Raw genomic sequence first — 56216 nt, 5'->3', positions numbered from 1 at the left:
GCAGCTTCTGATTGGGGCGCAGCACTTGTTCTACACGGTAGAAACCATTGCGCAGTGCCGCGGCGCCGCGCGGCGGCAAAAGACCGGCCACCAGCGCGTAGGCCACGCCACCGGTTTCGTGGGCAAGGTAGCGCCACCAGGGCTTAGAAAAGCGCGCGGCCGGGTAGTACGGCGTGCCGGAGACGGTGGCAGTGATGCCCTCTTGGCGGGCGATGAGGGCGGTGCGCAGGCGGTGGAGGGGATCGGTGATGATGGTGGCGTCGGAAAGCGCGAAGGCTTCCTTGACCGCTTTCAGGGAGCTGCGGGTATCCATCCCCTCCTCTACCGCGTGGACGGTCAGGTGTGGGAAGTGCTCGCGCAAAAAGATGCGGCCAACGCCGGCCTCAGTAAACCTATCGCCGGGCAACTTGCCGCCCACGGTAATGACCTCTAGCCCTTCGGCGGTGGCGAGCTCACCGGTGTGGCGCAGGCGGCCGGCCAAAATGCGGGAGGGGCGGCCGTCATATTGGGCGGTTCCTAAAACAATTGCGTACTTCACTGCCCTATTACACTACCCGCCGGAGGGCAAAGGGTAGCCGGTAAAGTGGTGGGCATGAATTTGAGTGCACGTTTGGGCCACGCGGCCATCGCCGCTTTCATTTTGGGCTGCACCTCTATCGGTGCGGGGTCTGCCTTTGCCGCCGAGACCACCACGGTGGCGCAGGGCAACGGTACGGCAACTCTTACGGAGAAGGTTACCGATGATGCGGGCGTATTAAGCACGCAAGAAAAGGCCGAGCTCAGGGAGAAGATCGGCCAGCTGCAAAAAGAGGAGCACCGAACCCTTTTTGTCTACATCACCGATGAGTTAGGCACGGATCCAGAAACCTTTGCCGCAGCGGCGGTCAAGGACAAGGGACCGAATTCCGCCGTCTATGCGCTATCCATCAATGAGCGCAAGATGGGCGTACAGACCGGCGATGCGTGGCCCAAGGGCCGGCTGGATCAGATGTATGACGCCGCCTATGACAAGCTGGCCAGCGATGAATACGGTGCTTCGGCCGTCGCGCTTGCCGACGCCGCCCTGGGCAACTCCGCTTCAAATAACTCCGCCTCCGATTCCTCTGGCCTGGCGTGGCTAGGCGGTGGCGCGGCCGCCATCGTCGCCGCCGGTGGCGGAATCATGTACTACTCGCGCCGCAACACCAAAAAGAATAATGCGCAGACGCTGGAATCTGCCCGCGAGATTGCTCCGGGCGATACTGATCAGTTGAATCGCCTGCCGCTGGAGACTTTGGACCAGCTGGCCCAGGAGGAGTTGGTCTCTACCGATGAGTCCATCCGCCGCGGCAAGGAGGAGCTCAATATCGCGCTCTCCGAGTTCGGCCCAGAGCGCGTGCGCCCCTTTACCAAGGCGATGAACCACTCCACTTCTACCTTGCAGAAGGCCTTCCACCTGCGCCAGCGCCTGGATGATGCCGTGCCGGAATCCCCGGCCGAGCGCCGCCAGATGCTGGTGGAAATCGTCTCCTCCTGTGGCCAGGCCGATGACGCCCTGGACGCGCAGGCCGAGGAGTTTGCCAAGATGCGCGATCTGCTCATTCATTCCGATGAGAAGTTGGACGAGCTCACCCAGCGCACCGTGGGCCTGCGCGCCCGCCTGCCGGAGGCCGAGTCCACGCTGGCCGGGCTGAAGAGCAATTATGACGAGCACGTGCTCTCCTCCATTGCCGATAACCCCGAGCTTGCCGCCGCGTCCCTCGATGAGGCCGAAAAACTGCTCGACAAGGCCCGTAGGGTCCAGGCCCAGCCGGCCGGCCAGCAAGGCCCGCTGGTCGGACTGATTCGCGATATCGAGCACGCCTGCGAGATGACGGATCGCCTCATTTCCGGCGTGGAAAACGCCGAGGAGAATATCGCCACCGCCCGCGGCAACCTCGAGGCGCTTATCGCCGAGGTCGAGGGCGAGATCAACGAGGCCCGCGAGCTCGAGCGCCAAGGCAAGGCCCAGGGAACCACCGCGGATTGGGACAAGCTCGAGGAGCTGCTCGGCCGCGCCGGCAGCGCGGTTAACGATGCCAAGGCCCACGGCCAACAGGACCCGCTGGGCCAGCACACTGCTCTGACCTCCATCGATACCAAGCTGGATGAGGCGCTCGACCGCGTGCGCGAAAAGACCTCCACGCACGCGCGCCAGCTAGACCTTTTCCGCCAGCAGATTTCCGTAGCGGAATCCAATATCCAGGCCGCAGAAGACCTCATTTCCTCCCGCGGTCGCATCATCGGCTCGGGTGCGCGCACCGCGCTTGCCGACGCCAAACGCCTCCACGCCCAAGCCCTCCACACCGAGCGCAGCGATATCCGCGCCGCGTTGCAGTCCTCCCGCGAGGCGGTGGCCGCGGCCCAGGCGGCGCTGCAGCGCGCCAAGGATGACGTGGATGAGCACCGCCGCCGCCAGCAGCGCCAGCAGATGGGCAATGCCGCCAATAATATCGTTACCGGCGTGGTCATCGGCCAGATGCTCGGCGGTGGCCGTGGCTTCGGCGGTGGTTTCGGAGGCGGCGGCTTCGGTGGAGGCAGCTTTGGCGGGGGCGACTTCGGCGGCGGTGGCGGCGGTGGCGGCTTCCGCGGCGGCTCCTTCTAGGCCGCCTCGCCCCGCGCGCTCCACGGCCCAGCGGCCCAGCAGCGCCCTCCAGCCCGGCTCTAGGCTCGCGCGCGGGTGGCCCGACTCCCCGGGGCGCTGGGCTAGGTGCGGAGGGTGCGCGGGGTGGTGTCGAGAAGCGCGCAGGCGTAGCTCAAGAACATGGCGTCGAGCTCCGGCAGCTCGCCCACGCTCACACGCAGGCCATCGCCGGCCGGCGCGGTGCTGGCAACCTCGGCGCCCGTGCCGCGGGCCACGATGCGTCGCTCGCGGCGGAAGGGGTTGCGGCGATCGAGAAGGTACTCGCGGTCAGCGCAGGTCGCGCGCAGCCGGGTGACGGTAATCCCGGCCTGGGTGACCGAGAAATCCTCGCCCGCCGGGGTCTGCGCGCGCAGGAAGAACCGCGGGGAGGAAGAATCCAGCGAGGACTCCAAAGCTAGGCGCTCGCCGGTCGCGGTGGCAAGCACGCCGTCGCGCACGGAGGCAAGCTCGTGCCCCTCGGCGTTGGTGAGCGCGCCCGCGCGCCAGGTCCACTGCGCAGTCATTAGAGGATGAACAGCGCGATGAGGGCGACGATGGACGCTAGGACCAAGGTGATGATCCAGGCCCAGGCTTTGCCCTGGGTGGTGGCATCCAAGATGACGCGGGTAAACCAGCTCAGGCCGGCGATTTCCGCGGTGGTCAAGCCCTCGGCATCGTGCTCGAATTCGAGGATGGCCTTGCGCACGCCGGAATTGCGGGCGGTAAACTGCCCTATCTTTTCGTCATCGACGTCATCGATGATCCAGTCGCCGCTGTTTTCGTTGATGAAGGTGAAGGTACGGCCGTTGAGCGATGCCTCTAAGCGCTTATCGCGGCCGAGGCGGCCGGCGAGGCGGTAAATGGAGCCATCGGCAAGCGTGGCAGAAGCGCCAAGGTCACTGACCTCGGTGCGCCAGAAGTGGCCGTCCACCTCCGCGGAATGCTCCGAGAATACGCCCAGCTGCTCCGGGCCTTCCTCGGCCAAGAGCACGGGCTTTGCGCGGTCGGAGCGATCCCAGCTGGTGTAATGCATTACTAGCACCCAATCAGGCGGGCAGCGAGGTAAGCCTCGAGGTCATCGAGCTTCACACGCTCCTGCTCCATGGTGTCGCGCTCACGCACGGTTACGGCATCGTCCTCGAGGGTGTCGAAGTCGAAGGTGACACAGAACGGGGTGCCGATCTCATCCTGGCGGCGGTAGCGGCGGCCGATGGCGCCGGAGACGTCAAAGTCCACGTTCCAGTAGGCGCGCAGCTTATCGGCCAGCTTGCGGGCGGGCTCGGAGAGCTCTTCCTTCTTCGACAGCGGCAGGACGGCTACCTTGACCGGTGCCAGGCGGCGGTCAAGGCGCAGGACGACGCGCTTATCCGTGCCGCCCTTGGCGTTCGGAGCCTCTTCCTCGTCGTAGGCATCCACCAGGAAGGCCATCATGGAACGGCCCAGGCCGGCGGCCGGCTCGATAACGTACGGGATCCAGCGCTCCTCGTTGGCCTGGTCGTAGTAGGACAGGTCCTCGCCCGAGCCCTTGGCGTGAACGGACAGGTCATAGTTCGTGCGGTTGGCCACGCCTTCCAGCTCACCCCACTTGGAGCCCTTGAAGCCAAAGGCGTACTCCACGTCCACGGTGCGCTTGGAGTAGTGGGAGAGCTTTTCCTTCGGGTGCTCGTACAGGCGCAGGTTTTCTTCCTTGATGCCCAGGTCCACGTACCAGTTGTAGCGGTCATCAATCCAGTACTGGTGCCACTCTTCGTCCTCGCCCGGCTTGACGAAGAACTCCATCTCCATCTGCTCGAACTCGCGGGTACGGAAGATGAAGTTGCCCGGGGTGATCTCGTTACGGAAGGACTTGCCGATGTTCGCGATGCCAAACGGCGGCTTCATGCGCGAGGAGGTCATCACGTTCTTGAAGTTGACGAAGATGCCCTGTGCAGTCTCTGGGCGCAGGTAGTGCAGGCCTTGCTCATCGTCCACCGGGCCGAGGAAGGTCTTGAGCAGACCGGAGAAGGCCTTTGGCTCGGTCCAGTCACCCGGCTGACCAGTTTCTGGATCATTGATATCTGCCAAGCCGTTTTCTGGCTCGTGGCCATGCTTCTCCTCATAGGCCTCAATGAGGTGGTCGGCACGGTAGCGCTTGCCGGTGTGGCGGGATTCCACCAGCGGGTCAGAAAAGACCTCGACGTGACCGGAGGATACCCAGACCTGACGCGGCTGGATGACGGAGGTATCTACGCCCACGACGTCTGCGCGGGACTGAACCATGTGGCGCCACCACTGGCGCTTAATGTTTTCCTTGAGCTCTACACCAAGAGGTCCGTAATCCCACGCGGAGCGGGAACCGCCGTAAATTTCACCTGCCTGGTAGACCAAGCCGCGGCGCTTACACAGGTTTACAACGGTATCGATGACGGATGCCATGAGTTTTCGGACTCCTCTGGTAGGGGACAGTCTTGACAATCTCGTTCAGTCTAACCCGTAGCGCTTGCCGGCGGTGGGATTGGGGCATGAATTTAATTTGAAATATATACGAGTTATTGAACGCATCGGGTAATATAAGAGTAACCGACAGGTAATAGGTATTTAATTGAAGGTGACTTTCCCTATGACGACCACTGACACGGCCCTTAATGCTTCCGCGGCTGCCGGCGTGATCGCTGCCCTCGATTCGCCCCTACGCATCGCAATCATTTCTCGCTTGGCCGAGCGCGATCACTTTGTCCACGAGCTGGTCAAGGCCACCGGCAAGTCCCAGCCGCTTATCAGCCAGCACCTGCGCGTACTCAAGCAGGCGGGCATCGTTGATTCCGAGCGCAGCGGCCGCGAGGTAACCTACTCGCTCATTGCGCCGCAGGTTTTGGACCTGCTTGCCGACGCCGCCAAGATCGCCTCCTAGCCCCTCCCCTCCTGCATAAAAAGCCGCCTGACTGTGCAGTTATTGAAAAACTATTGATAATGTTAAGGGCATGGCTTTACATGACAGTATTCCCAAACTAGGCGCGCGCAATACCAAGCAGCGCACCGCAGTGGTTGAGGTACTGCGGGAAATGGAGAAATTCGCCTCTGCCAAGGAGATCTACCACGAGCTCCAGGAGCGTGAGGAGAAGGTGGGCCTGACCACCGTGTACCGCACCCTGCAGTCCCTGACCGATATCGATGCAGTGGACGCCCTCCACATGCCCAATGGCGAAACCCTGTACCGCCATTGCGATACCGACGCCCATCACCACCACTTGGTATGCACCAAGTGCGGCCGCACCGAGGAAATCGATGGCGGTCCCATTGAAAAGTGGGCCACCTCCGTGGCCAAGGAGTACGGCTTCGAGCTCACCGGCCACGATGCCGAAGTCTTTGGCATCTGCAGCGACTGCGCCGCCTCTGCCTAATCACGCTCGCGCTTCCTTGCGAAGCCGCCTCTCCCCTAACCTCAGACTCCAACTTCCGGAGCCTGAGGTTTTTCTTTAGCAACTGCCGCGATAGTAAAGCCTCCTTTACAGTAAAGGACCCTTGACATATAGTGTGTGTCAAGCACACTTTACAAACCGTTGCTACAGGAGGTTTCCATGCAGACCACTCGCTTTGGCCGCCCCAAGTTTGGCGGCTCACAAGCCAAGCTCATAACTTTATCCGTTGCTGCAGGCGCGGCCCTTGCGGCGGCAGCCGGTGCCATCGTGGCCGCTTTCGTACACGATGATTCGCCCCTACTAGCGTTTGCCGTGTACGCACTGTGCCTACTGCCTGTTACTACGACGGCTAGCTGGCTATTCATGGTGGATCGGGACACCATCCGTGGGGCAACACCCGATCCGGAAAATTCCATCGAATCCCATTGGTATTCGCAAGCCTCGGAAAACACCCTGCACGCCATGCTTTTTGGCATTGGCGGCCTCGGCGTGGTCTCTTCTTTTTGGGACTTCCGCGTTTCGGGCTCCCTGCTCACTATCATCTTGGGAGTCTTTGTCACCGGGACCTTTGGTATTAGCTACTTTGCCCACAAACGGGCAGCGAGCTAAGCCATGGACAATCGGCTAAAAGAGATTCGCGAGAGCCAAGGACTCTCGCAGCAGGGCTTGGCCACCGAGCTAGGCGTTTCGCGCCAAACGGTCATCAGTATTGAAAAGGCACGCTACGATCCTTCGCTCCCCCTCGCTTTTCAGATCGCGCGCCACTTTTCCTGCTCAATCGAGGATATCTTTATCCCCTAGGTATAAACGCACACCGCTTCGGTGCTGCGCGTTACTTCTTAACGCCTCCGAAGCGGCGGTCGCGCCGCGCGTATTCCTCGATAGCGGCAAAAAGGTCCTCCGGGGTGAAATCTGGGAAGAGCTTATCCTGGTAAATCATCTCCGCATACGCGGACTGCCACAGCAGGAAATTGGAGGTGCGCTTCTCACCGGACGGGCGCAGGAAGAGATCTACATCCGGCATGCCTGGGTCATAGAGGTGCTGCGCGATGGTCTCTTCCTTAATATCGCGCGGGTTGAGCTCGCCGGCGGCAACCTGCTTGGCGATGTCCCTAAAGCCATCCACCAGTTCTGCCCTACCGCCGTAGTTGACGCACATGGCCAAGGTCATCTTGGTATTGTCCTTGGTCAGCTCCTGGGCAGCCTCGAGCTCTTTAATCACTGAGCGCCACAGGCGCGGGCGGCGGCCGGCCCACACTACGCGCACACCGCGCTCATTGAGCCACTGGCGCTGGCGGCGCAACACGTCACGGTTAAAGCCCATAAGGAAGCGGACCTCCTCTGGGCTGCGGCGCCAATTTTCCGTGGAGAACGCATACGCGGAAAGGTAGGGAACGCCGGCGGCAAGGCAGGCATCGACGACGTCGAGAAGCACGGCTTCGCCGCGCCTATGTCCCTCGGTGCGCTTCATGCCTTTTTCCTGGGCCCAGCGGCCATTACCGTCCATGACCAGCGCAATATGGCGGGGCATGAACTCATCCGGGATATTCGGTGGGGTCAAAGTGCGGTTCGGGTCTGGCGTAATCACGGGCTATATTCTACTGCTCCATTACCTGCAATGCGGAAACATTGCGCTCCATGTGCCACTGCAGGTGCGCCCGCGCTAGGCGATGCCCCTCCTGCTTTTGCGCATTCGTTGAATTCGTTGGATAGTTATGCGATAAAAGCCACAGGTGATGCAGGGTTTCGGGATCCACCTCCGCGGCACCCGGCGGCCGGCATTCGTGGCACGCCGCTCCGCCGACCGCCGGGTGAAAGGCGTGGTGCGGGCCGGGCCGGTTGCACTGTGCACAGTTAAAAAGGCTCGGCGCCCAACCGGCATGCGCCATCGCCTGCAATAAGAAGGCATCCAGCGTCATGGTTGGGTCCGCGGTCTGGAGCTGCCCCAAGGTCGCGGTGACGGATTCGTAGAGGTAGGGGTCATGGTCGGCGTCGGCAAAAGCAAGACGCTCTGCCGATTCCAATACCGCGCAGGCTGCCGTGTAGCGCTCATAGTCCTCAATGAGGCGCGCGCCAAAGTAATCCACCGTATCCGCCTGGGAAATGGTGGCTAGATTTTTGCCCACATACAGCTGAACATCAAGGTTGACGAAGAGCTGCAGCCGCGAACCAAAGCGCGACTTGGCACGGCGCACGCCCTTGGCCACCGCGCGTACAAGACCGTGATCGCGGGTGAGCAGGACGATGACGCGATCGGCCTCGCCAAAATCATAGGTGCGGATGACCACTGCGCGGTCACGATAGTTCTCGCGCATAGTGGTTTAAAACCCGAGCCTGCCCAGCGACTTCGGGTCAGACTGCCAATTTTTCAACACCTTGATGCGCAGGTCCAAGTACACGTTTTGGCCCAGCAGCTTAATAATCTCCTTGCGGGCATTGCCCACGATGCGACGGAAGCGCAGGCCATCCTTACCCTCGATAATGCGCTTTTGGCCGGGGCGCTCCAGGTACAAAATGGCGTGGATATCCAGCACGCCCTCGCGGGTGCGCGACGGCAGCATCTCATCGACCTGCACCGCCACCGAGTGCGGCAGTTCCGCTTTCAAGCCAGATAGGGCGGCCTCACGAATGAGTTCCTCGATGCGCTTTTCTTGGCCTTCATCGGTGATGTGGTCATCCGGGTAGAACTTCGGGCCTTCTGGCAGGTGATCCACGATGACCTGCACCAGCTCATCAAGCTGCACGCCCTCCTTGGAGGACACCGGTATGACTACCGCATTCGGGTCATCCTGAGAGAGCAGTTCGTGCAGGGCTAGAAGCTGGGCGCCTACCTGATCCTTGCTGGCCTTATCCAGCTTGGTGACGATGCCGATGATCGGCGTTTTCGGCGCAATGGAGCGCACGTTATCCAAAATCCAGCGGTCACCAGGGCCGATTTTTTCATCGGCCGGGATGGTCAGACCAATAACGTCCACATCAGCGTATGTATCCTTGACTACCTCGTTGAGGCGCTCACCCAACAGGGTGCGCGGGCGGTGCAGACCCGGCGTATCCACGACGATAACCTGGGCATCATCGCGGTGTACCAAGCCACGGATGGTGTGGCGGGTAGTCTCCGGCTGGTCGGCCGTAATCGCAATCTTCTGGCCCACCAGGGCATTGGTCAGCGTGGACTTGCCGGTATTCGGGCGCCCGACAAAGGATACGAAGCCCGAGCGGAAACCCTCCAGGGTATCGGTGTATTGCGAATAATCAAGCGGGGCTGCCGTATTCTCGGCGCCTTCCGACACGGCATCATCGGGGTCTGCTGGCAGGCCCTCGAATGCCGCATCAAACTGTGCATCAAAATCAGAACTCATTACCCGCAATAATAGCCCACGGAGTCAAGATCTCCGATAAATAGCAGACGACTTATCCGCAAATATTAGTACCGGTAGCACGGTGTATACCCCGTTCAAATGATTCCATCGATGCACCGAGCGAATTGGTGCAAATGTCGACAAGCCAATGATACGGACGAATAATCGCAAGCTAGCGTAGCCGACACTTTCTAACCTGCGAGTACGACCGCATTTGTCACCGGATCGCCAATTTCTCGAGACTATTCCTCATTTCGAAGGAACCTAAAGACCGGCTACGATTCCAGCTTCTCAGCTGAAGGTGGGTTACGCTAACCAATTCAGAGGCAAGAGAGTTCAGAACAGCAGCATTTCTACTATGCAGTGTGCTGGGGAATATAGTCTCGCGGTCATTATGCCCTCGAAGCGTCTGAGCGAGAATTCATTTGTTTTCAGCTCTCCGCTACATGCACTCGTTTAGAGCTAGTCTAAGATTACAATCCCCGGACACTCGTACAGCCAAAAATAAATGTTTAGCCTTAAAGAGAAATACCCAGAGCTAGCCGCAAGTCTTCATCCTGATCTAAATGAAGGTCTAACTGCAGAAGAAATCACGCCCGGCTCACACAAAATCGTACGGTGGAAATGCCCTAAAGGACATGTTTGGGATCGGCCAGTATGCAGGCAAGTTCGAAGCGGAAAATGCCCGGTTTGCATTGGCAGGAAAGTGATGGCCGGATTCAACGATCTCAGAACCACTCACCCTGAGTTAGCTGAAGAATGGCACGCTTCGAAAAATGGTTCACTTGAGCCTTCTCAAGTTAGCAAAGGCTCTACCAAAAAAGTCTGGTGGCAATGCTCCGTTGATCCTGAACACGAGTGGCAATCCACCGTCAACAACCGCACAAATCTTGGTAGAGGATGCCCAGTGTGCGTCGGCCAGAAAAGGCTAAAAGGCTTCAACGACCTCTTCCATACCCATCCAGAAATCGCATCAACATGGCATCCGACTCTGAATGGGGAACTAACGCCATCAGACGTTGGCAAAGGATCTATCAATCTCGTCTGGTGGCAGTGCGATTTAGGCCATGCCTGGAAATCTTCTCCTAATAATAGAATCAAGCAAGGGTGCCCCTATTGTTCCGGCAAGAAAGTTCTCCCAGGCTTCAACGACCTTGCTACGACTCATAGCAGTCTTGCCAATGAATGGCATCCCACGAAAAACCTAGACCTGACACCAAATTCAGTTTCTCATGGAAGTGGTAAGAAAATTTGGTGGATATGCAGGTTAGGCCATGAATGGAGCGCAAGTTGTGGGTCCAGATCGAGTGGACACGGATGTCCAGTTTGCGAAGGCCAGGCAATAGCTATAGGCCAAAACGATCTCGAGACGACAAACGAGCAATTATCGCACGAGTGGCATAAAGCAAAAAATGGCAATTTAACGCCTCAAAAGGTGACCGCTGGAAGCGATAGAAAGGTATGGTGGCTTGGTCCATGCGGCCACGAGTGGCAGGCTTCTATTGGGCAGAGAGCCCGAGGAAGAGGCTGCCCAATTTGCGGGAACGACATCGTAGTTCCAGGAATTAACGACCTCTCCACCACTCACCCTGAGATTGCCAACGAATGGCACCCCTCAAAGAACGGCAATTTAACCCCGAAAGCAGTTTCAGCTGGCAACAACAAGAAGTTTTGGTGGAAGGGTCTGTGCGGGCATGAATGGAGTGCAATTTTAGCCAATAGAACTCGCCTTCACGCAGGCTGCCCCTACTGCTCAGGCGCCAAAGTATTGCCTGGATTTAATGATCTCGGCACTCGCAGACCCGAATTAGCCGCGGAATGGCACCCAACATTAAACGGTAGCCTGAAACCCCAATTCGTTAGCCCAGGTTCAAAGCTTTCTGTTTGGTGGAAAGGGCAAGATTGCGGGCATGTTTGGCAGCAACGAGTAAACCAGCGCTCGCGCGGTCACGGCTGTGTGGTGTGTTGGAAACCTTGGTCTTTAGCTGAAAAGCAGATTGTGAAATTTATTGAAAGCGAATTTCCAACTCTTCAGCTAAGAGAAAACTTTCGCGGTGACTTTTTGGGATTACTTGAACTCGATATCTTTTTAGAAGAATTTCATCTGGGAATTGAATTCAACGGGAATTACTGGCACGACGAATCGCGCGATCCTTCCATCCGAGAACGCCACCTACGCAAACAGCGGCTATGCGAGCAAGCCGGCGTCCGCCTGGCAGTGGTTTGGGAAGATGACTGGAGGAATCGCCAAGAGGAAGTAAAGAGCGAACTCATAAAGATCGTTGAAGGAGCTACACCGCCTTGCTGGATGCGTATGTTTCGTTCGTAGAGTGAGAAACAACAGCCTTTGGGCTTTCCCATCGAATCCCTTTGCAGGAAAGTCCCGTTCAAGAGAGCGCATTCGGATGGCAGCATCCATATGCTTCAGGATCTATGGGAAGTCGTGGCCAGAAGGACACTGTTTCTGGGGCTTCCTTCTCCCACTGCATGCGTTTTGAATTTAGCGATTCAATGTCAGTGGGCTCATTCTGAAACAAGCCCACTGAGGGAAGAAAATCTAAAGCTCCTCGGCGCTGAATTGCATGCGCGGGTGCGCAAAGACGTCCTGGGACTGGATGAGCTGGAGCTCGGCCGTCTCTGCTTCGTAGGTGTTTTCCAGCAGGTCATACACGGAGGAGGCGGTGCGGCGCAGGGACTCCTTGACGTCGCTGGTCTCGGTGTAGTGGCCGGTAAACAGGGCGGCGGTGACGTCGCCGGAGCCGTTGCGCTTGAACGGCAGTAGCGGCGTGGACACGAGGAAGGCGCGGTCGCCGTCGACGGCGAGCATCTCAATCTGGTCGTCGGCAGTCTCGGGGCGCCTAACGGAGGTAACCAAAACGGTCTTCGGACCGATTTCCTGCGCCTTCTTCACTGCGTCGAGGGTTTGCTCAAGGGTGCCCACCTCAGAATCGGTAAGGTAGCCCAACTCAAACAGGTTCGGGGTGATGATATCAGCGACGGGCACGACGCGGTCGCGCAAAAGCGGCGGAATCTCATCGGAGACGAAGCAGCCGGACTTAGCATTGCCCATCACCGGATCACAGGCGTAGAGGGCCTTGGGGTTGGCGGCCTTGATGCGGCGGACGGTTTCCACGATGGCGTCGGCAATGTCGGCGCCTCCCTGGTAGCCAGAAAGGATGGCGTCGATCTGCGGGAAGGCGCCGCGCTTCTCAATGCCGTCGATGATGGAAGTGACGTCGCTGGCGGGAATCATCGGTCCGCCCCAGTCGCCGTAGCCGGTGTGGTTGGAGAAATTCACCGTGTGAACCGGCCATATCTCATGGCCAGCGCGCTGCAAGGGAAAGACGGCCGCGGAGTTGCCAACGTGGCCGTAGGTGACGTGGGACTGGATGGAAAGGATAGTCATAGCTATCCATTGTGCTACGCTGCCCGCGCGCTCACCAAGGAAAAGACAAAAATTATTCTTCCGGGCGATCTTGTGGCTCGCCCACCGCAGGGATTCCGCCGCCGGGAACCTGCTTGTCTAGATTGGCGCGCTCGGCGGCGTCAGGAAAAGCCTTCGGGCCAGAAGGCTTGGGCTGATAGGAAACACCACGCTCGGCTGCATCGTCGTACCAATCCGCGAGCAGCTCGTTTTGGCGGCCGAACATTTCCTTCTCCTCGGCCGGAGTGGAGTGGTCATAGCCCAGCAGGTGCAGGCAACCATGGACGGTAAGCAAGGCCAGCTCGTGGCCGAGGGAGTGGCCGGCGGCCTCCGCCTGGCGCAGGGCAAACTCGGGGCACAGGACGATATCGCCCAGCATGGCCGGGCCTGGGTCGGCGGCATCGGGGCGGCCGCCACCGGCGATGGCGCCAGGGGTGAGCTCATCCATGGGGAAGCTCATGACATCGGTGGGGCCTTCCAGATCCATCCAGCGCACGTGCAGATCCTCAATGGTCTTCAGATCCACACAGGTGATGGTGCACTCAGCATCAGGGTTGATGTCCATGGCGCCGAAGGCATAAGAGGCGACGTCAATCAGCATCTCCTCGTTAACGCCTTCGAAGCCGGATTCATTGAGAAACTCGATACTCATTCCATTCCCTCGTATTCTGCGGCTTTCTTATTATCAAAGGTCTCATAGGCATTGACGATGCGCCCGACCAGTTGGTGGCGCACCACGTCTTTGGAACCCAGGTCCGCGAAGTGAATATCTTCCACGTTGCGCAGGATGCGGCGCACGATGCGCAGGCCGGAGACCTGGCCGTGTGGAAGGTCTACCTGGGAGACATCGCCGGTGACCACAATCTTGGAGCCAAAGCCCAGGCGAGTCAGGAACATCTTCATCTGCGCGGGCGTGGTGTTTTGGGCCTCATCAAGGATGACGAAGGCATCGTTCAACGTGCGGCCGCGCATATAGGCCAGCGGGGCGACCTCGATGATGCCGGCCTCCATGAGCTTAGGAATCATTTCTGGGTCGAGCATGTCCCGCAGGGCGTCATAGAGCGGGCGCAGGTAAGGGTCAATCTTGTCATTGAGCGTGCCTGGCAAAAAGCCGAGCTTCTCCCCTGCCTCCACGGCAGGGCGAGTGAGAATGATGCGCGAGACCTGCTTGGTCTGTAGCGCCTGCACGGCCTTGGCTACCGCGAGGTAGGTCTTGCCGGAACCGGCCGGGCCGATGCCGAAGACCACGGTATTATCGTCGATGGCCTGCACGTATTCGGACTGCCCCACCGTCTTCGGGCGAATGGCTTTGCCGCGGCGCTTAACGATGTCCGCCGCCAGCGCCGCCGAGACCGACTGCGGTGCCTCCACGGCCACCATGTCCATGGTGTGCTTGACCGTATCGGTGGATACGGCGTGACCGCGGCGGGCGATGGCCTCGAGCTCGTCGAGGATCTTGGCGGCACGGGCCACCTCATAATCGGGGCCCGTGACGGTGACGACATTGCCGCGAGCAAAAAGGTCCGCATCTAGGCGGTTATTGAGCACGCGCAAGTTATCGTCCGCGCTACCTAGCACGCTGCTGACGTAGGCGGAATCTAGCTCACATTTCTTCGTGATGATAGGCACGTGCTTTAGGCTACCAGCGCCGCCTACCAACGCTCGGTGCGCATGCCGATTGCCGCCAGCGCCACCATTGCCGCACTCGCTGTACGCAGCACTTCCGGGCCAAGCTTGATGGGCATGGCGCCGGCTTCTTTGAGGCGATCGAGCTCGGCGTCGCCAATGCCGCCCTCGGGACCGACGAGCAGGACGACATCCTCTGTGAGCGGCACGTCCTTGATGGAGGCGGTAGCCTCTTCGTGCAACACGAGCACGGTGGGTGCGGTGGAGGAAGCGCCGTCGCGGCCACTGGTGAGCTCTTGAGCGAGCTGCGGGGTGGTCAGCGGGCCGCGCACCTGTGGGATGCGGGCGCGACGGGATTGCTTGGCCGCGGAATCGGCGGCCGCCTGCCATTTGGCCACCGCCTTCGGCGCCTTCTTACCATCCCATTTAGCCACGCAGCGATCCGCCTGCCAGGCGATAATCTCATCCGCGCCGGCCTGGGTACCAAGATCCACTGCGAGCTCGGCACGCTCGGATTTCGGGATGGCCTGCACCACGCTCACCCGCGGGGTGGGATCGGGCGCGGTGTCGATGGAGTCGACCGTGCCCTCCAGGGAGTCCTTGCCCGAGGTAGCGGTGATGGTGAGGGTAAGGCGGGTACCGGTGCCGTCGATAAGCTCAAGGCGCTCGCCCTCCCCCATGCGCTTGACCGTTACGGCATGGCGGGCCTCCGGGCCAGAAAAACTGAAGGCCTCGCCGGTGCGCGCGGCGGAAAGATCCGGGTGGATGAAGACGGGCAGCGACATTAGCGGCGGAACTTATCGCGGATGCGGCTGAAGAAGGATTCCTCTTGGCCATCGCCGGTGGTGCGCACGCGCGCGCCCTCGTCGCGGGAGTTGCGGATCTTCTCCAGGGATTCGCGGGTCTTGCGGTCCAGGTCCTTCGGCACAACGACGTCCACGTGGGCAAAGAGGTTGCCGTAGCCATCGGTGCGCAGGCGCGGCATGCCGGCGCCATCGACCTTGATGGACTCGCCCGGCTGGGTGCCCGGCTCGATATCGATGGTGAGCTCTTCGCCATTGAGCTGGTCGATGGTGAAGTTGGTGCCCAAGGCGGCGTCAATCATCGGCACGCGCACGGTGAGGTTCAGGTCATCGGCATTGCGCTGGAAGACGGGGTGATCCTCCGTGTGGACCTCAACGTAGAGATCGCCGGCCGGGCCACCGCCGTGGCCGACCTCTCCCTGGGAGGCCATGCGGATGCGCATGCCATCATTGATGCCGGCCGGGATATTCACGGTGAGATCGCGGCGCTTCTTCACGCGGCCATCACCGGCGCAGTGGTTGCACGGATCGGTGATGACCTCGCCAAAGCCCTGGCACTTCGGGCACGGGCGGGTGGTCATGACGTTGCCCAAGAAGCTGCGCTGCATCTCCTGGATTTCACCCATGCCATTGCAGTTATCGCAGGTAACCGGCTTGGCCTTGGACTCGGAGCCGGTGCCACCGCAGCTATCGCACAGCACCGCGGTATCCACGGTGACCTTCTTCTTCAGGCCGGTATAGGCCTCTTCCAGGGTGATGCGGGTGCGCAGCAGGGCATCGTTGCCCGGCTGGACGCGGGACTTCGGCCCACGGGAACCGCCGGTACCGCCGCCAAAGAATTCGGCGAAGATATCGCCGAGGCCGCCGCCACCGAAGCCGCCAAAGCCCCCGGCGCCGGCACCGCCGCCACCCTGCTCCATGGGGTCGCCGCCCATGTCTACGATCTGGCGCTTTTGCGGATCCAGCAGGACCTCCTGGGCCAGCGCGGCATCGCGGAACTTTTCCGCGGCAGCGTCATCATCCGGGTTCAGATCCGGGTGATACTTGCGGGCCATTTTGCGGTAGGCCTTTTTAATCTCCTGGTCAGTTGCGTTTTTATCAACACCGAGGATGCCGTAATAGTCACGAGCCACTGTAAGAGATATTCCTTCTAATTCGTCTTGTTGGGGTTAACTTGAAAAAATAATGCGCGGCCAGCCAGTTTACTCGCACTGCTCGCCGGCCAAAATTTCGCTCACATACCGTGCAACGGCAGAGACCTTAGAAATTGTTCCCGAGTAATCCATAAAGGTAGGCCCCACCACGCCGAGGCCGCCGAGTGTAGCCACCTCATCGCCGGTGCCCAGGCCGTAGCCTGTAGCCACCACGGAGGCTTGGCGCAGCTGGTCTTCCTCGTTTTCCTCACCGATAACCACGGAGACGTTGCCCAAATCGGGCACGCGGGCAAGCAGCTTGAGGACGACGACCTGCTCCTCTAGTGCCTCAATAATCTTGGGCAAACCTTCCGGAAACTCGCGCGCCACGCGCGTGAGGTTGGAGGCGCCGGCCATAATGAGCCGGTCGGAGGGCTGTTCCACTAGGGTCTCGATGAGCGTGGTGGCCACCTTGAGCACGTGGTGGCGGATATCCAAGGGGGCGTCGTCGACGAGGTGGGCGAGCTCCACGGAGGCGTCGCTAAGCGTCTTGCCCACTAGTGCGCTATTGACGATGTCGCGCAGGCGGATGGTCTGGTCCTGGTCGATGATTTCATCGAGCTCCACATTGCGCTGGTCCACGCGGCCGTTATCGGTGATAAGCACCAGCAGCAGGCGCACTGGGGACAGCGCCACGACCTCGCAGTGCTTGACGCGCGAGACCTTGAGGTTGGGCAGCTGGACGACGGCCGCCTGCTTCGTCACCTGCGCCAATAGCTGCACCGAGCGGCGCAGCACATCCTCCAAGTCGACGCCGCCTTCCAAGAAGTTGAGCATGGCGCGGCGCTCCGGGGCCGACAGCGGCTTAACCTCGTGGAGAGAGTCCACAAAGTGGCGGTAGCCCTGCTGGGTGGGCACGCGGCCGGAGCTGGCGTGCTGCTGGGAGATAAGGCCCTGGGATTCGAGCACGGCCATGTCATTGCGGATGGTGGCCGAGGAAACTCCCAGCTGGTAGCGCTCTAGCAGCGACTTAGAACCAACCGGCTCCTGGGAGGCAATATAGTCCGCCACGATGGCGCGCAGGACTTCCTTGCGGCGGGCATCGGTTGAGGTAGACACTATGGCGCTCCTATTCGCTGCGGCGAATGATAAAATCTTTAAAATTCGGGACGGTGTACCGGACTTTACCGTGTTCAGGGGAATAAATGAGACCTTTGTTTATGAGCTTAGCCCGAACCGGACCAAGAGCCTTATTATCCTTCCCAAGGCGTTCACCGATTTCTTTTGTTTCCGCTGAACCATCGCCTAAGGCTGCCATGGCACTGAGATAGTCTCTTTCAGCTGGCGTAGCTCGATCCCAGCGGGCTTGGAAGAAGCTTGCGCCTGAAGGAACCAGTCCACCAGTCACGGCAAAAGACTAACAAGAAAATGGCGGAATAACAGGTTTCTCATCGACTGAGTCAAAACTAACTGGTTTGGTTTCTACTGAACTAAATCTAAAGGTCTGGGAACGAGGATTAGGTTTCTTCGGCGACGAGGAGATCGGTGATGATGCCATCGGCCAGCAGGCGGCCGGGCTTCGTGATGCGTACGCGATCGCCAGCGCGCTCGAGCAGGCCGCGGCCGATAAAGCGTTCGAGGGCGGGCGCGGCGTGGGCATCGAGCCAGGCCTCCGGGATTCCCTCGCGCAGACGCAGGCCGAGCATGATTTTCTCCATGTGGCGGTCGGCGTCGGTAAGCGTCTCGGTTTCTTTGATGGGCAGCTCGTCGCGGCCGAGGGCATCGATATAGCGCGAGGGGTGCTTGACGTTAAAAAAGCGCTCGTTGCCCAAATGCGAGTGGGCGCCTGGGCCGGCGCCCCACCAATTGCCGTCTACCCAGTAGATGCGGTTGTGCTCGCACTCGCCGCCGGGCTTGGACCAGTTGGAGACCTCGTACCACTCAAAGCCTTCTGCCTCGAGGGTGGAGGAAATCATCTCATAGCGCCGAGCCAGCACGTCCTCATCGGGGGCGGGCAGGATACCCTTGTTGACCTTGCGCGCCATGCGGGTGCCGTCTTCTACGATGAGCGAATAAGCACTGACGTGGTCCGCGCCGGTTTCTAGCACGCGATCGAGGGTCTCGCGCACGTTGTCATCGGTTTCGGTGGGAGTGCCGTAGATCATGTCCAGGTTGACGTGCTCGAAGCCGGCGGCGCGGGCCTCGCGGGCGGCGGCAAAGGCGCGGCCGGGGGTATGGGCACGCTCGAGGACCTGGAGAACGCCCGGGGATGCGGACTGCATGCCGAGGCTGATGCGGGTATAGCCGGCGTCGGCAAGCTGGGCAAAATACTCCGGTGAGGTGGACTCCGGGTTGGATTCAGTGGTGACCTCCGCCCCAGGCTTCAGGCCGAAGGTGGAACGGACGGTGTTCAGGATGCGGCTCAGGCCCTGCCCGCCCAGCAGCGAAGGCGTGCCGCCGCCAATGAATACGGTCTCGGCCGGGCGGCCCACGCGCGCGGCCGCCAATTCCAGCTCGCGGTCCAAGGCATCCAGGTAGGGCCCAGTGAGATCGCGCGAGCTGCCAAGCTCGCCCGGGGTATAGGTATTGAAATCGCAATACCCGCAACGAGTGGCACAGAAAGGAACGTGGATATACAGCCCGAAGGGTTCAGTCATGGATAAAACCCTAATAGGCCGGGAACAAAATGGCCGAAAGCGGGGTTGAGCATGTAGTATGTTTCCATCTTCCCAAGTAGAAAGGCACCCTCAGTGGAACCTCCGAGTCGATGTCCCTACCTCCTTCTAGGCGGTGGGGAGTAAATCATGTTATCGGCTATTTTGATGATCCTGGCCGGCTTCGTAGTCATTGGCCTCATCATCGTCGCGAACGCATACTTCGTGGCCCAAGAATTTTCCTTTATGTCCGTGGATCGCACGCAGCTGCGGACCCAGGCTGCTGAGGGGGATAAGACAGCCCAACGCGCGCTGGCTATTACTCAGCAGACCTCCTTCATGCTCTCGGGCGCGCAGCTCGGTATTACGATTACCGGCCTGCTCATCGGCTATGTGGCCGAGCCGCTCGTGGGCCAGGGACTGGGTACGTTGCTTGGCGGCGTCGGCGTTCCGTCCGCAGTGTCAGTCACCGTTGGTACCATCGCGGCACTTTTCATCTCCACGATTGCGACGATGCTGTTTGCGGAGCTCTTCCCCAAGAACTACACCATCGCCGCACCGATGAAGACGGCGCGCTGGCTGGCCGCCTCCACGCAGCTCTACCTGCGACTATTTGGCTGGCTCATCCACTTCTTCGAGTACTCTTCCAATGCCATCCTTAAGGTCTTTGGCATCGAACCGGTAGAAGACGTGGACTCCTCCGCCACCGCCGATGACCTGGAATCCATCGTGGATTCCTCCCATGAGGCCGGCGATCTGGATGAAAATACCTACATGGTGCTCGACCGCCTGCTGGACTTCCCCGAGCACGACGTGGAGCACGCCATGATTCCGCGCTCCCGCGTGGACGTCATTGACCCGGACACCACCCTCGGTGAGGTCCGCGAGATGATGTCTACCGACCACACGCGCTACCCCGTCATCGACGATGAGCACAATCCAATCGGCGTGGTGCATCTTATCGACGTCCTGGGAAGCGACCTGCCCGCCGCCACCAAGGCCACCAGCATCATGCAGGAGGCCGTCGTGGTCCCTGAGTTGATGCCGCTGCCGGATGTGGTGGAAGAGCTGCGCGATAGCGACCAGAAGATGGCGTGCGTGATCGATGAGTACGGCGGCTTCGTAGGCATCGTGACCATGGAGGACTTGGCCGAGGAAATCTTGGGCGATGTCACCGATGAGCACGATATCGAAGAAACCGAGGAAATCACCGAGCAGGACGAATCCCACTGGTTGGTCGACGGCGATACGCCGATTGATGAGATCGAGCGCGCCATCGGCCACGACCTGCCTGAGGGCGACTTTGAGACTGTCGCCGGCCTCGTCATTGCCCACTCCGGTGCTCTGCCTGAGGTAGGCGAGGAACACACCATCCAGCTCGAGGCCGAACCCGATGACTGGGTTGACCACGATGAAGCACCCGTCCGCTCCCTCCGCCTGCGCGTGCAAGAGGTGGACCGCCACGTACCGTCCGTGCTCGCCATCGAGTTGGTGGAGGATTACTCCGACCACTCCGATGATGCCGATAAGAAGGAGGATGCATAATGACCGAATCGTGGTGGTTTAACCTCCTCGTTACCCTCCTTATCATCGCCGCTTCCGGCTTCTTTGTGATTATCGAGTTCTCCTTGATGGGCGCTCGCCGCAACCGCTTGGAAGAGGATGCGGAAAACTCCCGTACCGCCCGCGCCGGATTGCGCTCGCTCAATGAGCTGACCATCATGCTCGCCGGCGCGCAGCTGGGCATTACCGCTGCCACCTTCGTCCTCGGTGCTGTAACCAAGCCCTGGGTGCACCACCTGCTCATGGCGCCGCTGGAGGCCGCAGGCCTACCGCTGGGCATTGCCGACGTCGTCAGCTTCCTCCTCGCACTCTTCGTAGTTACCTTCCTCCACCTCGTTCTAGGTGAGATGGCACCGAAGTCCTGGGCGATTACCCACCCGGAAACCGCCCTACAGGTCATCGCGGTTCCCGCGCGGGGCTTCGTGTGGCTCTTCCGCCCACTGCTGAAGTGGATAAACGTCATGGCAAATAAGCTGGTCGCCATGACGGGTGAGGAACCCGTCGACCGCGCCGGTGCCGCCGGCTATGATGCCGAAACCCTGCGCACCTTGGTTGAGCATTCCCGCGAGACCGGTGCTTTGGACGATGACTCCGCCAACCAGATTTCTGATGTCATCGAGCTGGAGAATTCCACCGTTGGCGCCATGGCCCGCGCCCACGGCTCTGAGGTAGTGCCCCTGCCTTCCGACGCCACCGTGGAGGATCTCCAAGACCTCGTGGTGCGCAAGAACATCATGCGCGTGCTGGTCTTTCCCAAAGACTCCCGCGTCCCGCGCGTGGTCCACGTGCGCGATACCCTGCTGGCCGAGCCGGAGGCCCCGGTACTCGAGTTCTCTCGCCCCGCTCTTTCTGTGTCTTCTTCTACCACCGTGCAAAAGACACTGGACCATATGCGTGCGCGCAATGAACAGCTCGTCATGGTGGGCAAGGCCGATAAGGACAATGCCGTGTGGATCCTTACCTGGGATGACATCATGGGCCAGCTGTGGCCGCAGATTACCGAGCAGCTAGACAAGGTCACCCCTCCCCCGGCCGTCTAGTTCGTGCCGCGTCCTCGCCCGCGCCCGCTTCTTTGTGGCCGGCGCGGGCTTTACCGTTTTTGCACCCACGTGCAAGGGATGTCGCCTCCGACTGTGGATAACTGTGGCCGTAACTTTCCCAGCCGCCACTTCGCTCACTCGCCTTTCCCTGCAGCCTTGTTATCCACAGGCCCGGCCGCCACCTCCTCGCGCCGGCCGGCAGCGTGCCCTTTCCTAGGAGGCATGACACCACCACTGACCAATATCGACTCCATCCGCACCAACCACCCCACCTTTTGGACCGACCTGAAAAACGGCACCTACCTCAAACTCGCACCGCGTATCGCAGTCCGGCGCGATCACTACCACTGCCTCGACTTCCCCTCCCAGCTGCGCCTGCGCGCCATCGCCGCCGCCCGCAGCGCCTATACCGCGGTGCTCATCTCCAAGTCTGCCGCCCGAGTGCACGGACTGTGGGTCATCGCCACGGCCGAGGAAAAGATTGAAATGGCCCTTCCCACCAATACGCTTCCCCACAAGGACCGCCGCCATCCCGAGCGCATCTACCGCAAAGCCTTACTTCCCGAGCCCGTCCTCGTGGACGGCACCCGCTGCGTTTCCAAGGCCCGCGCGGTTATCGACGTCGCCCGCTACCACGGCTTCACCGACGGCCTCATCGCCGCCGACTCGGCTTTGCGTTCCGGCCTCAGCCGAGAAGACCTCAAGGAAGAGTTTGCCCGCATGGGCCGAGTGCGCAATAGCCGCATCGTCCGCGCCGTAATCCACCACGCCTCTTCCCTTTCCCGCTCTCCCTACGAGTCTTTCGCCCGCGCCCTCCTCATTGAGGCCGATTTCCCCTGGCCCATGTTCTTCGAGGCGCCCTTCACCGCGCTGCCCGGCATCACGACCGCCCTATGCATCAACAGCGCCTACCTCATCGACATTATCCCCGCGAAGGCGCTTGCCCATCAGCGTGAGCGCCACCGACGTCTGCGCGAGGCCGGTTTCACCGTCCTCTGCTATACCCCGCGACAGCTCATCGACCACCCCACTCGCTTCCTGACCGACCTCATTTCCACCATCTCCGCCAGACAAAAAGCCGCCCGTTCTGCCTAAGTCCACGCCTCCCGCCTTCCTCTACCCCGTCCTTCGCGCTCACCAGCGGCGCTTTCACCGCGGAATCCGCTGCGCCGGTGAGCGCGAAGGGAGGGCGATGGCGAATGCCTCGCAAGCGAATCCACCGAAACTTCGCCTGCAATAAGGAAAGTCTTACTGGTTGATGCGCCATGGGACGCTATTCTTCGGCGGCATGCCGTGGGTGTAGAAGTAGTCAATGATGGACAGGATGCCCAGCACCGTGCCGCCACCTACGAGTGCAGCCAGGAAAGAGAACCCTACGACGGAAGACATGTCTGCGTCCTGGCCGTCCTTACCGTCCTGGCCTGGAACAACCGCAGCTTCGATAATGGAAAGCTCGGTGGATTCCTCAGAGGGCGGCTCTTCGGTGGCCGCTTCTTCTGCAGAGATCTCCTCAGTAGAAGTCTCTTCTGCGGACTCGGATGGGGTGGTCTCTGCAGAGGTAGCATCCTCAGAAGCCGGAGCCTCGGCGGCCCCCTCCGCACCGTCTACGGCGTACGGGGTGATGGACTCGGCGGCGTCTTCTTCCGCGTCGAGTTCTTCCATCGCCTTATCGCCGGCGTTGTTTTCCTCCAGCAGGTTGCCGTCCTCATCGAATTCGATGCCGTTGAGGCTAACGGTATCGTCGGTGGTCTTTTCCTCAACGAAGGTGGTGTCGTCGGCGGCGACGGCGCTAGAAACGACGGTAATGGAAGAGAAGGTGGCTACGGCCACTGCGCTGGCAATAAGGCGAGAAGTTCGGCGTGCGCCCATGGATTGACTCCCTGTAGATGTGGTTAAAAAATGACATTGCGCGCGCCGCGTGTGGATGGTGCTAGGTCACGGCGTTCGCATGGACGGGGAATACCCTACGGTGCGTTGAGAGTATTTTCTCCTTAGATTTTTACGGTTGATCCAGCAACAATACTGCTGGATACAGCACCCAAGCCGCTGAACAGGCATAATAAAAATTATATGGAACAGCCGTTAACCTAAAATTTCCCTAAATGCTTCCCCGAATTGGGGCACTCTGGCGCAGAAAAACTTCAACGGCCACCGAGAGAGGGAATCTCGGCGGCCGTGAACATCCCCTTGCGTGAAACAAGGAAGGCTATGTGATTTATGCAGTTGTAGCCCGGCGGGCCGCCTCGCGCTTAGCGCGGACCTTTTCCACCACTGCGGCAACGCGGGCGCGCTCTTCTAAGAACTGCGGTGGGTTATGCCCGCGCATCGTGCGGACATAGGCCGGGTGGGTATCAAGCACCGTGTGCTTCCACGCTTGGACCGCAATGAGGGCGGACTCGCCGGTGCGCTTGTACAAGTGCGGCAGCGAGACCATGTCGAGGTTGCGGGCCACGGCGTCGGTTTGTGCAAGCACGTACTCCACTACCTCGCGGAGGTAATCCGCCACGGCCTGGGTGCGAGAGCGCAGGGACTCGGCCAACTCGTGCACCACGATGGGCTTGGAGATGGGGAATCGCTCATCCAATAGGCGCGGGGTTAGTTGTTCCGGCTCTTCCACGTCGTTCACGCCGGAAGAAGCGGCGGAAATGGTGCCGGAGCGCACGCCGGAGACCAGGGCTTGGCGCAGGCCCATCAGCTCACCTACACAACGGCCGGAATCAACGCGGGCGTCTTCGACGATATCGCCTAGCTCAGCCAGGCAATCCATGCACAGCTCTTCGTCCCAATCCTCGATGGCTTCAATGAGGTGCTCGAGGTACTCTGCGACTTCGTCGCCGATATTGTAAATCTCTTGCGTAAGCTCGCGGTGGCGCAGCTCGGCGGCGATTTTGTGCATTGGCTTCGAGCCACTCCTTCCACGGTCCCATTTCTAACCTCTAGTAGAGGTTGAGGTTTGCTGTAACGCCTCACGACTTTATGCGAGATCCGCCGCCGCGAGCGCGCGACACTCCGAAGCCATTCACAGGTTTATGGCAGGTTCGCCCGCACTGGGGTGAGGATGGTGAGGTGAGCTGCAGAAGGGGGCGTCGGCAAGCAGGGCAAAAAGAAACACCCGAGGGAATTCCCTCGGGTGTACCCACCGCGCAGCCTAGCACTTGTACAGGTGCTCGATGGCTGCGGCGTAGCGCTGCGAAACCACGTTGCGCTTGACCTTCATGGTGGGGGTCAGCTCGTTTTCTTCCTCGGTTAGGTCAGATTCGAGGATGTAGAACTTCTTGATGCCCTCCGCATGGGAGACGGTGGCATTGACCTGGTTGATGGCATCCTGCAGCTCCGCGCGCAGGGTCGGATCGGTGGCCAGCTCGCGCATGGAGCGATTCTCCGGAATGTTGTGGTCTAGCTTCCAGCGCTTCAAAATGTCCGGATCCAGGGTCAGCAGCACGCCGACGAAGGGCTTGCCATCGCCTACCACCATGGCCTGGGAGATAAGCGGGTGTCCGCGCAGGATATCCTCCATCGGGCCAGGCGAGACATTCTTGCCGCCGGCCGTGACAATGAGATCCTTCTTGCGGCCGGTGATAACAAGCTTGCCGTCCTCATCAATCTCACCTAGGTCGCCGGTGTTGTACCAGCCATCCTCGAGGGCCTCGGCCGTGGCTTCCGGATTATTCCAGTAACCGTGGAAGACGATATCTCCCTTGATGCAGATTTCGCCTTCATCGTTAATGCGGAAGGTCACGCCACCCATCGGCGGGCCAACGGTGCCGATGGACTGGTCCACAAAGTCCACCGCGGCCGCGGCGGCGACCTCGGTCAAGCCATAGCCCTCATAGACCGGGATGCCGATGCCGCGGTACCAGTGCAGCAGGTCGTGGCCCATGGCCGAGCCACCGGTAATGCAGTAGCTCACGTTGCCACCCACGCCCTTGCGGATGGTGGAGTACACCAGCTTGTCAAAGACCTTGTGCTTGGCTTTCAGCAGGCGGTCCGGGCCCTCCGGCTTATCCAAAGCCTTGGAGTACTCGATGGCTACCTTCTCGGATTGCTCAAAAAGCAAGGTCTTGATGCCGGAATCGGCCACCTTAGCGGCAGCGGAGTTGCGCACCTTTTCAAAGACACGTGGCACACCCAAAATGACGTTCGGGCGGGAGCGGGCGAACTCGATAGAAATGGTGGAAAAATCGGACCAGTGGTTCTGGGAGGCACCGCGCATGGCCACCGCAATGGATACCGCACGGGCAAAGACGTGTGCCAGCGGCAGGAAGGTCAAGGTATGGCTGCCCGGCACGGCGAAGATGCCAATCGGGTTGGTGCACAGACCGCGGGTCTGGGCCAGCCAATTCCGATGGGTCAAGATACAGCCCTTAGGGCGACCAGTGGTGCCCGAGGTATACACCAGGGAGGCCAGGTCATCGGTGGAGGTGGCCTTGATGCGGGCGTAGACCTCCTCGGTGGCCACGCCGCGGCCCTCGAACTTCAAGGTATCGATGGCAGAGGAGTTAATTTCCAGCACGCGGCGCAGCTGGGAGGGGGAGCCCTTGAGGTTGGGCTCGCCGTCTTCTTGCAGCACCAGGTTTTCTACCAGCTCGGAGTGCTCGCGGGTTTCCGTAATGGCGAGCACGGCGCCGGAGTCCTCGATGATCCAGCGCACCTGGGAGGCGGACGAGGACGGATAGACCGGCACGGAGGCCGCACCGGCGGCCCAGATGGCAAAGTCCAGCAGGGACCACTCATAGCGGGTGGCAGAGATGAGGGCGACGCGGTCCCCCTGCTGCACGCCCAGTGCGATAAGTCCCTGGGCTACTTCAAAGACCTCATCGATGAATTCTTTGCCCGTGACGTTGACCCACTCGTAGTTAGCCGGGCGGGTAAACATGACGCCGTGAGGGCGCTTCTTGGCGGTGTCCATCAGGGCGGTCAAGCAGGTTTCGCCCGGCTCGATAGTAAATTGGGCTGGGGTGTGGACTTCTTGCAGGGTCACGCGGTGTCCTTTCGAACAGCTAATTATTAATCTCCGCCTACTGTACCAATCTGTTCCCCAGCAGGCGCGTTGTCCCCGTGGCACAATGTGGCCTGTGACTACCCGCGCCTTGCTTGAAGAACTCGCCCAGCGCCACGGTGTGGCCACCAGCTATACCTCCCAGTCTGGTTTCCCCGTCCACGTCGCTGAAGACACTATTGCCTATACCCTGCGCGCCTTGGGCGTGGCCATCGATGATAATCCGGACGATGCGGCACTGACGCAGCTGCTTTACGACGACTACCTGGACCGCTCCTCCCAGCCCCTCCCCCACTGCGTTGTCGCACCCCAAGGTCAAGAGCGCGGGTTCGTGGTCCACGTGCACGCGGGCGATGCCGCCAACGTACACATTGAGTTGGAGGAAGGAGGCACCCGCGAGGTCTACCAGGATCCCAATGATGCCCCGGACGCCAACGTCGATGGCACGCTTTGGGGCGAGGCGAGCTTCCACATTCCCGGGGACCTGCCCATGGGTTACCACGAATTGGTGCTGGAGTCCGGGGGCATCGGCAAGCATGCCAGCCCGCTCATCATTACCCCGGCGCGCCTTTCTACGGCCGATCAATTTGTGGAGCGCCCGATTAGCGGCGTGATGGCGCAGCTCTATTCGGTGCGCTCGGATTTCTCGTGGGGCATTGGTGATTTCCAGGACTTAGGCCAGCTGGCAGAAACACTCGCCCCGTACGCGGATTTCTTGCTGGTCAACCCGCTGCATGCGGCCGAGCCGCTGCCGCCGGTGGAAAATTCGCCTTACCTGCCTACCACGCGGCGCTTTATCAACCCGCTCTACCTGCACATCGAATCCATCCCGGAGCTCAAGCTCTTGCCAGAGGACTTACAGGATGATGTGCGCGAGCTGGCGGAGGAGTTTCGCCAGCGCAACCGCAGCGCCGAGGAAATTGAGCGCGATACCATTTTTGAGGCCAAACTACAGGTGCTGCGCGAGCTCTTTAATTACCAGCCCACCCCGGAGCGTGAGGAGGCCTTCGTGCGCTACGCCCGCGAGGAGGGCCGTGGACTGCGTGATTTCGCGGCGTGGTGCGCGCAGCAGGATGCCGCGGCGCAGTCGGGCCAGCGCCATGCCGAGGACCTGGATATGGACAAGCTCACCCGCTTTTATTCTTGGCTGCAATTCCTGTGCGATGAGCAGCTGGCCGCCGCCCAGCAGCGCGCGCTCGATGCCGGCATGCGCCTCGGCTTAGTCACCGACCTGGCCGTGGGTGTGCACCCGGGTGGCGCCGATGCGGTCAACCTCACCGAATACTTGGCGCCGCAATGTTCGGTAGGCGCCCCGCCGGATGACTATAACCAGCAGGGTCAGGATTGGTCGCAGCCGCCGTGGCACCCACAGCGCTTGGCCGCTGCCGGCTATGCCCCGTGGCGCGAGATGCTCTCCACCGTGTTGCGCCATGCCGGTGGCGTGCGCGTGGACCACATTTTGGGCCTATTCCGTCTGTACTGGATCCCCCGCATGGCCAGCCCGCTGACGGGCACTTATGTCTCTTATGACTTAGAGGCCATGGTGGGTATCTTGGCGCTAGAAGCAGAGCGCGCCGGCGCGGTGGTCATTGGTGAGGACCTCGGCACCCTGGAGCCATGGGTACAAGATGTCCTCGCCCACAAGGCGGTATTGGGAACATCCATCGTATGGTTTGAACGAGATGATGATAACTACTCCCCGCTGCCACAGGAAAAGTACCGCAAGCTGGCGCTGTCCTCGGTTAATACGCACGACCTGCCGCCGACCTTGGCGTACCTGCGCGGCGAGCATATTTCACTCCGCGCGCGTTTGGGCGTGCTGAACCGCTCGGTAGATGATGAGCAGCACGATGACATCGAGTGGCAGGCCCGCGTGCTGGGAGCGGTAGCTGACCGCGGCTTATTGCCGCAGCGCGATTACCGCGTGGATCCGGATGGGCGCGCCTCCCGCGGCGCGGAGGAGGATCTCAGCGTGGCCCTGCACCGGTATATCGCTGGCACGCCTTCGGCGCTTGTGTGCACCAGCTTGGTGGACATGGTGGGTGATGTACGCGCGCAAAATCAGCCGGGCACTACCCACGAGCTTTATCCCAATTGGTGCGTGCCGCTGTGCGATACGGCCGGTAATGCCCTACTTATCGAGGATCTTCCTGGGCTGGAATTCTTCCAGCGTTTGGAATCCACCAGCCGCAAGAGCTAGCACTGGATTCTCCCGCGCGGCTCCATCGGCGGGGTCTTTAAGTCCACAGGCCAATGAGCGCGACAATGATGATGAGGGCGATCATTGTCCACAGCGTGAGCGAGACGCGGGACTTGGGCAGGGCACGCTTGCGCTTTATCGGCTGCGCGCCCGGTGTATCTGTTGCGGCGGAAGACTGGGCGGCGCGCTTGGACTCGGGGTCCCAGAGGCCCTCGCGCGGATTGGCGCGCAGCTCGGCGCGTTCCTGCTGTGCGCGCTCGTTGTTTTCCTCAGCCATGGTGGTCTACTTTAGTGCGGCGGTTGCGCTGCTGAGAAATCACGCCTGCGGCGCGGTTGGCCACGCGATCGACTGCCCACATGAGGCACCAGGCGATGACCACCATGAGTGGCACGGCAATAGCCACCACGATGATCATTTGTATCCATACGGGCGCCTGCACCAAAAACTGCGAGAGCGTGCTGCCCAAGCTCGTCAACCACTCCATGGCACCTCATCCTACTTGCTCGCGGTAATCTGGCAGACATGTCGAGTGCCCAAATACCCGTTACCGTTGCCACCGCCTCCGGCCGGATTACCGGCGTGCGCCGAGATGGCCTGCACTATTTCCACTCGGTGCGCTATAGCACCATACCCAGCCCCTTCTCCCCCGCCAAGCCACTAGAGGGCACCTGTGACCAGGATGCCCGCGAGCCGCATCCAGACGACATTGCGCTGTCTATTACCGCGCCTGCCGACGCCGCCGAGTGCCCCGTCGTGGTCTATATCCATGGCGGGCGCTACGAGCACGGAACGCACGAAGACCCGCGTCTTACGGGTACGACAAATGCGCGCCACGGCGTTATTCAAGTGCAGGTGGGCTACCGCGTCGGTTTGGCTGGCTTCGCGCGCTTTGATGGCGATGAGGCGGACCGCTACCGCGGCATCGATGACTGCCTGCTGGCTTTGGAATGGTTGCAGGACAATATCGAGGCCTTTGGCGGGGATAAGACCAATATCACTTTGGTGGGCCAGTCCGCCGGTGCAGCGATGAGCCTATGGCTGACGCGCCGCGATCACTTCCGGGGTGGTTTCCGCCGCGTACTGGCACTCTCGCCAGCATTCCCGCGCGACCGTTTTGAGCACCGCGTGGCGGATCTGCGCAAGTGCCTCGGTGTGTCCATAACGCGCCAAGCTCTGGAGAAATTGGACCCAGAATCGCTAGCCAAGGGGTATGCCAAATTCCGCAAGAAATACCGCTTCGACGTTGCTTTAGGTCCTGCCCCATTGCAGGCCGAGGAGCTGGCGGATATTCCCATCGTGGTGACCTCTACCCGCGATGAGTTCTACGATATGCCCGCCGCGCAGCGCATAGACAAGATGGCGCTAGCCGGTTTTATTACCAGCTACCTTTCGCCCAAATTTGGCGTATCGCACGAGCACTTCAAGCAGTGGCGGCAGCTAGCGCACTACGTGGATCCGCAGCGGCCAATGGGCCGTCTCATCGGTGACGCCGCCGTGCGCCGGTGGGCCGCCCAGGTGGCTGCGCATGCCCCAGGCCCGACGTGGATGATGGAGTTTACGCGCACCCATTCCCCCGCGGTGCATTGTGCGGAATTGGGCCCTCTTTTTGACGGAAGCAGAAACGAGGCCGGCGAGGAAACCCCCGCCAGTGAGCTCAATGAATGGCTGCGCCACTTTGCCACCACTGGCGAGCCCGGATTCCCCAGCTACGGCGATGACCATAACGTGCTGGAATTTGACCTGGATACGGACGAGCGCCGCTTAGCCTATGCCACCTTGGATTATGTGGCCGCGGCCTTCTACGACGAAGATGACCTATAAAACTGGCGCACCGAAATTACAGCGCAGCGCGCAATTTATCGTCCGCTAGCTCGTCAATCATCCACGGGCTAAAGACTCCGGGCATGGCATCGGCCGCGGCGAAAAGCTGCGCCGGCTCGACCCATTGATAGGAATCCACCTCGTCTGGGTTGGGTTCCCACGCGGCGTCGGTAGAAAGCTCCACCGTGTACACGGGGCAGATTTCATTTTCTACCGTGCCCGAGGAATCCACGGCGCGATAAGAAAAATCCGGCAGGATAAGCTGCGGGGTAGACAGGTCTCCAGGCGCAATACCCAACTCAAAGGTGGCGCGGCGCAGTACCGCATCGGCGGTTTCCTCGCCGGGGGCGGGGTGGCCGCAGAAGGCATTGGTCCACACCCCGGGCCAGGTGAGCTTACCCAGCGCGCGGCGGGTTACCAGCACCTTGCCGCTGCAGGTTAGCCAGGCGGAGAAGGCAAAGTGCAGCGGAGTATCGGTGGTATGAACTTCGGCCTTGGGAGCGGTGCCGATGGGTTCACCCGCGGCAGAGGCCAAGACTACAAGTTCCGTCATAGATTAAGGTCTCCTACCCAGGTCACGTTGCCAATGTGCAAGCGAGCATTCCACAGATTGCCTGGCGTGACGTCAAAGCGGTACTGCAGGTTTACCGAAGCGCCCGCGCCCAACGGGTGATCGAGCCCCGGTGGCTCCACGTCTGGGGCAGATTCCTTGTCATAGGGCAAGGAGTTGATCTTGGCCCAGCCGCCGTTGCCGTCGGCACGCTCAAGGGTGGGATCTTCAAAGGCGTCGACCGGCAAGGGCACGTCGTTTTCATTCTTCAGCAGGATGGTCACCACGGAGCCACCGGAGTTATTATCGGAATACACCCCTTGCAGCTCCCAGCTCACGCCAAGGCCTTTATCCTCAACGGGTTCGGCCAGGTTAGAGGTGACCTCTTTATCGTCGGTGTCCTTGGCCTCATACGGAGCCTCTTCGGAACTGGAGACGGTGATATTGTCCCCGAGCCCTGTTTCTTCCGGCTGGAGAACGCTACATCCGGTCAGGGTCACGGCGAGAACGCTGACCACGCCCGCGCCGAATGTGTGAGAAATTTTCACCGTGGATGGATCCTTTGCACGCGAAGATTGTTGTATTTCTGCACAAGTACCTTAGCCTACTCCTTCCGGAACTTAGGCATTTACGCTCGTTAACGCCGCATGTGGCATACTGGGCAGTCGCTTAAATCTCTCCTATTTCCTAAATTCGCGCACTACCCGCCGTTTTGAATTGAGTGTGGTCATTTATGAATTCCATTTTGCGCATCACCCGCAGTGCTTCTGCCCTGTGGCCTTTTTATCTCGGCGTGCTAGCCGCCGCCGCGGTCACCGCGGTGCTGGCTTTGGTCTCTCCCTTTTTGACCCGCCAGGCCACCGATACCATCGTGGAGGCTCTGCAAAACGATGGCCCGGTCGACGCTGCGCTGCGCACCGTTTTACTCTTGGCCTTTGCGCTTTTTCTTGCCGACGCCGCCAATGCCCTCTTCCGCAATATCGGCGGCTATATCGGCGATGTCATGGTCGCGCGCTTGCGCCAAATCCTATCCACCCGCTACTTTGCCAAGCTTTTGGCACTTCCCCAAGGCTATTACGATAACCAGGTCACCGGCACGATCATCGCCCGGCTAGATCGCTCGATTGCCAATATCACGCAATTCGTACAGTCCTTTTCTAATAACTTTTTCACGATGATCATCCAGACCGTCGCCGTGCTGGCCATTACCGCGTGGTATTACTGGCCGCTGGCCATCTTGCTGGCTCTGCTCTTCCCCGTCTATATGTGGCTTACGGCGCTGACTTCGAAGCGCTGGCAGAAATTTGAGGCCACCAAAAATGAAAATATCGACTTAGCCAATGGCCGCTTTGCGGAGGTCATCGGCCAGGTCAAGGTGGCCAAGTCATTTGTGAGCGAGACCCGCGAGCTCGACCATTTTGCTCGCCGCTACCGTAGCGTGGTTGATACCACCAAGCCGCAATCCAACTGGTGGCACTTGATGGATACCTTCCGCGGGATTGCCATGGCATTAATCTTCTTGGGCATTTATGCGGTGGTCTTTTGGCGCACGCTCGAGGGCCACTTCACCCTCGGTGACATGGTCATGCTGTTGCAGATGGTGGCCATGGCCAAGCAGCCGGTGTTCATGATGAGCTGGATCGTCGACTCTGCCCAGCGCGCGATCGCCGGCTCTAAAGACTATTTCAAGGTCATGGAAGAAGACCTCGAACCCACCGCCTCGCGCGAGCTGGTAGCCGCCACCACCGGCTCCGATACCCCGCAACTGGATCTCACTCCTATCCCGCCGCTCGAACCCACACCCGGCGCGCCGGTCTTCTCCTTTGACCACGTCTCCTTCGCCTACGAGGAAGGCAAGCCCGTGGTGGAGGATATTTCCTTCGCCGCCTCTGAGGGCCACAAGGTGGCGCTCGTGGGCGAATCCGGCGGCGGCAAGTCCACGTTGGTCAATCTCCTGCTAGGCCTTTACCACCCCTCGGCCGGGCACCTGGATGTATTGGGGCACCGGGTAGACGATCTCACCGCCTCGCGCCTGCGCGCCTCGGTGGGTGTGGTCTTCCAGGAGTCCTACCTCTTTTCCGGCACCATTCGCGAGAACATCGCTTATGGCAAGCCGGGTGCCACGGAGGAGGAAATCGTGGACGTCGCCAAGCGCGCCAATGCCCATGAGTTTATCCAAGCCTTCCCGGACGGCTATGACACGGTCATTGGTGAGCGCGGTCTGAAGCTTTCCGGCGGGCAGAAGCAGCGCGTCTCCGTGGCGCGCGCCATGCTCAAGGACGCGCCCATCCTGGTCCTGGATGAGGCCACCTCGGCGCTGGATACCAAGTCCGAGCGCGCCGTGCAGGCCGGCCTGGATGAGCTAATGAAGGACCGCACCACGCTGATTATTGCCCACCGCCTGTCCACCATTGCGGATGTGGATACCATCATCACCCTGGATCGCGGCCGCATTGATGAAATGGGCTCGCCGGCCGAACTGGCGCAATCCGGTGGCATTTATGCCGAGTTGCTCAAACTCACCCAATCCACCTCGGCCGCGGACCGCCGCCGGTTGAAGAAGTATGGTTTTGTCTCCGGCCCTGCCTCCGAATCCGAAGACGCGGAGGAGGACTCCCGGTGGGCTGACAAGGCAGATGAATAAAAGCGCATAAAAGCGCTGGGGTGGCCGCGGGCTTCGCGTTATGGTTATGGCCATGGAGTTTCCTAGCCTAGAAGAGTTGCAAGCCCGCGGAACCCGCAAGTGGACCGTCTTCGAGGAAGACGTCCTGCCGCTGTGGATCGCGGAGTCCGATTTCCCCACCGCGCCCGCCGTAAAAAAGGCGCTGGAAGAGATGGTGGATAAGGAAACCTTTGGCTATACCCCAGCGCCTAAGGCCTCGGGGCTGCGCGAGGCTGTGGCTGATTTTTATGACACGCGCTATGGCTGGCGCCCCAACTCGGAACATATTTTCTGGATCGGGGACGTAGTGCGGGGTCTTTTGCTAGGAGTGCAGTACTTTACCCGCGAAGGCTCCCCGGTCATCGTGCCCGTGCCTTCCTACCCTCCACTGCTGGAGCTACCACGCACCGCAGGCCGCGAAAAGATCGAGACCAGCTTGGAACTGGACGATATTGAGCGCGCCTTCCAAGCGGGCGCTGGCTCTATTTTGCTGGCCAATCCCTATAATCCACTCGGCCGTGTGTTGGACGAGGACTACCTCACCGGCCTGGTAGAACTGGCAGAAAAATATGATGCGCGCATCCTGGCCGATGAAATCCATGCCCCGCTGGTCTATGAGGGCCGGCATATTCCGGTGGCCTCGCTCGGCGCGGCGGCCGCGGAGCGCACCATCACGGTAACCGCGACGTCCAAGGCCTTTAATACAGCTGGCCTGAAGTGCGCGCAGATCATTTTCTCCAACACGGCCGATGTACACACGTGGAATGGCCTCACAGGCGTAGCCAAGGATGGCACGGGCACTCTAGGCGTGCTTGCTGCGGAGACTGCCTACCGCAAGTGCGGCGACTTCCTCGATGAAGAAATAGCGTACCTGCGACAGACCCGCGATTGGTTGGTGGAGGAGCTGCCTCAGCGCATCCCCGGCTTAAAGACCAGCAAGCCGGACGCCACCTACCTCCTGTGGTTGGATTTTGCCGATACCGCTATCGGCGGCAACCCGCAGCCGGCCAAGTGGTTGCGGGAGAATGCGAAGGTAGCGCTTAATGAGGGCGATACCTTTGGCACCGGCGGCCCGGGTCATGCGCGATTGAACTTTTCTACCTCACGCGAAATCTTGGAAGAAGCGCTCGACCGCATGGAGCGCGCCTTCGCGGACCTCGATTAGGCCGAACCAGCTGGGACCACCATGTATTCTGCGTCACCCCCACGCTTTGATTTCTCACCATGTGGGCGGTAATGTCTCATTACACGAACAGGCGTGACCCGCCACCTCGGACCGCGAAGAGGCACCCCGCCTCCGCCACCACCCTCGGCGGAATGGGAAAGCTTCCTCGCATTCTAGCTGTACATGGAAAATTAAGGAGCCACAATGGCTACCCCAGTTGCGTCAAGCACCTCTAAGCCCGGCGCCACCATCGTAATTGCGTCGCTGATGCTGTTTTCGATGTTCTTCGGCGCCGGCAACCTCATCTTCCCGCCCATGGTGGGCGTTTCGGCCGGCACCAACTTTTGGCCCGCCGTCCTCGGCTTCCTGGCCGCCGGCGTGCTCCTTCCGGTCCTAGCTATTGTTGCCGTTGCCATTTCTGGCCGCTCCGTGCGCGATTTGAGCTCCAACGGCGGCGCCCTCTTCGGCTTGGTCTTTTCCGTGATGGCCTACCTGGCCATCGGTGCTTTCTACGCCCTGCCGCGCACCGGCGCCGTGTCCATGGAAACCGCCATTACCCCACTTCTGGGCTGGGAAGGAACGATGGCCAATGGCATCTTCAATATCGTCTTCTTCCTTATCGCTTTAGTGCTGGCCTGGAGCCCGAACACCATCATCGATACCTTGGGGAAGTTCCTTACCCCAGCCCTGGTAGCGCTGTTGATCGTCCTTATCACTTTGGCCGCTTTTAGCAACGGCCGCGATCCCCAGACCCCTACCGAGGATTATTCTTCTTCCCCCATGGTCACCGGCCTGTTCGAGGGCTATAACACCATGGACGCGATTGCCGGCTTGGCCTTTTCCATCGTGATTGTTGCGTCCTTGCGCTCCAAGGGTTTTAAGACCCGCAAGTCCCTGGTCAACGGCACCATCACCGCCGCGCTTATTGCGGGCTTTTTGCTGGCCGCCATCTATCTAGGCTTGGCGTGGGTAGGCCAAACCATTCCTAACGGCCAGTCCTATGAGTCGGGAGCGCCCCTGCTTGCCGACGCCGCCAATCTCACCATGGGCACCATCGGCCAGGCAGTCTTCTCTGCCATCGTCATCCTGGCCTGCATGACCACCGCGGTGGGCCTTATCACCTCCACCTCGGCCTTCTTCGAGATGCTCATGCCCAAGGTCAAGTACCACGTATGGGCGTGCCTGTTTACCGCGCTGTCCATCCTCTTTGCCTTCCAGGGCCTGGATACGGTGCTGTCTATCGCGGTTCCGTTCATCACCTTCTTGTACCCACCCGCTATCTCCCTGATCGCCCTCACCCTGATCCAGCCGGTGGTAAAGAAGTCCGTCGTCTTTTACTGGACCTACCGCCTGGCGCTGTGGGTATCGGTGCTGTGGTCGGCTCTGTCCGTCATCGCCGCCCAGGGCTGGGGCGCCGACACACTCGATCCCCTCTTGAGCCTGGCGCCCGGCCAGTCCGTGGACTTGGGCTGGATTGTTCCTACCGCTATCGCGGCAGTCATCGGCCTCGTTGTCGATATCGCCACCAAGGCCGGCGAGAAGCACGCCGCCGCCAACCCACAAGCGGAAGAACCGGCCGAGGCTGAGGCCCTCGCCGGGGCTTAGTACCCTTCTCCTGCTTCACTCCCCTCCCTCTCCGCACTGCATCGCAGCGCCGAGGCGGAGGGGAGATTTCTGTGTGCCTACCGCTCCCCACGCAGCCTTGCTGTATCGCCCCCGGACCGGAATAGTCGAGCGGCGCGTACCGTTGGAAGGAGAGAACTTATAGAGCACCTACCGAAGCAAAGGAAGGCCCTCCACCGTGACCGAACGCGCGCATCTTTCCGTCTTGGACTTCTGCACCATCTATGAGGGCGAAACTCCAGCACAGTCCATCGCCCGCTCCGTGCAATTGGCACAGGAAGCAGAGAAACTGGGCTACTCCCGCATGTGGTACACCGAGCACCACAATATGAAGTCCATCATGTCCTCTTCCCCGGCCGTGCTCATCGCGCACATCGGTGCGAAAACAGAGCGCATCCGCTTGGGCTCCGGCGGCGTGATGCTGCCCAACCACTCCCCTTATGTCATCGCCGAGCAATTCGGCACCTTGGAGGAGATGTACCCCGAGCGCATTGACTTGGGCGTGGGCCGCGCCCCCGGCACGGACATGAATACCCTGGGCCGTGCCCTGCGCCGCGACGCCCACTCTGCCGAGCGCTTCCCCGAAGACGTCAAGGAGCTCAACTCCTACCTCGAGGGCAAGTCCTATATCCCTGGAGTCAGCGCCATTCCAGGCGCGAATACCAACGTGCCTATCTATATTTTGGGCTCGTCCATGTTCGGCGCCTCGCTGGCCGCCAAGCTCGGCCTGCCTTATGCCTTTGCCTCCCACTTCGCCCCGCAGCACCTCGAGCAGGCCACCACCTACTACCGCGAGCACTTCCAGCCTTCCGAGCGCTTTAGCAAGCCCTATGTCATCGCCGGCGTCAACGTCACTGCCGCCGATACCACCCAAGAGGCACAGGAAGAATACGAGCGCGTGTGCTTCAATCGCGTCAAGGCCTTCGCCGGCCGCGGCAAGCACCTCACCGACGAGCAGGTAGAGCAGATCATCGGCTCGTACCAGGGCCAGCAGATCCTAGACATGCTGAAGTACTCCGCCGTCGGCACCGCCGATGAGGTGGCCAACTACCTCGATACCTTCCAGGAGCACGCCAAGGCCGATGAGCTCATGGTCTCGCTGCAGTCCAGCTCGCACGAGGAAGTAATCAAGAATATGCAGCTGCTCGCGCAGGGCTGGCAGCTCGATCCGGCACGCGTTGCCGGCACCCCGAGCTAGTCTTCGGCCCGCACCTGGCCCAGGTGGTCAATGGGAACGCCGGGGAACCGTTCCCGGAGCTTTCCCTCGAGTTCCCGCGGGCCCAGGTTCGCCTGCTCCGGCAGGCGGGCCGAATACCGTTGGGCCTCGTCCAAGGTAGAAACGCGCACCCCGCCTGGAATCAGGGCGAGGAAATTCTGACCCAACTCGAGCGAATAGAACTGCACGCGCTCTAGTTCAGAGGCGGCGAAACTGATCCGCTGGTGGGGCAAGGAAATCTCCTCGCCGATCCGCAGCACCGGACGCGCCCGGCGCCGCACGGAGGCCACCACCGCCAGCATGGCGCACAGCGCCCCGCCTAGGGGCATGAGCGCGGCAATGAGATAAACGGAATGCAGGCGCGTATCGGCCGGTTCCTGCAACGCCGAGTAGATAAGCACCCCACCGATAACCAGCAGCGCGATGGCGATGATGATCGCCACCGCTACCGCCTTGCCTAGGCGCGCGCTGCCGCTGGCAGCGCGTACTTCAATCGTTTCGGTGCTCTCGTCCACGGTCACATAGCCTAGCGTGCTCGCCTAGCATCTCGGTGCTGGTCGGACGGCGCGTGGCCTTTTCCTTTGCCTTCTCCCCTCGGCCGGGCGGGGATCAAATGCGCAGTAGCGTTATTGCATTAGCGCGCCTTTGCAAAATGGAATAACATTACTGTGCTTCGCTCCGCTGGGAAAGGCCCCGGAGAAACTAAGGACAAAGGTTGAATGAGCCCACGCGATAAACAGCAGCATCAGAAGATCGCTTATTACCTGCGAGAACAGATCAGCTCCGGCGTGCTGCAACCAGGCGATTTCCTGCCTAGTGAAGCAGACTTGTGCGAGAAGTTTTCTTCCTCCCGCGGACCCGTGCGCCAAGCCGTTGCAGCTTTGCGGGCCGAAGGGCTAGTGTCCTCAGGCCGCGGGCGCCGCTCCACCGTTTTGGCCTCGACCCAGGCAGAGCTTTTTGAATCGATTTACTCCATTTCCAGCTGGCTGAGCGAATATGACGTGGATCCGCAACAGCACACCCTCTGGTTAGCTCGCCGCCGCGCTCCGCGAGACATCACCCGCTTTCTGCGCGTAGACCCAGAACAAAATGTCGTCTTTGTCCACCGCGTGCGCTATGCCGAAGACCACCCCATTGCCATCGAGCGCATGTATTTCCCCATGGTGGTGGGAAAGCACATCCTGGACTTCGATGCGGATGCCGGATCCATTCATGCGCACCTGCGCGATTGCGGCGTGGACTTTGATAATGTGCGCCGCGAACTCACGTTGGAAGAAGCCAATGCCGAGGATGCTGAAGCGCTTGGCGTGGCTACGGGTACCCCGCTGTGGCGGCTGCAGATGGAGATTTCCAACCACTCCGGCGAGCCGGTGGAATTGGCGGTCTATCTCTACCGCGCGGACCGCATGAAGCTGGCGATGAATAGCGTGCGCGGGGGCGTTTCACCCCTAGAAGTTATCCCCACTCCGGGAAATTTTGCATAAGTTTCACGGCAGCTAAACCCACCGGCTACCCTGCTTTCTATGAGAAGATTTCGCGCCAGTAGGGCGCTGGGCAGCCTCGCCATGGCGGCCGCTGTAGGAACCCTCTCGGCGTGTTCCGCGGGCCATACCGCGGTGGTTGATACCACCCAGGCAGACAGCGACGCCGCACCTTCTGCCCTCACCGTAGCTTCCACCTCTGCGGCCACCTCGCTGGATTTCACCACCACCGGTGGCGCCGCCATCCCCGCCGTGCTTATGGACAACGTGTACGAGACCCTCGTGCGCATCGATGAAGACGGCTCCATTACCCCAGGACTTGCCACTTCGTGGGATATCAGCGACGATGCCCGAACCTATACCTTCCACCTGCGCGACGGCGTCACCTTTTCCAATGGCGATGCCTTTAACGCTGAGACCGCCGCCTTTTCCATTAACTACGTGCGCGAGAAGTGGACCAACGGTATCTCTGCGGCCATGGATCCGGTAGACACGACCACGGCAGTAGACGATCACACGCTTAAGGTGCGCCTCAAGCAGCCGTCCAATGGCTGGCTGTGGTCCATGGGTACGGCCACCGGCGCGATGATGACGCCCCACGGCATGGATAACCTCGCCGCCCAGCCGGTGGGAACCGGCCCCTATGAGGTTTCCCGCTTTGCGCCCTCGGAATTCGTAGAGCTGCACGTTCGCGACGGTTATTGGGGAAAGCCCGCCGCACAGGATGTCACGGTGCGCTATTTCCCGGATACCATCTCCTCGGTCAATGCGCTGCAGGCCGGCGGCGTGGACGTGGTCTGGGGCGTGCAGAACCCGGAGCTTCTTGATGACGTCAAAGAGGGCATCGCTACCGAGGTCGGCACCACCAATGGTGAGGTGCTGTTGTCCATGAATAATGCCCGCGCGCCTTTCGACGATCCACGGGTGCGCCAGGCCGTGGCCTATGCCGTGGACCGCTCGGCGGCCAATGACATTTTGTGGAATGGGATGGCTAAAGACACCGGCGGCGCGCCGATCCCGCCAACGGATCCGTGGTTCGAGGACAAGCACTACTACGACTACGATCCAGACAAGGCCCGCCAACTGCTCGCGGAGGCCGGCGCGGAAGGCGCCGAAATTGCGCTGACCACGCCGACGCTGCCCTACGCCCAGACCGTCGCCGAGCTGCTGTACTCGCAGCTTACTGAGGTTGGTTTTAAGGTGACGCTGGAATCCGCCGAGTTCCCAGCCGTGTGGCTAGGCCAGGTCATGGGCGCGAAAGACTATCAGATGTCGCTCATCTCCCACGTGGAGCCGCGCGATGTGCCCACCTTGTTCGGCGATCCGGACTATTACCTCAACTACGATTCCCCGCGCACCCGCGAGCTTTTGGCCCAGGCCGATTCCGCCCCCGAGAAGGACTACCCCAAGCTCATGGCGCAGGCCGTGGACCAGATCATGGCGGATGCGGGCGCGCTGACGCTCATGAATATGCCCAATATCGTGCTCACTCGCGCCGGCGTGCGCGGGCTTCACCCAGATCAGGTCACCGACGCGCTCATACTGCGCGACCTGACCTCTGCCGACGCGGACCCGGACGCTAAAACCACCTCCGCAGAAAACACCGAAAAGGAGGCCCGATGAGTTCCCTTCGCACCACGGGGCGCGCCATCGTGCGCCCGTTGCTGCGCTTCGCGTTGACGCTCTTTGTAGCCTCCATCATCATTTTTGCGCTCATGCGCGCGGTGCCGGGCAACCCGGCGCGGGTGGCGCTGGGGGTGAATGCGACCGAAGAGGCCGTCGGCAAGCTGAGCTCCGAACTGGGGCTGGACCGCCCGCTGCTTACGCAGTATTGGGAGTGGGTAAAGGGCCTATTTACCGGCAACTTTGGGCAGTCTTTGTCCTCGCAGCAGGATATTACGCCGCTGGTGTTAGACCGCGCCCAGGTCACGCTCATCCTCATTGGCCTGGCGATGCTGCTGGCGCTGGCCGGAGCTATCCCGGTGGGCATGTGGCTGGCGTTGCGCAACCGTAGCCGCGGCGCGGATGTGGTGTCGGCCGGCACGCAGCTGGGCATTGCGGTGCCAAGCTTCCTCCTCGGCATCATTCTGGTGGCCATCTTTGCCGTCCATCTGGGCTGGCTGCCGGCCAATGGGTGGGTGCCACCGAACCAGGGCGCGGGCGAGTTTATCCGCCACCTTATTCTGCCGGTCATTTCGCTGGCCGTGGTGCAAGGTGCAATGCTAACGCGCTATGTGCGCTCGGCGGTGCTTGATGTGCTGCATCAGGACTATATCCGCACCGCTCGTGCGCTCGGCCAGTCCCCGTGGGAGGCGCTCAAGCGCCATGGCCTGCGCAATGCGGCGCTGCCAGTGCTTACCGTGGCCGGCGTGCAGCTGACCACGATGGTCGTGGGTGCTGTGGTGATCGAATCCGTCTTTGTCATCCCCGGTATTGGTTCCATGCTGTTGGATGCGGTGTCGGTGCGCGATCTGACCACGGTGCAAACCCTGGTCATGCTGCTCGTTGCCTTCGCCTTGGTAGTCAATGCCTTAACGGATGTGGCCTACCGATTCATCGATCCGCGCATCACGGCAGGTGAGAAATAATGAAGCTGCGTTTTTCTGGCTGGCTAGGTGCCTTCCTCGTTGCCGCCACGGTGCTGATGGCGCTACTTTCGCTGGTGTGGACGCCGTATGACCCGACGCTGGCGCACCCGGATGTGCGCCTTGCTGGCCCCAGCGCCGAGCACCTCCTGGGAACGGACCGCTTTGGGCGCGATACCGCCTCCCGCATCATGGCGGGCGCCCAGATTACGGTCTTCGTCGGGCTCATTGCGGTGGGCATTGCCGCCCTCGTGGGCGTGCCCTTGGGCATCCTGGCCGGCATGCGCCGCGGCACATGGGTAGATGCCCTGGTGATGCGCGGCGCGGATCTGTTGCTTGCCTTCCCCGCGCTGTTGTTGGCGATTATTGCCGGCGCGGTGTGGGGCCCTTCGACGCTGACTGCCATGGTTGCCATCGGTATCGCCGGCATCCCCTCCTTCGCCCGCGTGGCGCGTTCGGGCACGCTGCAGGTTATCACGCAGGACTTTATTTCCTCCGCGCGCATTTCCGCAGTGCCGGGCTGGAAGGTGGCGCTGCGCCATATCCTTCCCAATCTCACCGGGCTGCTCATCGTGCAGGCCTCCGTCTACTTCGCGCTCGCCATCCTGGCCGAGGCCGGCCTGTCCTACCTCGGCCTGGGCACCGCCCCGCCGGCGGCCTCTTGGGGCCGGATGCTGCAAGATTCCCAGTCGCTGCTGGGCACCGCTCCCCTGCAGGCCTTCTGGCCGGGGCTGGCCATTGCTGCCACAGTGCTGGGCTTTAATCTGCTTGGCGACGCCCTCCGTGACCTCCTCGATCCCCGCCTGAAAGGATCCACGCGATGAGCCTGCTCCACGTAGATAACCTGACGGTTACCGCCACCGGGTCCACCACTGCCCTGCTAGGCCCCATTAACGTCGAGCTCGCGGCCGGCGAGAAGCTCGGCATCATTGGTGAATCCGGCTCCGGCAAATCCCTCACGGCGCTATCCATCATGGGCCTTTTGCCCGATGGGGTGCGCGCGACTGGCTCCGTGACCGTGGACGGGACCGAGGTGATCGGCGCGCGCGATGCCCGCATCCGTCCCCTGCGCGGGTCCACCATGGCGATGGTCTTCCAAGAGCCGATGAGCGCGCTGGATCCGCTCATGCGCATAGGCACGCAGCTCTCCCAGGCCGGGGTGCGCGATTGCGCGGCCGCGCTCGACGAGGTGGACCTAGCCGCCGATGTCGCCTCCCGGTTCCCGCATCAGCTCTCCGGCGGGCAGCGCCAGCGCGTGCTCATCGCCATGGCCATGGCCGGGCGCCCCGACCTCCTCATCTGCGATGAACCAACCACCGCGCTGGATGCCACCACCCAAGATGGCGTGCTGCGCGTCATTGAGCGGGTCACCAAGGCCCACGGCACCGCTCTGATCTTTATCACCCATGACCTGGGCGTAATCCGCCGCATGTGCCCCAACGTCTTGGTCATGCACCAGGGCGCGGTGGTGGAATCCGGTCCCACCGAGCGCGTACTTGTCCACCCCGAGCATCCCTATACCCGCACGCTCATCGCCTCCTCGCGGCCGCCGGAGCTGAGCCTTTCTCCGGCCACGGCGGAAGATGCGCTGGTGACGCTACGCGGGGTCAGCAAGGTCCACGGCGCACATGCCGCGCTCGATGGTATCGACCTGCGCGTGCACCACGGCGAGCGCCTCGGCATCGTGGGCGGCTCCGGCTCGGGCAAGACCAGCCTGCTCAAGCTCATCGCCGGGCTCGACCAGCCCACGAGTGGTGACATCGACGTCCGCGGCCGCGTGCAGATGGTCTTCCAAGACCCACAAGGCTCGCTCAACCCGCGCCTGAAAATCTGGAAATCCATCGCAGAGGCCATCCCCGGCAGCCCCAGCAAGGCCGACAAGCGCGCTCGCGCCGCGGCCGCGCTTGAGGAGGTCGGGCTGCCTGCCGAGAGCCTCGATCGCTTCCCGCACGAGTTCTCCGGCGGCCAGCGCCAACGCATCTCCATCGCCCGCGCGCTGTGCGGCGAGCCGGATATCTTGCTGGCCGATGAAGCCGTCTCTGCCCTCGATATGTCGGTGCGCGCCCAGGTGCTGGAGCTATTGGCGGGGGTCATCGCCAAGCGCAAGCTCACCCTGCTCTTTGTCACCCACGATCTCGCGGTGGTGCGCCACCTATGCGATAGCGTTGCGGTCCTTGACCGCGGCCGGCTCATCGAGCACGGCGCGACCGACTCCATATGGTCCTCGCCCAGCACGGACTACACGCGCCGGCTCATCGCGGCCGCCGACATGTAAAGCGGGTGGCTTCGGGCGTAAGGTAGTCGGGTCAGATAACTCCGCCGAGAAAGGATCCTGCTGCTCCGTGGCCACCCAGCTTGACTATCCCATCCCGCAGCGCCCCAGCACCACCCAGTTGCTCACCGCGTTTAATAGCGCCTCGGTGCGCTGGCCCAGTGCCCTGCGCGCGGGCTTGGCGATTCTCATTCCCGGCGCCATCGCGCTGCTGACCGGCCACGACTACGCCATCCTGCTCATTTCCACCGGCGCGTTCACCGTCATCTTTGGCGAGGGCCACCCTTATCGCACCCGCCCGCGCGTCATGCTCACCGCCGGTACTGCACTCATTACCGTCGCGGCCGTGGGCGTATTGGTAGGCCACCTCATCTTTGCGCCTGGCCACGGCCATTGGTGGCTGCTGCTGGCCGGCCTGTACACCACGGCGCTGGCCGCCGTGTGCGGCTTTGCCCAAAATGCCCTGCGCTTGCCGCCGCCGGGCACCTTCTTCTTGGTCATGGTTGGCGGCGGTTCGGTAATGCTCGCGCGCACCGACGTCACCGTGGGCCAGCTGCTCTTTTGGGCGCTGACGGGCATGGTGGCCAGCCTCGTGCTCGGCATGGCGCCGGCCCTGATTGATGCCCACGGCCCCGAGCGCCGCGCGGTCGCCGCACTGGAAAAGGCCGCGGCCGCATTCCAGGATGACCGCGACGATTCCCTGGCCCGCCACCACCAGGCGCAGACCGCGCTCTTTGCTGCCTGGCAGGCGCTTTCCGACGCCCGCATTATCCGCGGCGGCCGCGTCATCGACTCCCAGGGTGCCCACCTAGTAGAGCGCACCCTCGCGGCGCAGCACACCATCGTGGCGCATAATCGCGCCTTGGATTTGGGCGCCGATTCGGATCAGCTCACCGATAATGTCACCGACGTCGATCCGGATCGCACCGCCATCCCGCACACCCGCCCCACCGGTCGCTACCGCTTGTATCGCGCCGCGGTCCGGGATTCGCACGCCATGGTCACCACCCAAAAGGTGGTCCTTTCCGCGGCCATTACCGTACTGGTGGGCCTTACCCTCGGCTTCGACCGCCCGGACTGGGGCGTGGTCTCTGCCTTCCTCATGCTGCAATGGGGACCGGATCACGTGCCGGGCACCGTCCGCGGCATCCACCGCATGCTCGGCTCCGTCGTCGGCGTGCTGCTCTTTTCTATCCTCCACTACTTTGGCATTAGTGGCTGGACGCTCCTGCTCGCGCTGGCCGCGTGCCAATTCTGCGCCGAAATCTTCGTGGCTAAGAACTACGCCATCTGCGTTATCTTCTCCACCCCGCTCGCCCTCCTCATGGGCAACTCCGCCACCCGCCCCTTGTGGCCCACCATCCAGGCTCGCTGCGGCGAGATCGTCCTATCCATCCTCATCGCCACCGCGGTGCTGTGGCTATGGCAGCGCAGCGCCCCCGTGCGCAATCAGGCCCGCCTGCAGGTCCGCGCGATGGAGTCCATGGCCACCCTGCTCGGTCTGCTCTTTGTCAATACCCCAGATGCCGTACTGTCCGCGCGCCGCGACCTGCAGTACGAGCTGCTTTCGGAGCGCCGCGCCATCCAGTCCCTCGCTGTGGATAACCGCGATGCCGTGCGCCAATTCTGGGCCCGCCACATTGCCGTACAACATGCCGGTTACTTCCTGCTAGATTTCTGCACCACCCATCCGGATCGTACCGCCACCCGCGCGGAGCTTGATTCCCTCGTCCGCGAAATCCGCACCGCACGCGCCGCTTAAAACAGCGGATACTCCTCTATAACTTCGTAGCGTGGGCCACCGCCGCGGCCCTCACCGAGGTGCGATTGCATCAGGCACACCCGGTCCGCGCGAAATTCCGGCCCCCGATACACCGATAACGCGCGCACATAATCCGCCAGCGCCCACGGCTCGCGGGTCCGCCGACCAGCGCGCGCGACGGTGAGGTGGGGGCGGTGGTGGCTAAAGGGGACGTCGGCAAGCTGGCACTCCGCCATCAACTCCCGCACACCGCGCGCCTGCCCGCCGACGCCCACCCATAGCGTGCGCTGCTCAAAGCTCCCCGCCCCGCTCAGGTGCACATCCAACGCCGCGCGCCCAGCCACCGCGTGGGCTAGGTGCTCGCGCACCGCCGCGGCATCATTGGGCTGCTCTCCATAAAACGCCATGGTCACATGCCAATTATCCGGATCCGTCCAACGCAGCTCATTAGTAGTTGCCGCATGGATGGGCCGCAGCGTATGCACCAAATGCTCGCGCGCGGCGGCCGAGGGCAATAGCGCAGCAAAGACGCGGATCATGGCCTAGCTGGCATAGACGTTGAGGCGCAGTTCCGCGTCCAGCAGGTGTTCTTCCTCGCGCTCAAAGACGGCGAAGGCATGCAAAATATCCGCAACAGCGGTGGAATTATCATCAAACTCGGGCATGCAATAACTTCTTTCAAACCACAAAGGAGGCACAAGAATCACGCTCGATTCTTCTGCCTCCACATAGTAGCTGACAATGATGTAATTATCCGCCCTTGACCACCGTGACCTGCCAACCAGCATCGCCCGAGCGATGGAAATCACGAATCTCATGGCCCTCATCGGCCGCCCACTGCGGAATGGATTCGGTGGCCTGGGTGCAGTCAAAGTCAATGACAAGCGCCTCGCCAGTCTCCAGCTCCGCCATGACCTGCTTGGCCTCAATCAACGGGAACGGGCACACCGCGCCGAGGGTATCGAGCGTATAGTGTCCGCCGCCCAGCGCGCGGGCCTTGTTCTTAACCTGCGGCTTGGTCTTGAGCGCTACCGCCCCGGTGGCAGTGGCGAAGCTCGGCAGCACCTTGTCCTCGGCGGAGACCACCGAGTTATCCACGGATTCCTCGGTGGAGTAGGTCTGCGGCTGCTGCGGCTCACGGCTCTGCGCGTTCTTCGGCTTGAGCCACAGGCGCGCGCCCGCGCCGACGCCCAGGGCCATAAAGAACAGCGATACCCAGCCCTGGAAGCTAAACAGGGAGGTCTCCACCATGCCATTGCCCACGGTGCAGCCGCCGGCTAGTGACGCGCCTACGCCCATCATGATGCCGCCCCAAATAGCGCGGGTCGCGGTCTGCGCATCGGGCACGCGCACGCGGAACTCACCGGCGGACTTGGCGGCGATAAAAGCGCCCACCAGCAGGCCAATAACCAACAGGGTGCCCCAGTTCATACGCGCGGAATCGCCGGTGGCGGTCCAGCGGACGATGTCCGCGGTCGGCGTGGTAATGCCGAGGCCACCATTGCGGCCGGCGTCGGCAGAAAGTACAAAGCCCACCGTGCCGATGATGCCAACAGCGACCGCCGCGATATTCATATTCAGCGGCTTGGCGTACCACGGCTGACCAAGGTCCACCTTCGGGCGCCCGGCATCCTTGGCGCGGTAGTGGCGCCACAGCATAAAGGTCACGCCCCACAGCACAGCCACGAGAATCCACGGCGAGATATGTAGCGCGTCGTGGATGGTGGTTACTGGCAGGCTCCACTGCTTGAACCAATCATTCGCCCCAGCCAACGGACCAGACTTCATCGCCGCGGCCGATAGTCCATAAAACAGCAGCGCAATCCACGAGCCGACTAGGCCCTCGGCAGAGCGGTACCACGTGCCGGAGGCGCAGCCGCCAGACAAGATGATGCCAAGACCAAAGATGAAACCGCCCACGATGACGGCTACTGGTTTGAAATCAGCAATCTCCGGAGAGAGCACGTCAGCGCCGGTCAACAGGGTAAGGCCAAAGGCGTGCACCGAAATCAAAATGAGCAGGGCGGTAAAACCACGCCAGGTCTTATTGAGGAAAATATCGCGCAGCATGCCGGTCACGCAGAAGCGCCCGCGCTGCAGCACAGCACCGAAGACGATGCCTGTGAGAAGTCCGGTAATAATCACACTGTCTCCTTGTATCGAGTCGAGGGCTTCAGACTACGCCCTTTAAGACAGATGTGTCTATAATGAATGTACAACCCGGTTCTAAGGTGACAACTGTCCGCCTTTCAGTCGGCCTTCCCTACGCCACCTAAGGCGCCGCTGCCGCTCCGGGTACAAACAAGGAGAAATAATGGGAATCCCAGATGACGTAGTACTCGATGGATATACCCTCATCGAACAACACGAAATTGACCATGAGTTCTTGCTGCGCGGCTCTCCGCTGGGCACCGAAACTCCCCTCCTATTCGCCCTGACCATTGCGGGCGTACTGCTGGTTGCGGCGAGCTTCTTCCTGCGCGGTGGCGCGCGGGTTGCCACCGGCCTGGCGGGCGCGATCCTCACGCTAACCAAGCTGTGGTGGATGCCCTTCGCGCTATGGCAGCAGTTCGATGACGGCCAAGTATTCGGCTACACGCTCAAGTACTTCCCGCAGTACTGGCCGGTGGCGTCCCTTATCGTCGGCGTTATCGCGCTGGTGGGACTAGCCTCCGCCATTTTCCGCCGGCCCTAGCGGCCCAGCCCAGCCACGCCTAACCGCCGAGAACCGCAATCGCGATGTGCACCCGGTTGGTGCCATCGATTTTGGCCAGGATGTGTTTCATGTGCGTCTTGACCGTGGTCAGGGAAATGAATAGCTGCTCGGCAATCTCGGCGTTGCTTAGCCCCTGGGCCACCAGCTGGGCGATTTCATTCTCGCGCTCGCTCAGCTCGGCCAGCCCGCTGGGTTGAATCATCTCTTGTTCCGGCTGCGGCGGCGTGGCCGCCAGCCCCACCAGGTTTTCTAGCACCTTCGGGCTGAGCTGTTGCTGGCCTTGGGCCGCCGCTCTTACCGACGCCACCAGCGCCTCCGGCGCCGTCGTCTTCAACAAAAAGCCCACCGCCCCAGCGCGCAGGGCGTGCAGGATGAACTCATCGGTATCAAAGGCAGTGAGCATCACCACCGGGATATCGCGCGCGCCGGCGAGCGAGTGCAGCTGCGCCGTCGCCTCGATGCCGTCCATGACCGGCATGCGAATATCCATCAGCACCACGTCCGGCTCCTCGGCCAGGATGAGCTCAACGCCCTCCTTGCCGTTTCCGGCCTCGCCGATAACGCTGATGCCCGGCGCGCCTTCCAAGATCATGCGCAGGCCGTGGCGCAGCAGCGGCTCATCATCGACAAGCACCACCCGAATTTCACTCACTTTTCTTCCTTCCTCGGCAGGCGCAGAGTCCACGAGAACCTATCTTCCTCATCGTTTACCTGTAGCGATCCGCCCACCACACTAGCGCGCTCGCGCATGCCGACGATCCCGTACCCACCACTGTTCCCACTCCCCTTCTTCCCGGCTAGGGCGACGGGGTTGGACATGGTGATTAAGAGGGCGTCGGCAAGCGCGGCGATGGTGATGGTCACCGGTTCGCCCGGTGCGTGCTTGCGGGCGTTGGTTAGGCCCTCCTGGACCGCGCGGTTGAGCGCGTGGCCGGCCATGGTGCTCAGCTCCTCCAGCGACTGCGGCCCCGCGCCCTGCTTGTAGCGCACCTCCACGTCCATGCCCGCCCGGCGGGAGCGCTCCACCAGCGATTCCACGCCCTCGCGCGGGTCAATGCGCCCCTCACTGCGCAGCGAGTGCAACGCCTCGCGCAGATCGCCCACAGCGGCTTCGGCTTCATCGCGTATCGTGCGCGCAGATTTCCGCGTCTCCTCCGGATTTAAATCCTTGCGGTAGGCCAGCCCACCCGCGTAGACCGCAATCATGCTCAGCCGGTGCGAGAGCGTATCGTGCATATCCCGCGCAATCCGGTCGCGCTCCTCTTGCCGCGCAAAGTTTTCCCGCATGGCCATTTCCTCATGCGTGAGCTCTGCCTGCGCTTGAAGCGCAATCGTGCGCTCCTTCTGGTTCGAGCGAACCAACCCGACGACTAAAACCACTACTGCTGGGAGGATGATGGCAATGAAAAATCCCAGCTTCCCGGGAGCATTAAGCCCTTCGCTTCGAGATAGATCGAGAGTGACCAGCTTCGAGGCCACCATGGCCGCACATACCGTCGCCATCCACAACCGGCTGCGGCGCGAGGCCACAGAAAACGCCGCCATAAATACCGATGGCCGGACCTCAGCTATCGAGACCGTCGCAGAAATGATCGTCGCCGCTACCAACGCGCTGCGCGGACCCGGCTGGGTGCTACGCGGGTCGCGCTCCGCAGCGGTATGGCGCAGGGCAAAGGGCAGAAGGATCCAAGTGCCTATCGTCGCCGCGAATGTGGAAAATAACCGATGTTCTGCGGCGTCGTGATCACCCACCCAGAAGGCCACGACCAAGAAATCGCCGATCAAGGCCACCGCGGCGATGACGAGCTTTAGCCACAGCGGGCGCTGCAGCATCGCATCGGATTCTCGGAATAACTTCATAACGCGCACCAGTTTAAGCCGGCCCGCCGCCCGCGCGGTATCCCCCGCAGGGAGGATACTTCGACCCTAGCTACGCGCTTCCAAAACCATGATCGCAATATGCACGCGGCTCGTGCCGCCGATCTTTTTCAAAATGTGCTGCATATGGGACTTTACCGTGGCCATGGACACCACGAGCCGGTCGGCAATTTCCTGGTTATTCAAGCCCTGCGCCACCAGCTCGGCGATTTCGCGCTCGCGAGAGCTAAGAGCGCCTAGGCGGTTGCGGGCGGTGCGGGTGTGGTGTGAATGGGCGTCGGAAAGCGCGGGGCTTTGCATGCCTACCAGCTTGTCGACGACCTGCGGGCTCAACAGCGGCTGCCCCGCCGCGGCCGCACGCACGGCCGCCATGAGCGATTCCGGCGGCGTCGACTTCAACAGGAACCCCGCCGCCCCGGCACGCAGAGCCCGCAGGATGAAGGAATCGGTGTCAAAAGCCGTGAGCATGATGATCGGCACTGCGTGGACGGACAGAATCTTCTCCACGGCCGCGATGCCATCCATGACCGGCATGCGAATATCCATCAGCACCACGTCGGGCTGCGCGTCGAGCACGGTAGCCACCGCGTCTCGCCCATTGCTCGCCTCAGCCACGACCTCGATATCGGGCGCGTTGGATAGCAGCAGGCGCAGGCCGCTGCGGACTAGATCCTCGTCGTCAACGAGCACTACACGCAGTGCGTCGGCCATCATGCTTCCTTTCCCACTGGTTGATTCCACCGCGCGCGCCAGAACTGCGACGCAACGGGCGTATACGCCACTGTAAGCGCCACGAAGATCGCCAGTACTACCGGCACTATCTTGGCGTGGCCCGCCACTACGGCGTTAAGGAACGAGGGCACGAGAATATCGTTTAACTTTTCGAAGAATTTCGGGAAAAAGTCGATGACTAGAGTGGCCGCAATGAATGTCAGCGCAGTCTGCAGGAGCAACGTCCATAAGTTCACCCGATGCAGGCGCTTATCGACGTCCACCTTCCCCACCGCCGCAAACATCACCCTTGCTCCTTGTCCGCGAAACTCCGGAACGATGTAACCACGGCGCTCCACCAGCTCGATGCGGTCGGCGTCTTCCGGCGCGTTATCGTCGCAGTATCCGCGCAGGAATTCCAGGCTATAGGCCGAGTCATCGGTGTCGATATAGCTGAGCTTGCGCGTGGTGCCGTCGACCGTAGAAGTAAAAAGGCTGCGCGTGGAATCCAAGTACTTTCCGGTCCACCCCTCGCGCTCCGTGGTCTCTTCCAAGTCGATGCGCATAAGCCCGTAATCGGGATGGCGCAATTGCCAACTCATTTCGCTCATTGTGTGGCCTCCTTGTGCGCCAGTGGTAGCAGGATGCTCCAGCTAAATTCCTCACCTTCTTCGCCGACGTGGACATTCATGCGCCCGCCGGATAGCTCCACACGCTCGCGCAGTCCCACCAGCCCGTAGCCGCCGGCGCTGGCACCTGCGCGATCCCCGGCCTTAGCCGCCGAGAGCGGGTTGCGCATCTCGATGCCCACCTCACCGGCCACCTCGCGCACCGTAATGCTCACCGGCTGGCCAGCGGCGTGCTTGCGCGCATTGGTCAGGCCTTCCTGTACTGCGCGGTGCACGGCGTGCTGCGCCATCGTGGATAGCCCAGTAAAAACATCCGGGCTGGCACCGTCCGCGTAGGTCACGGTCACCTCGGCTCCGGCCTCACGCGCGGCCGCGACTAGCTCTTCTAAGGTGGTGCGCGGATCCTCGGAAAGGTCTTCGCGCAAGGCGCTTAAGACGGTGCGCAAATCTTCTACCGCGTTCTGGGCTTCCGTGCGGATGGTGCGCGCTGCGTCTGTGAACTCGTCGGGCACGCCCTCGCGCGGATAGCTCAGCGCACCCGCATGGATGGCCACCAGGCTCAAGCGGTGCGAGAGCGAATCGTGCATGTCCCGCGCGATATTCTCGCGCTCCTCTTGCCGCGCGCGTTCTACCCTGGCGCGCATCTCTTCGCGATTCATCCGGGCTTGTTGCTCCACCCGCCACCGCTTTTCGCGCAGATTGCCACGCTTTTGGCCTACCAATAACCCCGCGACCATCACAACAACAACGAAGATGGCACCAACCCATCCGATATCGTCCCAGGCCATATAGGGGTTAAAGCTAGTTTCAACCGCAAACGCCACCACGAAGCACGCCACTGCGGCCACCGAACGCAAGGTCGATCGGCGCGAGACCATGGAAATAAAAGCCACAACTCCACTAGCCGCACCAAAATAGGAGCTCGACCCCAGGAGCACGATGCAACCGGCGATGAAGCTACGGGTGGAGCCGGCATAGTCGACGTCGGAAAGCTCGCGCGGCTGGTGCTCTAAGGCAAAGGGCAGGGCAATAATAGTCACCACGCCCACCGCAAAGCCGGTGCAGATATAGGGCCCGTACTCCTCAAACGACGGCGAGTATTCCTCAATATCGAAGCTCATCAACGCCACGCCGATGAGCCAATTCGCCACTGCACAAGCGGCAACAATTCCCGCCGTGCTCCACTTCGTTCTGATCATGGCCTAAAGCTTAAGCCCATGGCCATAATCCCTAGGGATGAATTATTTTTGCACCCCGGCCGCATCGCGCATGGCCTTCGTCTGCGCGGACGGATACTCGTTCTCGGTAGCCAGGCGCTCAAACGCGACGGCAGCCAGCGCCGCGGACTGCATTCCCAACACGGAGTCATCAAAACGCATCATCGGCGAGTGGTTCCACTCGCGCTGATTTTCGGGCTTGTCCGGATTGGCCGTACCCATCCACATAAACGTGCCCGGCACCTGCGCGAGGACGTAACCGAAGTCCTCGGAGGCCATCATCGGGGCATCGAACGGCTGGACGTTTTCAGTGCCAAACATCTGGCTCCACAAGGTGGCGGCGAACTGATTTTCCCGCGGATTCGTCTTGGTGGTCGGGTACAAAACCTCGAAATCCACCTGCGCGGTGCAGCGGTGCGAGGCAGCGACGGAGCTGGAGACCTCCGTAATCATCTGCCGCACGGCGTCGATTTTCTCATCGCGCAGCACGCGCACCGTAGCGCCCAAGGCCGCGCGCTCCGGGATGGCATTATACGCGCCGTCTCCCGCCCACAGGTTGGTCACGGTAATCACGATGGGCTCGAGCGCATCGAAGCGGCGGGTCAGCGCGGTCTGCAAAGACATCTGAATCTCCGCCAGCGCCGCCACCGGGTCGATGGCATCGTGCGGGCGGGAGCCATGCCCGCCTTTGCCCAGCACCGTAATGGTCAGGTTGGACGAGCTAGCCATCATCGGGCCTGGAACGTAGTGGAAGGTACCGCGGTCCTGCGGGCCAACGTGGAGGCCGTAGGCGGCAATGGGGCGTCGGCCAGCGGCGTCGAGCACGCCCTCTTCAATCATGGGCAGCGCGCCACCCGGGCCTTCCTCGCCGGGCTGGAACATAAAGGTGACGTCGCCGTGCAGCTCCTCGCGGTGCTCGCAGAGAATCCGCGCCGCGCCCACCAGTCCGGCGGTATGCAGGTCATGGCCGCAGGCGTGCATGTAGCCATTCGTCGACGCAAACGGGCTGCCGGTCTGCTCGCGTACCTCGAGGGCATCCATGTCCGCGCGCAAAAGCACCGACACCGGCCGCTCGCCGCGCTGACCGCCGCGCAGCACGGCCACCACCGAGCTCAAGTCCTGGCCCACGTGGATTTCCAGCGGCAGGCCCTCCAGCGCTTCTAGGACCTTCTTCTGCGTGCGCGGCAGGTCGAGGCCGATTTCTGGGTTGCGGTGCAGGTCGCGGCGGAAGTTCTGCAGCTCCTCGAGCATCTCCTCGCCCATTTCCTGGAAGGCCTCGGTGGCCATCCGCTCGCCAATGCGCGCACGAGTCACCGGCAGGGGCGGCAGCTGCTGAGCCTGGCGCGGCGCGGCCAGACGTCCGGGGGTGGTGGGGCGAATCCGCTTGGTCGGGTCAGTCATGAGGGCTCCTTTTCTCGCTTTCGCATTCGAGGGTACAGCAGGTTATCCACAGGCCGCCGGCTGGGCTCGGGGCTGATGTGATGCGTGGGGCGAGTTATCCACAGGCCGACGCGGGAGCGCTACCGCGGCCTGGCGAGGTGTTTTAGGCTCGCCGGCATGACCCGCTTGCAGGACTACGCCCGCCAACTCGCCTCGCCGATGGAACTTCTCGGCGAGGTCTCAGGCGTACCCGAGGCAGATCTGCGCCGCCTGGGCCTGCCCCGGCAGGAGGCCCGGAGCCTGCTTGCGCTTGCCGACGTCTACTTTGGCCCCACCCCCTTCACCCGCCGACAGCGCTCGTGTCGGGCAACCACGCATTGCTTGGCGACGTTGAAGATCATCGAAAAGTACGTCTCGCGCACGAAATCCAAGCGGGATGCGTGGGCACTGCGGTCAGAATTATGCGCTACGGACCAAGACGTGGAGCGGCTCGCGCGCACACGGTTGAAAGAGATGTATCCGCCGCGACAACCCAAGAAAGTGCATTAGGGAACATCATGAATTATAACAGGGTCCAACACTGTTAAATAATGCATAGCATTCCTATCCTGCATAAACATCGCGTGACCGGCACAAATACTATTTACGGCGGTTTTGGGCTAGATCTTATGGTTTCAGGTCATTACCCATGAATGTAACAGGGTACCTAAATGTCATATAAAAACATAGAGCACGCAGCCTCTATAATCCCTTGCACGCTCCCTCATAGTCTGGTTATATTGAAAGTGCAGAGAAGAGATAAAGCACCCGTAATCGAGTGTATAAAATCGGACCTGTATTTATATTATTAATTTTGTTTTTAAGTCCGGTACCGGACGTAATTCTTAAAGGATTTTTTATGTCCACTCAATTGAAAGAGAGGGAGCGCAGAACATTAGCGAAGGCTAATGATGATGTACGCGCTTATGTAGACGAAGTTGTACGCCGCGCCCCGCGCTTTAGCGCTAAGCAACTAGACACTGTCACTGAGGCCCTCAATGCCAAGGAGGTCCGCAATGGATAACGAGATTCTGTCTTCTATCTATGGCACCAATGGTGTTGATACGGACAAGGTCCTCGACACCCTAGCGGAACTTGAAGACGTGAAGAAGTCTAAGTCTTCGACAAAGACCAAGTCTTCAAAGACCGCAGCGGTTGACCACACCCGGTTTCTTCTTCGCCCAACGTCGATTCTTGTTAACGCCGCCGCCCTTCAACTAGTAGACGAAGAGGGCTTTTGCGATAAATCAGCCGAGGATATGTCTCAGGAGATGCTGACGCGTATTCATGCTGTCTACGCGGAAAAGGATCAAGTGATAAAGACCAAGACCGCAGTACCTAAAGAGTTACCATACTTTGCTATCGCGATTATGGTCATCAAGAAGTACAACTTTGTCGTGATTATGCCGGACGATAGCAGCAACCGCGAGAGTGGTTTCCTAGCTTTCTATGACGGTAACGAGAAGTCTTCTTCTTATGGTCTGTATGTCACTGACACCGTGCGGATGGATAAGATCTTTTCCTTCTTCTACGGCGTTATGAGCTCTATGAGAGTGTCTGATGGTTTGTGTGTGGGAACCGATCCCGCATAAGGAGATAAGCCAGAATGACTACTGTGGCGAGACGAGATCCGGCCGATAAGGCCAAGATTGATGCGATTGAAAAGAA

General features: G+C 61.1%; 57 protein-coding genes (1 of these 57 running past the window's edge). 25 read left to right on the top strand and 32 right to left on the bottom strand.

The genetic code is table 11. From position 1 onward, the window contains the following. On the bottom strand, positions 1 to 538 hold the 5' portion of the coding sequence (locus tag MHY24_RS08315; protein WP_239229548.1) for a YdcF family protein. Its footprint begins 38 nt before the window's first position; only the first 538 of its 576 coding nucleotides appear in the window; it begins with the start codon at positions 536 to 538; its stop codon lies beyond the left edge, outside the window. 54 nt (positions 539 to 592) lie between these two features. Between MHY24_RS08315 and MHY24_RS08310 the strand changes: the two genes are divergently transcribed. Further along, positions 593 to 2623: a TPM domain-containing protein gene (locus MHY24_RS08310; protein WP_239229546.1), complete on the top strand. Its 2031-nt coding sequence runs from the start codon at positions 593 to 595 to the stop codon at positions 2621 to 2623. A 101-nt stretch (positions 2624 to 2724) separates the two neighbouring features. Here MHY24_RS08310 and MHY24_RS08305 read toward each other — a convergent pair whose 3' ends face one another. The 3 genes from MHY24_RS08305 to MHY24_RS08295 are packed head-to-tail and all read right to left on the bottom strand — an operon-like array spanning position 2725 to position 5056. Next, entirely contained in the window at positions 2725 to 3165 is a 441-nt protein-coding gene (locus MHY24_RS08305) for a hypothetical protein (protein WP_239229536.1), read from the bottom strand. Further along, positions 3165 to 3674, bottom strand: coding sequence for a hypothetical protein (locus MHY24_RS08300; protein WP_239229534.1), 510 nt, complete (start codon positions 3672 to 3674; stop codon positions 3165 to 3167). Before MHY24_RS08300 ends, MHY24_RS08305 begins: the two co-directional genes overlap by 1 nt. Positions 3675 to 3676: 2 nt before the next feature. Beyond that, positions 3677 to 5056 carry a glycine--tRNA ligase gene (locus MHY24_RS08295; protein ID WP_239229532.1) on the bottom strand — a complete coding sequence of 460 codons (1380 nt, stop codon included), beginning with the start codon at positions 5054 to 5056 and terminating at the stop codon, positions 3677 to 3679. A 184-nt stretch (positions 5057 to 5240) separates the two neighbouring features. Here MHY24_RS08295 and MHY24_RS08290 point away from each other — a divergent pair, with 184 nt between their 5' ends. The 4 genes from MHY24_RS08290 (at position 5241) to MHY24_RS08275 (ending at position 6840) form a co-directional block, all read left to right on the top strand. Next, the gene (locus tag MHY24_RS08290; RefSeq protein ID WP_239229523.1) at positions 5241 to 5531 is read left to right on the top strand and encodes a helix-turn-helix transcriptional regulator; all 291 of its coding nucleotides are present in this window, start codon (positions 5241 to 5243) and stop codon (positions 5529 to 5531) included. 70 nt (positions 5532 to 5601) lie between these two features. Beyond that, complete coding sequence (locus MHY24_RS08285) at positions 5602 to 6021, top strand: Fur family transcriptional regulator (RefSeq protein ID WP_005326453.1); 420 nt, start codon at positions 5602 to 5604, stop codon at positions 6019 to 6021. Positions 6022 to 6198: 177 nt separating this feature from the next. Next, complete coding sequence (locus tag MHY24_RS08280) at positions 6199 to 6648, top strand: hypothetical protein (protein ID WP_239229521.1); 450 nt, start codon at positions 6199 to 6201, stop codon at positions 6646 to 6648. Positions 6649 to 6651: 3 nt separating this feature from the next. Beyond that, the gene (locus tag MHY24_RS08275) at positions 6652 to 6840 is read left to right on the top strand and encodes a helix-turn-helix transcriptional regulator (protein ID WP_239229519.1); all 189 of its coding nucleotides are present in this window, start codon (positions 6652 to 6654) and stop codon (positions 6838 to 6840) included. Between the two features lie 31 nt (positions 6841 to 6871). Here the strand turns inward: MHY24_RS08275 and MHY24_RS08270 are convergent, their stop codons facing one another. Genes MHY24_RS08270 through era form a run of 3 tightly spaced genes read right to left on the bottom strand, consistent with a single transcriptional unit; the run spans position 6872 to position 9398 of the window. After that, positions 6872 to 7627, bottom strand: coding sequence for an isoprenyl transferase (locus MHY24_RS08270; RefSeq protein ID WP_284596715.1), 756 nt, complete (start codon positions 7625 to 7627; stop codon positions 6872 to 6874). 10 nt (positions 7628 to 7637) lie between these two features. Next, the gene (recO, locus tag MHY24_RS08265; protein WP_239229517.1) at positions 7638 to 8354 is read right to left on the bottom strand and encodes a DNA repair protein RecO; all 717 of its coding nucleotides are present in this window, start codon (positions 8352 to 8354) and stop codon (positions 7638 to 7640) included. 6 nt (positions 8355 to 8360) lie between these two features. Then, a complete protein-coding gene (gene era, locus MHY24_RS08260) occupies positions 8361 to 9398 on the bottom strand; it encodes a GTPase Era (protein WP_239229515.1) in 1038 nt (345 codons plus the stop codon). A gap of 508 nt (positions 9399 to 9906) precedes the next feature. Here era and MHY24_RS08255 point away from each other — a divergent pair. Then, positions 9907 to 11727 carry a zinc-ribbon domain-containing protein gene (locus tag MHY24_RS08255; protein ID WP_239229496.1) on the top strand — a complete coding sequence of 607 codons (1821 nt, stop codon included), beginning with the start codon at positions 9907 to 9909 and terminating at the stop codon, positions 11725 to 11727. Between the two features lie 228 nt (positions 11728 to 11955). Here the strand turns inward: MHY24_RS08255 and pdxY are convergent, their stop codons facing one another. The 8 genes from pdxY to hemW all read right to left on the bottom strand — a co-directional run bounded on the left by pdxY (position 11956) and on the right by hemW (position 19041). After that, positions 11956 to 12804, bottom strand: coding sequence for a pyridoxal kinase PdxY (pdxY, locus tag MHY24_RS08250; protein WP_239229486.1), 849 nt, complete (start codon positions 12802 to 12804; stop codon positions 11956 to 11958). 52 nt (positions 12805 to 12856) lie between these two features. Then, on the bottom strand, positions 12857 to 13474 hold the full coding sequence (gene ybeY, locus MHY24_RS08245; RefSeq protein WP_005326445.1) for an rRNA maturation RNase YbeY: 618 nt from the start codon (positions 13472 to 13474) through the stop codon (positions 12857 to 12859). Further along, on the bottom strand, positions 13471 to 14451 hold the full coding sequence (locus MHY24_RS08240; protein ID WP_239194127.1) for a PhoH family protein: 981 nt from the start codon (positions 14449 to 14451) through the stop codon (positions 13471 to 13473). The genes ybeY and MHY24_RS08240 overlap by 4 nt, the downstream gene beginning before the upstream one ends. 23 nt (positions 14452 to 14474) lie before the next feature. Next, positions 14475 to 15233, bottom strand: coding sequence for a 16S rRNA (uracil(1498)-N(3))-methyltransferase (locus tag MHY24_RS08235; protein ID WP_239229476.1), 759 nt, complete (start codon positions 15231 to 15233; stop codon positions 14475 to 14477). Next, entirely contained in the window at positions 15233 to 16384 is a 1152-nt protein-coding gene (gene dnaJ, locus MHY24_RS08230; RefSeq protein WP_239229466.1) for a molecular chaperone DnaJ, read from the bottom strand. Before dnaJ ends, MHY24_RS08235 begins: the two co-directional genes overlap by 1 nt. A gap of 69 nt (positions 16385 to 16453) precedes the next feature. Further along, positions 16454 to 17503 (bottom strand): heat-inducible transcriptional repressor HrcA, encoded by a 1050-nt coding sequence (gene hrcA, locus MHY24_RS08225; RefSeq protein ID WP_239229464.1) that lies wholly within the window; start codon positions 17501 to 17503, stop codon positions 16454 to 16456. A 10-nt stretch (positions 17504 to 17513) separates the two neighbouring features. After that, a complete protein-coding gene (locus MHY24_RS08220) occupies positions 17514 to 17792 on the bottom strand; it encodes a hypothetical protein (RefSeq protein ID WP_239229462.1) in 279 nt (92 codons plus the stop codon). 109 nt (positions 17793 to 17901) lie between these two features. Further along, positions 17902 to 19041 (bottom strand): radical SAM family heme chaperone HemW, encoded by a 1140-nt coding sequence (hemW, locus tag MHY24_RS08215; protein ID WP_239229451.1) that lies wholly within the window; start codon positions 19039 to 19041, stop codon positions 17902 to 17904. Positions 19042 to 19188: 147 nt separating this feature from the next. Here hemW and MHY24_RS08210 point away from each other — a divergent pair, with 147 nt between their 5' ends. The 3 genes from MHY24_RS08210 (at position 19189) to MHY24_RS08200 (ending at position 22736) form a co-directional block, all read left to right on the top strand. Further along, the gene (locus MHY24_RS08210) at positions 19189 to 20583 is read left to right on the top strand and encodes a hemolysin family protein (protein WP_239229449.1); all 1395 of its coding nucleotides are present in this window, start codon (positions 19189 to 19191) and stop codon (positions 20581 to 20583) included. Beyond that, positions 20583 to 21641: a CNNM domain-containing protein gene (locus MHY24_RS08205; protein ID WP_239229440.1), complete on the top strand. Its 1059-nt coding sequence runs from the start codon at positions 20583 to 20585 to the stop codon at positions 21639 to 21641. The genes MHY24_RS08210 and MHY24_RS08205 overlap by 1 nt, the downstream gene beginning before the upstream one ends. A gap of 222 nt (positions 21642 to 21863) precedes the next feature. Continuing rightward, entirely contained in the window at positions 21864 to 22736 is an 873-nt protein-coding gene (locus MHY24_RS08200) for a hypothetical protein (RefSeq protein ID WP_239229438.1), read from the top strand. Positions 22737 to 22889: 153 nt separating this feature from the next. Here MHY24_RS08200 and MHY24_RS08195 read toward each other — a convergent pair whose 3' ends face one another. The 3 genes from MHY24_RS08195 to MHY24_RS08185 all read right to left on the bottom strand — a co-directional run bounded on the left by MHY24_RS08195 (position 22890) and on the right by MHY24_RS08185 (position 26622). Then, positions 22890 to 23510, bottom strand: coding sequence for a hypothetical protein (locus tag MHY24_RS08195; protein ID WP_239229436.1), 621 nt, complete (start codon positions 23508 to 23510; stop codon positions 22890 to 22892). Between the two features lie 346 nt (positions 23511 to 23856). After that, entirely contained in the window at positions 23857 to 24537 is a 681-nt protein-coding gene (locus MHY24_RS08190; protein ID WP_005324183.1) for a hypothetical protein, read from the bottom strand. A 252-nt stretch (positions 24538 to 24789) separates the two neighbouring features. After that, the gene (locus tag MHY24_RS08185; protein ID WP_239229434.1) at positions 24790 to 26622 is read right to left on the bottom strand and encodes a long-chain fatty acid--CoA ligase; all 1833 of its coding nucleotides are present in this window, start codon (positions 26620 to 26622) and stop codon (positions 24790 to 24792) included. Positions 26623 to 26716: 94 nt separating this feature from the next. On the opposite strand from MHY24_RS08185, the gene malQ reads away from it, so the two are divergent. Next, positions 26717 to 28840: a 4-alpha-glucanotransferase gene (gene malQ, locus MHY24_RS08180; RefSeq protein ID WP_239229432.1), complete on the top strand. Its 2124-nt coding sequence runs from the start codon at positions 26717 to 26719 to the stop codon at positions 28838 to 28840. A gap of 37 nt (positions 28841 to 28877) precedes the next feature. Here malQ and MHY24_RS08175 read toward each other — a convergent pair whose 3' ends face one another. Both MHY24_RS08175 and MHY24_RS08170 read right to left on the bottom strand, forming a co-directional pair. Further along, positions 28878 to 29117 carry a hypothetical protein gene (locus MHY24_RS08175; RefSeq protein ID WP_204611235.1) on the bottom strand — a complete coding sequence of 80 codons (240 nt, stop codon included), beginning with the start codon at positions 29115 to 29117 and terminating at the stop codon, positions 28878 to 28880. Next, the gene (locus MHY24_RS08170) at positions 29110 to 29325 is read right to left on the bottom strand and encodes a hypothetical protein (protein ID WP_239194141.1); all 216 of its coding nucleotides are present in this window, start codon (positions 29323 to 29325) and stop codon (positions 29110 to 29112) included. The genes MHY24_RS08175 and MHY24_RS08170 overlap by 8 nt, the downstream gene beginning before the upstream one ends. 38 nt (positions 29326 to 29363) lie before the next feature. Between MHY24_RS08170 and MHY24_RS08165 the strand changes: the two genes are divergently transcribed. Then, complete coding sequence (locus tag MHY24_RS08165; protein ID WP_239194143.1) at positions 29364 to 30662, top strand: carboxylesterase family protein; 1299 nt, start codon at positions 29364 to 29366, stop codon at positions 30660 to 30662. Between the two features lie 16 nt (positions 30663 to 30678). On the opposite strand, the gene idi is transcribed toward MHY24_RS08165, so the two are convergent. Further along, entirely contained in the window at positions 30679 to 31215 is a 537-nt protein-coding gene (gene idi, locus MHY24_RS08160; RefSeq protein ID WP_239194145.1) for an isopentenyl-diphosphate Delta-isomerase, read from the bottom strand. Continuing rightward, positions 31212 to 31760, bottom strand: coding sequence for a hypothetical protein (locus MHY24_RS08155; RefSeq protein WP_239229430.1), 549 nt, complete (start codon positions 31758 to 31760; stop codon positions 31212 to 31214). The genes idi and MHY24_RS08155 overlap by 4 nt, the downstream gene beginning before the upstream one ends. A gap of 185 nt (positions 31761 to 31945) precedes the next feature. Here MHY24_RS08155 and MHY24_RS08150 point away from each other — a divergent pair, with 185 nt between their 5' ends. From MHY24_RS08150 to MHY24_RS08135, 4 genes are all read left to right on the top strand, one after another. Further along, on the top strand, positions 31946 to 33856 hold the full coding sequence (locus MHY24_RS08150) for an ABC transporter ATP-binding protein (protein ID WP_239229428.1): 1911 nt from the start codon (positions 31946 to 31948) through the stop codon (positions 33854 to 33856). Between the two features lie 52 nt (positions 33857 to 33908). Then, positions 33909 to 35039 (top strand): MalY/PatB family protein, encoded by a 1131-nt coding sequence (locus tag MHY24_RS08145; RefSeq protein ID WP_239229426.1) that lies wholly within the window; start codon positions 33909 to 33911, stop codon positions 35037 to 35039. 204 nt (positions 35040 to 35243) lie between these two features. After that, entirely contained in the window at positions 35244 to 36644 is a 1401-nt protein-coding gene (gene brnQ / locus MHY24_RS08140; protein ID WP_239194153.1) for a branched-chain amino acid transport system II carrier protein, read from the top strand. A 196-nt stretch (positions 36645 to 36840) separates the two neighbouring features. Continuing rightward, on the top strand, positions 36841 to 37860 hold the full coding sequence (locus MHY24_RS08135; protein ID WP_239192482.1) for an LLM class flavin-dependent oxidoreductase: 1020 nt from the start codon (positions 36841 to 36843) through the stop codon (positions 37858 to 37860). Here MHY24_RS08135 and MHY24_RS08130 read toward each other — a convergent pair. Continuing rightward, positions 37857 to 38393: a hypothetical protein gene (locus MHY24_RS08130; protein WP_239192479.1), complete on the bottom strand. Its 537-nt coding sequence runs from the start codon at positions 38391 to 38393 to the stop codon at positions 37857 to 37859. The genes MHY24_RS08135 and MHY24_RS08130 overlap by 4 nt on opposite strands. Positions 38394 to 38597: 204 nt before the next feature. Between MHY24_RS08130 and MHY24_RS08125 the strand changes: the two genes are divergently transcribed. The 6 genes from MHY24_RS08125 (at position 38598) to MHY24_RS08100 (ending at position 45978) form a co-directional block, all read left to right on the top strand. Beyond that, positions 38598 to 39362 (top strand): GntR family transcriptional regulator, encoded by a 765-nt coding sequence (locus MHY24_RS08125; protein ID WP_239192476.1) that lies wholly within the window; start codon positions 38598 to 38600, stop codon positions 39360 to 39362. A 39-nt stretch (positions 39363 to 39401) separates the two neighbouring features. Continuing rightward, positions 39402 to 40982 carry an ABC transporter substrate-binding protein gene (locus MHY24_RS08120; protein ID WP_239192473.1) on the top strand — a complete coding sequence of 527 codons (1581 nt, stop codon included), beginning with the start codon at positions 39402 to 39404 and terminating at the stop codon, positions 40980 to 40982. Next, the gene (locus tag MHY24_RS08115; RefSeq protein WP_239229424.1) at positions 40979 to 41947 is read left to right on the top strand and encodes an ABC transporter permease; all 969 of its coding nucleotides are present in this window, start codon (positions 40979 to 40981) and stop codon (positions 41945 to 41947) included. The genes MHY24_RS08120 and MHY24_RS08115 overlap by 4 nt, the downstream gene beginning before the upstream one ends. Next, positions 41947 to 42768 (top strand): ABC transporter permease, encoded by an 822-nt coding sequence (locus MHY24_RS08110; RefSeq protein WP_239229422.1) that lies wholly within the window; start codon positions 41947 to 41949, stop codon positions 42766 to 42768. The genes MHY24_RS08115 and MHY24_RS08110 overlap by 1 nt, the downstream gene beginning before the upstream one ends. Next, positions 42765 to 44219, top strand: a complete 1455-nt coding sequence (locus tag MHY24_RS08105) for an ABC transporter ATP-binding protein (RefSeq protein ID WP_204611214.1) — start codon at positions 42765 to 42767, stop codon at positions 44217 to 44219. Before MHY24_RS08110 ends, MHY24_RS08105 begins: the two co-directional genes overlap by 4 nt. 67 nt (positions 44220 to 44286) lie before the next feature. Next, the gene (locus MHY24_RS08100; RefSeq protein WP_239229420.1) at positions 44287 to 45978 is read left to right on the top strand and encodes an FUSC family protein; all 1692 of its coding nucleotides are present in this window, start codon (positions 44287 to 44289) and stop codon (positions 45976 to 45978) included. On the opposite strand, the gene thpR is transcribed toward MHY24_RS08100, so the two are convergent. The 3 genes from thpR to MHY24_RS08090 form a co-directional block, all read right to left on the bottom strand. Next, entirely contained in the window at positions 45975 to 46517 is a 543-nt protein-coding gene (thpR, locus tag MHY24_RS08095; RefSeq protein WP_239229411.1) for an RNA 2',3'-cyclic phosphodiesterase, read from the bottom strand. The two genes, MHY24_RS08100 and thpR, sit on opposite strands and share 4 nt — an antisense overlap. 3 nt (positions 46518 to 46520) lie before the next feature. Further along, on the bottom strand, positions 46521 to 46643 hold the full coding sequence (locus MHY24_RS12075; RefSeq protein ID WP_255342548.1) for a hypothetical protein: 123 nt from the start codon (positions 46641 to 46643) through the stop codon (positions 46521 to 46523). 85 nt (positions 46644 to 46728) lie between these two features. Further along, the gene (locus MHY24_RS08090) at positions 46729 to 48123 is read right to left on the bottom strand and encodes a YeeE/YedE thiosulfate transporter family protein (protein ID WP_239229409.1); all 1395 of its coding nucleotides are present in this window, start codon (positions 48121 to 48123) and stop codon (positions 46729 to 46731) included. Positions 48124 to 48292: 169 nt separating this feature from the next. On the opposite strand from MHY24_RS08090, the gene MHY24_RS08085 reads away from it, so the two are divergent. Next, positions 48293 to 48673 carry a hypothetical protein gene (locus tag MHY24_RS08085; RefSeq protein ID WP_239229407.1) on the top strand — a complete coding sequence of 127 codons (381 nt, stop codon included), beginning with the start codon at positions 48293 to 48295 and terminating at the stop codon, positions 48671 to 48673. A gap of 19 nt (positions 48674 to 48692) precedes the next feature. Here MHY24_RS08085 and MHY24_RS08080 read toward each other — a convergent pair whose 3' ends face one another. From MHY24_RS08080 to MHY24_RS08055, 6 genes are all read right to left on the bottom strand, one after another. Continuing rightward, positions 48693 to 49346, bottom strand: a complete 654-nt coding sequence (locus MHY24_RS08080; RefSeq protein WP_005326390.1) for a response regulator transcription factor — start codon at positions 49344 to 49346, stop codon at positions 48693 to 48695. After that, positions 49343 to 50554: a sensor histidine kinase gene (locus tag MHY24_RS08075; RefSeq protein WP_239229405.1), complete on the bottom strand. Its 1212-nt coding sequence runs from the start codon at positions 50552 to 50554 to the stop codon at positions 49343 to 49345. Before MHY24_RS08075 ends, MHY24_RS08080 begins: the two co-directional genes overlap by 4 nt. Positions 50555 to 50620: 66 nt before the next feature. Further along, positions 50621 to 51286 (bottom strand): response regulator transcription factor, encoded by a 666-nt coding sequence (locus MHY24_RS08070; protein WP_239229395.1) that lies wholly within the window; start codon positions 51284 to 51286, stop codon positions 50621 to 50623. Next, a complete protein-coding gene (locus MHY24_RS08065; protein WP_239229393.1) occupies positions 51283 to 51894 on the bottom strand; it encodes a hypothetical protein in 612 nt (203 codons plus the stop codon). Before MHY24_RS08065 ends, MHY24_RS08070 begins: the two co-directional genes overlap by 4 nt. Then, positions 51891 to 53111 carry a sensor histidine kinase gene (locus MHY24_RS08060; protein WP_239229391.1) on the bottom strand — a complete coding sequence of 407 codons (1221 nt, stop codon included), beginning with the start codon at positions 53109 to 53111 and terminating at the stop codon, positions 51891 to 51893. Before MHY24_RS08060 ends, MHY24_RS08065 begins: the two co-directional genes overlap by 4 nt. Positions 53112 to 53153: 42 nt before the next feature. Further along, positions 53154 to 54530, bottom strand: a complete 1377-nt coding sequence (locus MHY24_RS08055) for a M20 family metallopeptidase (RefSeq protein ID WP_239229389.1) — start codon at positions 54528 to 54530, stop codon at positions 53154 to 53156. Positions 54531 to 54686: 156 nt separating this feature from the next. Between MHY24_RS08055 and MHY24_RS08050 the strand changes: the two genes are divergently transcribed. The 3 genes from MHY24_RS08050 to MHY24_RS08040 all read left to right on the top strand — a co-directional run bounded on the left by MHY24_RS08050 (position 54687) and on the right by MHY24_RS08040 (position 56140). Continuing rightward, positions 54687 to 55058, top strand: coding sequence for a hypothetical protein (locus MHY24_RS08050; protein WP_239229387.1), 372 nt, complete (start codon positions 54687 to 54689; stop codon positions 55056 to 55058). 349 nt (positions 55059 to 55407) lie between these two features. After that, a complete protein-coding gene (locus MHY24_RS08045) occupies positions 55408 to 55572 on the top strand; it encodes a hypothetical protein (RefSeq protein WP_239229385.1) in 165 nt (54 codons plus the stop codon). Continuing rightward, positions 55565 to 56140 carry a hypothetical protein gene (locus tag MHY24_RS08040; protein ID WP_239229383.1) on the top strand — a complete coding sequence of 192 codons (576 nt, stop codon included), beginning with the start codon at positions 55565 to 55567 and terminating at the stop codon, positions 56138 to 56140. The genes MHY24_RS08045 and MHY24_RS08040 overlap by 8 nt, the downstream gene beginning before the upstream one ends. Positions 56141 to 56216: the final 76 nt, after the last annotated feature.

The sequence above is a fragment of the Corynebacterium sp. ACRPQ genome (genome assembly GCF_022347225.1).
Classification (GTDB): domain Bacteria; phylum Actinomycetota; class Actinomycetes; order Mycobacteriales; family Mycobacteriaceae; genus Corynebacterium; species Corynebacterium tuberculostearicum_D.
This window is presented reverse-complemented; position numbering and strand designations above follow the sequence as displayed.

Excerpts from the sequence above, each read along its gene's own strand:
- MHY24_RS08170 (WP_239194141.1), bottom strand. The coding sequence starts at position 29,325 with ATGGAGTGGTTGACGAGCTTGGGCAGCACGCTCTCGCAGTTTTTGGTG.
- MHY24_RS08280 (WP_239229521.1), top strand. The coding sequence starts at position 6,199 with ATGCAGACCACTCGCTTTGGCCGCCCCAAGTTTGGCGGCTCACAAGCC.
- MHY24_RS12075 (WP_255342548.1), bottom strand. The coding sequence starts at position 46,643 with ATGCCCGAGTTTGATGATAATTCCACCGCTGTTGCGGATATTTTGCAT.
- MHY24_RS08070 (WP_239229395.1), bottom strand. The coding sequence starts at position 51,286 with ATGATGGCCGACGCACTGCGTGTAGTGCTCGTTGACGACGAGGATCTA.
- MHY24_RS08105 (WP_204611214.1), top strand. The coding sequence starts at position 42,765 with ATGAGCCTGCTCCACGTAGATAACCTGACGGTTACCGCCACCGGGTCC.
- MHY24_RS08040 (WP_239229383.1), top strand. The coding sequence starts at position 55,565 with ATGGATAACGAGATTCTGTCTTCTATCTATGGCACCAATGGTGTTGAT.
- brnQ (WP_239194153.1), top strand. The coding sequence starts at position 35,244 with ATGGCTACCCCAGTTGCGTCAAGCACCTCTAAGCCCGGCGCCACCATC.
- era (WP_239229515.1), bottom strand. The coding sequence starts at position 9,398 with ATGAGTTCTGATTTTGATGCACAGTTTGATGCGGCATTCGAGGGCCTG.
- MHY24_RS08045 (WP_239229385.1), top strand. The coding sequence starts at position 55,408 with ATGTCCACTCAATTGAAAGAGAGGGAGCGCAGAACATTAGCGAAGGCT.
- idi (WP_239194145.1), bottom strand. The coding sequence starts at position 31,215 with ATGACGGAACTTGTAGTCTTGGCCTCTGCCGCGGGTGAACCCATCGGC.
- MHY24_RS08120 (WP_239192473.1), top strand. The coding sequence starts at position 39,402 with ATGAGAAGATTTCGCGCCAGTAGGGCGCTGGGCAGCCTCGCCATGGCG.
- MHY24_RS08110 (WP_239229422.1), top strand. The coding sequence starts at position 41,947 with ATGAAGCTGCGTTTTTCTGGCTGGCTAGGTGCCTTCCTCGTTGCCGCC.
- hemW (WP_239229451.1), bottom strand. The coding sequence starts at position 19,041 with ATGACTGAACCCTTCGGGCTGTATATCCACGTTCCTTTCTGTGCCACT.
- MHY24_RS08300 (WP_239229534.1), bottom strand. The coding sequence starts at position 3,674 with ATGCATTACACCAGCTGGGATCGCTCCGACCGCGCAAAGCCCGTGCTC.
- MHY24_RS08115 (WP_239229424.1), top strand. The coding sequence starts at position 40,979 with ATGAGTTCCCTTCGCACCACGGGGCGCGCCATCGTGCGCCCGTTGCTG.
- MHY24_RS08050 (WP_239229387.1), top strand. The coding sequence starts at position 54,687 with ATGACCCGCTTGCAGGACTACGCCCGCCAACTCGCCTCGCCGATGGAA.
- MHY24_RS08055 (WP_239229389.1), bottom strand. The coding sequence starts at position 54,530 with ATGACTGACCCGACCAAGCGGATTCGCCCCACCACCCCCGGACGTCTG.
- MHY24_RS08125 (WP_239192476.1), top strand. The coding sequence starts at position 38,598 with ATGAGCCCACGCGATAAACAGCAGCATCAGAAGATCGCTTATTACCTG.
- MHY24_RS08145 (WP_239229426.1), top strand. The coding sequence starts at position 33,909 with ATGGAGTTTCCTAGCCTAGAAGAGTTGCAAGCCCGCGGAACCCGCAAG.
- MHY24_RS08175 (WP_204611235.1), bottom strand. The coding sequence starts at position 29,117 with ATGGCTGAGGAAAACAACGAGCGCGCACAGCAGGAACGCGCCGAGCTG.
- MHY24_RS08285 (WP_005326453.1), top strand. The coding sequence starts at position 5,602 with ATGGCTTTACATGACAGTATTCCCAAACTAGGCGCGCGCAATACCAAG.
- MHY24_RS08295 (WP_239229532.1), bottom strand. The coding sequence starts at position 5,056 with ATGGCATCCGTCATCGATACCGTTGTAAACCTGTGTAAGCGCCGCGGC.
- recO (WP_239229517.1), bottom strand. The coding sequence starts at position 8,354 with ATGCGCGAGAACTATCGTGACCGCGCAGTGGTCATCCGCACCTATGAT.
- MHY24_RS08200 (WP_239229438.1), top strand. The coding sequence starts at position 21,864 with ATGACACCACCACTGACCAATATCGACTCCATCCGCACCAACCACCCC.
- pdxY (WP_239229486.1), bottom strand. The coding sequence starts at position 12,804 with ATGACTATCCTTTCCATCCAGTCCCACGTCACCTACGGCCACGTTGGC.
- MHY24_RS08060 (WP_239229391.1), bottom strand. The coding sequence starts at position 53,111 with ATGATCAGAACGAAGTGGAGCACGGCGGGAATTGTTGCCGCTTGTGCA.
- MHY24_RS08190 (WP_005324183.1), bottom strand. The coding sequence starts at position 24,537 with ATGCACAAAATCGCCGCCGAGCTGCGCCACCGCGAGCTTACGCAAGAG.
- MHY24_RS08310 (WP_239229546.1), top strand. The coding sequence starts at position 593 with ATGAATTTGAGTGCACGTTTGGGCCACGCGGCCATCGCCGCTTTCATT.
- MHY24_RS08290 (WP_239229523.1), top strand. The coding sequence starts at position 5,241 with ATGACGACCACTGACACGGCCCTTAATGCTTCCGCGGCTGCCGGCGTG.
- ybeY (WP_005326445.1), bottom strand. The coding sequence starts at position 13,474 with ATGAGTATCGAGTTTCTCAATGAATCCGGCTTCGAAGGCGTTAACGAG.
- MHY24_RS08235 (WP_239229476.1), bottom strand. The coding sequence starts at position 15,233 with ATGTCGCTGCCCGTCTTCATCCACCCGGATCTTTCCGCCGCGCGCACC.
- MHY24_RS08075 (WP_239229405.1), bottom strand. The coding sequence starts at position 50,554 with ATGAAGTTATTCCGAGAATCCGATGCGATGCTGCAGCGCCCGCTGTGG.
- thpR (WP_239229411.1), bottom strand. The coding sequence starts at position 46,517 with ATGATCCGCGTCTTTGCTGCGCTATTGCCCTCGGCCGCCGCGCGCGAG.
- MHY24_RS08065 (WP_239229393.1), bottom strand. The coding sequence starts at position 51,894 with ATGAGCGAAATGAGTTGGCAATTGCGCCATCCCGATTACGGGCTTATG.
- MHY24_RS08195 (WP_239229436.1), bottom strand. The coding sequence starts at position 23,510 with ATGGGCGCACGCCGAACTTCTCGCCTTATTGCCAGCGCAGTGGCCGTA.
- MHY24_RS08165 (WP_239194143.1), top strand. The coding sequence starts at position 29,364 with ATGTCGAGTGCCCAAATACCCGTTACCGTTGCCACCGCCTCCGGCCGG.
- MHY24_RS08205 (WP_239229440.1), top strand. The coding sequence starts at position 20,583 with ATGACCGAATCGTGGTGGTTTAACCTCCTCGTTACCCTCCTTATCATC.
- MHY24_RS08275 (WP_239229519.1), top strand. The coding sequence starts at position 6,652 with ATGGACAATCGGCTAAAAGAGATTCGCGAGAGCCAAGGACTCTCGCAG.
- MHY24_RS08305 (WP_239229536.1), bottom strand. The coding sequence starts at position 3,165 with ATGACTGCGCAGTGGACCTGGCGCGCGGGCGCGCTCACCAACGCCGAG.
- MHY24_RS08210 (WP_239229449.1), top strand. The coding sequence starts at position 19,189 with ATGTTATCGGCTATTTTGATGATCCTGGCCGGCTTCGTAGTCATTGGC.
- MHY24_RS08150 (WP_239229428.1), top strand. The coding sequence starts at position 31,946 with ATGAATTCCATTTTGCGCATCACCCGCAGTGCTTCTGCCCTGTGGCCT.
- MHY24_RS08085 (WP_239229407.1), top strand. The coding sequence starts at position 48,293 with ATGGGAATCCCAGATGACGTAGTACTCGATGGATATACCCTCATCGAA.
- MHY24_RS08255 (WP_239229496.1), top strand. The coding sequence starts at position 9,907 with ATGTTTAGCCTTAAAGAGAAATACCCAGAGCTAGCCGCAAGTCTTCAT.